The organism is Brevibacillus gelatini, assembly GCF_003710935.1.
Lineage (GTDB): Bacteria > Bacillota > Bacilli > Brevibacillales > Brevibacillaceae > Brevibacillus > Brevibacillus gelatini.
The window spans coordinates 1-57,671 of sequence record NZ_RHHS01000009.1; the positions used below are offsets into that span (position 1 = coordinate 1).

At 52.0% G+C, this 57,671-nt stretch carries 51 protein-coding genes and 1 pseudogene (1 of these 52 running past the window's edge); 34 read left to right on the plus strand and 18 right to left on the minus strand.

All coding sequences use genetic code 11. From position 1 onward, the window contains the following. The first annotated feature begins 293 nt into the window (after window positions 1–293). The 4 genes from EDM57_RS02460 (at window position 294) to EDM57_RS02475 (ending at window position 3,701) form a co-directional block, all read left to right on the plus strand. On the plus strand, window positions 294–968 hold the full coding sequence (locus tag EDM57_RS02460; RefSeq protein ID WP_122903187.1) for a response regulator transcription factor: 675 nt from the start codon (window positions 294–296) through the stop codon (window positions 966–968). Next, on the plus strand, window positions 968–2,257 hold the full coding sequence (locus EDM57_RS02465) for a sensor histidine kinase (RefSeq protein ID WP_122903188.1): 1,290 nt from the start codon (window positions 968–970) through the stop codon (window positions 2,255–2,257). The genes EDM57_RS02460 and EDM57_RS02465 overlap by 1 nt, the downstream gene beginning before the upstream one ends. 141 nt (window positions 2,258–2,398) lie before the next feature. Then, window positions 2,399–2,695 (plus strand): HesB/YadR/YfhF family protein, encoded by a 297-nt coding sequence (locus EDM57_RS02470; protein WP_122903189.1) that lies wholly within the window; start codon window positions 2,399–2,401, stop codon window positions 2,693–2,695. 97 nt (window positions 2,696–2,792) lie between these two features. Next, window positions 2,793–3,701: a hypothetical protein gene (locus EDM57_RS02475; protein WP_122903190.1), complete on the plus strand. Its 909-nt coding sequence runs from the start codon at window positions 2,793–2,795 to the stop codon at window positions 3,699–3,701. A 68-nt stretch (window positions 3,702–3,769) separates the two neighbouring features. Here the strand turns inward: EDM57_RS02475 and menC are convergent, their stop codons facing one another. From menC to EDM57_RS02495, 4 genes are all read right to left on the minus strand, one after another. Then, complete coding sequence (gene menC / locus EDM57_RS02480; RefSeq protein WP_122903191.1) at window positions 3,770–4,918, minus strand: o-succinylbenzoate synthase; 1,149 nt, start codon at window positions 4,916–4,918, stop codon at window positions 3,770–3,772. A gap of 55 nt (window positions 4,919–4,973) precedes the next feature. Beyond that, entirely contained in the window at window positions 4,974–6,116 is a 1,143-nt protein-coding gene (locus tag EDM57_RS02485; protein ID WP_122903192.1) for a M20 peptidase aminoacylase family protein, read from the minus strand. Window positions 6,117–6,210: 94 nt separating this feature from the next. Next, window positions 6,211–7,629 (minus strand): YfcC family protein, encoded by a 1,419-nt coding sequence (locus tag EDM57_RS02490; protein ID WP_122903193.1) that lies wholly within the window; start codon window positions 7,627–7,629, stop codon window positions 6,211–6,213. Between the two features lie 180 nt (window positions 7,630–7,809). Continuing rightward, window positions 7,810–9,831 carry a sigma-54 interaction domain-containing protein gene (locus EDM57_RS02495; RefSeq protein WP_122903194.1) on the minus strand — a complete coding sequence of 674 codons (2,022 nt, stop codon included), beginning with the start codon at window positions 9,829–9,831 and terminating at the stop codon, window positions 7,810–7,812. Window positions 9,832–9,995: 164 nt separating this feature from the next. Between EDM57_RS02495 and EDM57_RS02500 the strand changes: the two genes are divergently transcribed. After that, window positions 9,996–10,667: a LytTR family DNA-binding domain-containing protein gene (locus tag EDM57_RS02500; RefSeq protein WP_122903195.1), complete on the plus strand. Its 672-nt coding sequence runs from the start codon at window positions 9,996–9,998 to the stop codon at window positions 10,665–10,667. A gap of 150 nt (window positions 10,668–10,817) precedes the next feature. After that, window positions 10,818–12,329 carry a succinyl-CoA:acetate CoA-transferase ScpC gene (gene scpC, locus EDM57_RS02505; protein WP_122903196.1) on the plus strand — a complete coding sequence of 504 codons (1,512 nt, stop codon included), beginning with the start codon at window positions 10,818–10,820 and terminating at the stop codon, window positions 12,327–12,329. Between the two features lie 89 nt (window positions 12,330–12,418). On the opposite strand, the gene EDM57_RS02510 is transcribed toward scpC, so the two are convergent. The 4 genes from EDM57_RS02510 to EDM57_RS02525 form a co-directional block, all read right to left on the minus strand. Continuing rightward, window positions 12,419–13,192, minus strand: coding sequence for a pirin family protein (locus EDM57_RS02510; RefSeq protein ID WP_122903197.1), 774 nt, complete (start codon window positions 13,190–13,192; stop codon window positions 12,419–12,421). Window positions 13,193–13,245: 53 nt separating this feature from the next. Next, complete coding sequence (locus EDM57_RS02515) at window positions 13,246–13,632, minus strand: DoxX family protein (RefSeq protein WP_122903198.1); 387 nt, start codon at window positions 13,630–13,632, stop codon at window positions 13,246–13,248. A gap of 77 nt (window positions 13,633–13,709) precedes the next feature. Further along, window positions 13,710–14,336, minus strand: coding sequence for an FMN-dependent NADH-azoreductase (locus EDM57_RS02520; protein ID WP_122903199.1), 627 nt, complete (start codon window positions 14,334–14,336; stop codon window positions 13,710–13,712). Between the two features lie 125 nt (window positions 14,337–14,461). After that, on the minus strand, window positions 14,462–14,896 hold the full coding sequence (locus tag EDM57_RS02525; protein ID WP_122903200.1) for a MarR family winged helix-turn-helix transcriptional regulator: 435 nt from the start codon (window positions 14,894–14,896) through the stop codon (window positions 14,462–14,464). A 178-nt stretch (window positions 14,897–15,074) separates the two neighbouring features. On the opposite strand from EDM57_RS02525, the gene EDM57_RS02530 reads away from it, so the two are divergent. The 13 genes from EDM57_RS02530 (at window position 15,075) to yunB (ending at window position 31,911) form a co-directional block, all read left to right on the plus strand. Next, complete coding sequence (locus EDM57_RS02530) at window positions 15,075–16,175, plus strand: carbohydrate kinase (protein WP_122903201.1); 1,101 nt, start codon at window positions 15,075–15,077, stop codon at window positions 16,173–16,175. Window positions 16,176–16,178: 3 nt separating this feature from the next. Continuing rightward, window positions 16,179–17,105 carry a pseudouridine-5'-phosphate glycosidase gene (locus EDM57_RS02535; protein ID WP_122903202.1) on the plus strand — a complete coding sequence of 309 codons (927 nt, stop codon included), beginning with the start codon at window positions 16,179–16,181 and terminating at the stop codon, window positions 17,103–17,105. 202 nt (window positions 17,106–17,307) lie between these two features. Continuing rightward, entirely contained in the window at window positions 17,308–19,725 is a 2,418-nt protein-coding gene (locus EDM57_RS02540; RefSeq protein WP_122903203.1) for a heavy metal translocating P-type ATPase, read from the plus strand. 67 nt (window positions 19,726–19,792) lie between these two features. Then, complete coding sequence (locus EDM57_RS02545; RefSeq protein WP_122903204.1) at window positions 19,793–19,996, plus strand: copper ion binding protein; 204 nt, start codon at window positions 19,793–19,795, stop codon at window positions 19,994–19,996. 228 nt (window positions 19,997–20,224) lie between these two features. Further along, window positions 20,225–21,178: a sporulation protein gene (locus EDM57_RS02550; protein ID WP_122903205.1), complete on the plus strand. Its 954-nt coding sequence runs from the start codon at window positions 20,225–20,227 to the stop codon at window positions 21,176–21,178. A gap of 242 nt (window positions 21,179–21,420) precedes the next feature. Next, entirely contained in the window at window positions 21,421–22,170 is a 750-nt protein-coding gene (locus EDM57_RS02555; RefSeq protein ID WP_122903206.1) for an MntP/YtaF family protein, read from the plus strand. A gap of 196 nt (window positions 22,171–22,366) precedes the next feature. Beyond that, a complete protein-coding gene (locus tag EDM57_RS02560) occupies window positions 22,367–23,971 on the plus strand; it encodes a methyl-accepting chemotaxis protein (RefSeq protein ID WP_122903207.1) in 1,605 nt (534 codons plus the stop codon). Between the two features lie 249 nt (window positions 23,972–24,220). After that, window positions 24,221–24,973, plus strand: a complete 753-nt coding sequence (locus EDM57_RS02565) for a DeoR/GlpR family DNA-binding transcription regulator (protein ID WP_122903208.1) — start codon at window positions 24,221–24,223, stop codon at window positions 24,971–24,973. After that, complete coding sequence (gene pfkB / locus EDM57_RS02570) at window positions 24,970–25,884, plus strand: 1-phosphofructokinase (protein WP_122903209.1); 915 nt, start codon at window positions 24,970–24,972, stop codon at window positions 25,882–25,884. Before EDM57_RS02565 ends, pfkB begins: the two co-directional genes overlap by 4 nt. Before the next feature lie 16 nt (window positions 25,885–25,900). After that, on the plus strand, window positions 25,901–27,817 hold the full coding sequence (locus EDM57_RS02575; protein WP_122903210.1) for a PTS fructose transporter subunit IIABC: 1,917 nt from the start codon (window positions 25,901–25,903) through the stop codon (window positions 27,815–27,817). Window positions 27,818–27,832: 15 nt separating this feature from the next. Next, window positions 27,833–28,093 (plus strand): HPr family phosphocarrier protein, encoded by a 261-nt coding sequence (locus EDM57_RS02580; RefSeq protein ID WP_122903211.1) that lies wholly within the window; start codon window positions 27,833–27,835, stop codon window positions 28,091–28,093. Between the two features lie 265 nt (window positions 28,094–28,358). Beyond that, complete coding sequence (locus EDM57_RS02585; RefSeq protein WP_122903243.1) at window positions 28,359–31,163, plus strand: calcium-translocating P-type ATPase, SERCA-type; 2,805 nt, start codon at window positions 28,359–28,361, stop codon at window positions 31,161–31,163. 46 nt (window positions 31,164–31,209) lie between these two features. Further along, window positions 31,210–31,911, plus strand: coding sequence for a sporulation protein YunB (gene yunB / locus EDM57_RS02590; protein ID WP_122903212.1), 702 nt, complete (start codon window positions 31,210–31,212; stop codon window positions 31,909–31,911). Window positions 31,912–31,949: 38 nt separating this feature from the next. On the opposite strand, the gene EDM57_RS02595 is transcribed toward yunB, so the two are convergent. Both EDM57_RS02595 and EDM57_RS02605 read right to left on the minus strand, forming a co-directional pair. Then, the gene (locus tag EDM57_RS02595; RefSeq protein ID WP_122903213.1) at window positions 31,950–32,864 is read right to left on the minus strand and encodes a hypothetical protein; all 915 of its coding nucleotides are present in this window, start codon (window positions 32,862–32,864) and stop codon (window positions 31,950–31,952) included. A 666-nt stretch (window positions 32,865–33,530) separates the two neighbouring features. Continuing rightward, on the minus strand, window positions 33,531–34,655 hold the full coding sequence (locus EDM57_RS02605) for a hypothetical protein (RefSeq protein WP_122903215.1): 1,125 nt from the start codon (window positions 34,653–34,655) through the stop codon (window positions 33,531–33,533). 289 nt (window positions 34,656–34,944) lie between these two features. Between EDM57_RS02605 and EDM57_RS02610 the strand changes: the two genes are divergently transcribed. Then, window positions 34,945–35,943 (plus strand): copper amine oxidase N-terminal domain-containing protein, encoded by a 999-nt coding sequence (locus EDM57_RS02610; RefSeq protein ID WP_122903216.1) that lies wholly within the window; start codon window positions 34,945–34,947, stop codon window positions 35,941–35,943. Window positions 35,944–35,949: 6 nt separating this feature from the next. On the opposite strand, the gene EDM57_RS02615 is transcribed toward EDM57_RS02610, so the two are convergent. Together EDM57_RS02615 and EDM57_RS02620 are read right to left on the minus strand one after the other, a co-directional pair. Continuing rightward, window positions 35,950–36,192 carry a hypothetical protein gene (locus EDM57_RS02615; RefSeq protein WP_122903217.1) on the minus strand — a complete coding sequence of 81 codons (243 nt, stop codon included), beginning with the start codon at window positions 36,190–36,192 and terminating at the stop codon, window positions 35,950–35,952. After that, window positions 36,149–36,664, minus strand: a complete 516-nt coding sequence (locus EDM57_RS02620) for a GNAT family N-acetyltransferase (protein WP_122903218.1) — start codon at window positions 36,662–36,664, stop codon at window positions 36,149–36,151. The genes EDM57_RS02615 and EDM57_RS02620 overlap by 44 nt, the downstream gene beginning before the upstream one ends. 174 nt (window positions 36,665–36,838) lie before the next feature. Here EDM57_RS02620 and EDM57_RS02625 point away from each other — a divergent pair, with 174 nt between their 5' ends. The 6 genes from EDM57_RS02625 (at window position 36,839) to EDM57_RS02655 (ending at window position 42,956) form a co-directional block, all read left to right on the plus strand. After that, window positions 36,839–37,930, plus strand: coding sequence for a PAS domain-containing sensor histidine kinase (locus EDM57_RS02625; RefSeq protein ID WP_122903219.1), 1,092 nt, complete (start codon window positions 36,839–36,841; stop codon window positions 37,928–37,930). Further along, the gene (locus EDM57_RS02630) at window positions 37,905–38,561 is read left to right on the plus strand and encodes a response regulator transcription factor (protein WP_122903220.1); all 657 of its coding nucleotides are present in this window, start codon (window positions 37,905–37,907) and stop codon (window positions 38,559–38,561) included. The genes EDM57_RS02625 and EDM57_RS02630 overlap by 26 nt, the downstream gene beginning before the upstream one ends. A gap of 151 nt (window positions 38,562–38,712) precedes the next feature. Further along, entirely contained in the window at window positions 38,713–40,401 is a 1,689-nt protein-coding gene (locus tag EDM57_RS02640) for a YcdB/YcdC domain-containing protein (protein WP_170163353.1), read from the plus strand. Between the two features lie 206 nt (window positions 40,402–40,607). Then, on the plus strand, window positions 40,608–40,775 hold the full coding sequence (locus EDM57_RS02645) for a cytochrome c oxidase subunit 2A (protein WP_122903223.1): 168 nt from the start codon (window positions 40,608–40,610) through the stop codon (window positions 40,773–40,775). A gap of 24 nt (window positions 40,776–40,799) precedes the next feature. Continuing rightward, window positions 40,800–41,267: a cytochrome c oxidase subunit II gene (locus EDM57_RS02650; RefSeq protein WP_122903224.1), complete on the plus strand. Its 468-nt coding sequence runs from the start codon at window positions 40,800–40,802 to the stop codon at window positions 41,265–41,267. A gap of 15 nt (window positions 41,268–41,282) precedes the next feature. Beyond that, window positions 41,283–42,956 carry a b(o/a)3-type cytochrome-c oxidase subunit 1 gene (locus EDM57_RS02655; protein ID WP_122903225.1) on the plus strand — a complete coding sequence of 558 codons (1,674 nt, stop codon included), beginning with the start codon at window positions 41,283–41,285 and terminating at the stop codon, window positions 42,954–42,956. A 236-nt stretch (window positions 42,957–43,192) separates the two neighbouring features. On the opposite strand, the gene EDM57_RS02660 is transcribed toward EDM57_RS02655, so the two are convergent. Next, complete coding sequence (locus EDM57_RS02660) at window positions 43,193–43,948, minus strand: SDR family NAD(P)-dependent oxidoreductase (RefSeq protein WP_122903226.1); 756 nt, start codon at window positions 43,946–43,948, stop codon at window positions 43,193–43,195. A gap of 160 nt (window positions 43,949–44,108) precedes the next feature. On the opposite strand from EDM57_RS02660, the gene EDM57_RS02665 reads away from it, so the two are divergent. From EDM57_RS02665 to EDM57_RS02685, 5 genes and pseudogenes are all read left to right on the plus strand, one after another. Beyond that, the gene (locus tag EDM57_RS02665) at window positions 44,109–44,741 is read left to right on the plus strand and encodes a nitroreductase family protein (RefSeq protein ID WP_122903227.1); all 633 of its coding nucleotides are present in this window, start codon (window positions 44,109–44,111) and stop codon (window positions 44,739–44,741) included. Between the two features lie 748 nt (window positions 44,742–45,489). After that, window positions 45,490–46,160 (plus strand): annotated as a pseudogene (locus tag EDM57_RS24005) (ISL3 family transposase). 1,163 nt (window positions 46,161–47,323) lie between these two features. After that, a complete protein-coding gene (locus tag EDM57_RS02675) occupies window positions 47,324–48,070 on the plus strand; it encodes a hypothetical protein (RefSeq protein WP_122903228.1) in 747 nt (248 codons plus the stop codon). Window positions 48,071–48,130: 60 nt separating this feature from the next. Then, window positions 48,131–48,871, plus strand: coding sequence for a hypothetical protein (locus tag EDM57_RS02680; RefSeq protein WP_122903229.1), 741 nt, complete (start codon window positions 48,131–48,133; stop codon window positions 48,869–48,871). Window positions 48,872–49,175: 304 nt separating this feature from the next. Continuing rightward, on the plus strand, window positions 49,176–49,637 hold the full coding sequence (locus EDM57_RS02685) for a hypothetical protein (protein WP_122903230.1): 462 nt from the start codon (window positions 49,176–49,178) through the stop codon (window positions 49,635–49,637). 222 nt (window positions 49,638–49,859) lie between these two features. On the opposite strand, the gene EDM57_RS02690 is transcribed toward EDM57_RS02685, so the two are convergent. From EDM57_RS02690 to EDM57_RS02700, 3 genes are all read right to left on the minus strand, one after another. After that, on the minus strand, window positions 49,860–51,275 hold the full coding sequence (locus EDM57_RS02690) for a sensor histidine kinase (protein ID WP_122903231.1): 1,416 nt from the start codon (window positions 51,273–51,275) through the stop codon (window positions 49,860–49,862). Continuing rightward, window positions 51,262–51,972, minus strand: coding sequence for a response regulator transcription factor (locus EDM57_RS02695; RefSeq protein WP_122903232.1), 711 nt, complete (start codon window positions 51,970–51,972; stop codon window positions 51,262–51,264). Before EDM57_RS02695 ends, EDM57_RS02690 begins: the two co-directional genes overlap by 14 nt. A 77-nt stretch (window positions 51,973–52,049) precedes the next feature. Next, window positions 52,050–53,411, minus strand: a complete 1,362-nt coding sequence (locus tag EDM57_RS02700; protein WP_122903233.1) for a VCBS repeat-containing protein — start codon at window positions 53,409–53,411, stop codon at window positions 52,050–52,052. Window positions 53,412–53,633: 222 nt separating this feature from the next. Here EDM57_RS02700 and EDM57_RS02705 point away from each other — a divergent pair, with 222 nt between their 5' ends. Continuing rightward, a complete protein-coding gene (locus EDM57_RS02705) occupies window positions 53,634–54,590 on the plus strand; it encodes a hypothetical protein (protein ID WP_122903234.1) in 957 nt (318 codons plus the stop codon). Between the two features lie 313 nt (window positions 54,591–54,903). Here the strand turns inward: EDM57_RS02705 and EDM57_RS02710 are convergent, their stop codons facing one another. Next, window positions 54,904–55,665 (minus strand): DUF3800 domain-containing protein, encoded by a 762-nt coding sequence (locus EDM57_RS02710; protein WP_122903235.1) that lies wholly within the window; start codon window positions 55,663–55,665, stop codon window positions 54,904–54,906. Between the two features lie 212 nt (window positions 55,666–55,877). On the opposite strand from EDM57_RS02710, the gene EDM57_RS02715 reads away from it, so the two are divergent. Then, window positions 55,878–57,086: a GTP-binding protein gene (locus EDM57_RS02715; protein ID WP_122903236.1), complete on the plus strand. Its 1,209-nt coding sequence runs from the start codon at window positions 55,878–55,880 to the stop codon at window positions 57,084–57,086. A 21-nt stretch (window positions 57,087–57,107) separates the two neighbouring features. Next, window positions 57,108–57,257, plus strand: coding sequence for a 50S ribosomal protein L33 (gene rpmG, locus EDM57_RS02720; protein ID WP_005833307.1), 150 nt, complete (start codon window positions 57,108–57,110; stop codon window positions 57,255–57,257). Window positions 57,258–57,314: 57 nt separating this feature from the next. Here rpmG and EDM57_RS02725 read toward each other — a convergent pair whose 3' ends face one another. Next, window positions 57,315–57,671: the 3' portion of a glycerate kinase gene (locus EDM57_RS02725; protein WP_122903237.1), read on the minus strand. The gene runs 783 nt beyond the window's last position; 357 of the gene's 1,140 nt are visible here — the last part of the coding sequence; the start codon falls outside the window, past its right edge — the gene reads right to left on this strand; the stop codon is at window positions 57,315–57,317.

Genomic DNA, 57,671 nt, shown 5'->3' on the forward strand with positions numbered 1-57,671 from the left:
ATTCAGTTTTGAGGGAATAAGAAGAAAAGCTGTATTCTCCATTACTTGCAAAAGTAATCGGGAATACAGCTTTTTTGCATAGATTAGACAGCAGCAAGGCAACGGAGCGACGCCCAGCTTTTTTCAATCAAATCCCATTCAAAAAAACGAATGCTCTAATGAAAGTGTCTGTCTATTTGCGGGCATTGTGAATCCGGTCGTTTATGCTATGCTGGATAAATAACGATTGATGCTGGAAAAGGGAAAGCATATGAACAGCAACAGCTAGCTGTTACAGATGAAAGGGGATATACATGCTGATTCTTGCAGTCGAAGATGAACAAGCCCTGCTACAGACGATTGCTGGTGTTTTGAGGGATGAAGGCTATCAAGTAGATACGGCTGATCGGGGAGATGATGGCTTGTTGCTGGCGCAGCGAGGCATTTATGATTTGCTTGTACTCGACATCATGATGCCGGGCATGGATGGCCTGACTTTGGTAAAAACGCTTCGCGCCAAAGGAATGATGACCCCTGTTCTGTTCTTGACGGCAAAGGACAGCGTCAAAGCAAGAGTCGAGGGATTGGATGCAGGAGCTGATGATTATCTGGTCAAGCCTTTTGCAGCGGAAGAACTGACGGCGAGAGTGCGAGCCTTGCTGCGGCGCAACGGAAAGACCGGTATCGAAGGTGAAATGGCATACGGCCCTATTTCTTTAAAGGTAAACGAGTACGACGGCTTTGTGGATGACGAGCCGATGAAGCTGACATCAAAAGAATACGAGCTGCTCAAGTATTTTTTGCAAAATCGGGAGCAAATCCTGACGCGCCAGCAAATTTTTGACCGCGTATGGGGCATTGATTCAGAGGCGAATTACGGAGTAGTCGATCTGTATGTCCACTATTTGCGCAAAAAGCTGGGAGCTTACGAGAGCTACATTCGCACGATTCGCAACGTGGGCTACATTTTGAAAAAGGAAGAACGGTAATGTTTCGAAAAACGCGGATTCGCCTGGTGACGTTGAATGTCATCGTGGTATTTCTGCTGCTCAATGCGCTGGGGAGTGCCGTTTACTACACGATGAAGTATCGGCTTTATTCGCAAGTAGACCGCGAACTGGCGAAAGTGAGTCAGCGGCTTACAATAGATCCTTTGCCGCGATTGCACCGGATCAATGAGGATTCTTTGCCGTACAATCGCCTGGAGAGGAAAAAGTATATGGATCTTGATCGCAGGTATGCCCTGCTTGTCTGGGATAGCTTTGGCCGAGTGATCGGGACGGCGTTTGGCGAACGTTTGGAGCCGGAGGAACTGCCGAACTTTTTTCATATCGGCAAGCCGGACGGTGTCGAGACCGTGACAATCAAGGGACAAGAATATCGGGTACAGACGGTTACTGTGCCCAAAAAAGTCATCGTGGGCGATCGTTTGCAAGTAGCCTACCAGTTTCAGTTGATTTACAATCTGGCACCCGAGCGGAACATGTTGAGCAGCTTGTTGTACGTCGTGGTGATTGGCGATGCAGTGAGCATTGTCATCGCCATCATCGCGGGATGGTTTTTGGCGAGACACGCCCTCATTCCGATCCAGGTTTCGTGGGAAAAGCAGCAGCAATTTATCGCGGATGCCTCGCATGAGCTGCGTACGCCGCTGACAGCGATCATGGTCAATCTGGAGCGGCTGTTCCGACATCCAGATCATACCATTGAGCAGGAAAGCGAGAAAATCATGATCGGCATGCAAGAAGCAAAGCGGCTGAGCAAGCTGGTAGCGGATCTGTTGACGCTCGCCCGCAGCGACTCCAATGAGCTGCAAATCATGCGCAAAAAAATTCGGTTGGATGAAGTGGTACAAAAATGCACCCAAGTATTTTCCCAACTCGCCATCGTGAAGGAAATCAGCCTGGAGACAGCAATCGAGGAACCGTTGGAGATCGTCGGGGACGGGGAGCGTCTGCATCAACTGATGGTCATTTTGCTGGACAACGCGCTCAAGTACACGAACAAAGGCGGCACAATCTTTGTCTCGTGCAAAAAGGAAGGGAACCGCGTCGCCATTCTGGTGAAGGACAGCGGCATCGGCATATCCAAAGAGAACATCCCGTTCCTGTTTGACCGTTTTTACCGGGTGGACAAAATGCGTTCGCGTGCGACGGAAGGAACCGGGCTCGGCTTGTCCATCGCCAAGTGGATCGTGGACGCTCATCACGGCAAAATTACGGTAAGCAGCGAAGAAGGCAAAGGAACGAGTTTTTTGGTGACACTTCCATGGAAGTAACAGAGGACCGCTTTTCTGAAAAAAGGAAGGCGGTCTTTCCTTTCCGTTTTGACGCACGGTTCGAGTGTGAATAATATACTTTTTTGCTTTACATATTTAGAAAGTAAGGTAAACTACAAGAGAAGAGAGGAGTGGCGAACAATGAAACTGACGGTAACGGCCCCAGCAGTAGCGTGGTTCAAGGAAGAGTGGGGATGCAAAGAAGGAGACAGCATCCGCTTTTTTGTCCGCTATGGCGGCGTGAGTACAGTGCAGGATTCGTTTTCCATGGGGATCGCCAAAGAGCAGCCGAACGACATGGGGATTTCTACAGTCATAGACGGCATCACCTTTTACATGGAGCGGGATGAGCTGTGGTATATGAATGGACATGGACTGATCGTGGATTACCGTCCCGAGACAGATGAAGTGGATTTTAAGCTGGATGATAAAGAATGACTCCCGACAGCAGGAGTCATTTTATTTTTATACTTAACAAACTAAAATGTTTAATATATAATGAATCTATAGCTAGCTGGAAAAAGGAGGATGGGGTATGCGGCTATTGGATTCGTATCTGGAGCTTGGTGTAGTGGGGATGGCGCGCGCTGCGCAGGCAGGGTGGTTCAGCGGGCATTACGGTGCGGCTTTGCTGGCAGGGTATTACATGGATCGTGAGCATGAGCTGCCCGAGCATGTAAAAGAAGGAATTGAGCGGAACTGCGAAGCTTTTCGACGCCTGAAGCCGGAATGGTTTGCGCCGCTTGGTCAAGAGGAACAGGCTGATCCGGCTTTGCTGCAGCAGGTCGTTGACGGGCTCGCGCAAAATGTGAAGCAGCTGCGGACATCGGGGCACGGTCTGGCGTTGGGTGTGCTGGCGTTGAAGGCGCTGCGGGAGCGTCCTGATCTGATTCGTCCGAGTATCGTCGCCGGATTGGTCGAACTGCTGAAAAAGACGACAGAAGACAGGCCGACACGCTATTGGGGCATCGACAATTACTTTGCCGTCACCACTGCCGATGTGGCGGAGGAAGTGGCTCCGTATGACACGACCGAAGAGATGGCGCGAAGGACGTTTGCCGAGCTGCATACCGTCGTGCCAAACCGAGTGATCGACGGGCAGCGCTACTTTTTTGCAGGCGAAGTCGTCCACAGCGTGACGCACGCGCAAGCTTTGACGGACCTGGAGCGCTTCGGGTACGGAGAGTTGGTGCAGGCAGGCATCGTGAACCACCGGATTCAGACCTACCTCAATCGGCAGCTGCCGGAGTTTGTTTTGGTGGATGAGGTGAAGGAGCCTGCGTTTGCGCACATTTTTTCCCCGGCTTACTGGGAAAAGACGTACAGCGACCCGCATGCGCTGAAACTTCCGTATGCGGCGCTGGATGTGCTCGGAAGACTGCCTGCCGGGGAGCGGCCGGAAGCCGAGCGTAATCTGTGCAAGCTGTTGACGACGATGGAGTAGACAGACGAGCATATGGGCGTTAAAAAAACCAGGGAGGCTGCTGCAGCGCTCCCTGGTTTGCATGTGGTCTACCAGTTCGGAATGACGGTAGTGGTAGATTCCTGATTGGCGTAGTAGCTCTTGTGCTGAACGAGTGCGCGGAGAATGGCGGCTTCATTGATCGTATAGCCAATGCCGGCTCCGGTCGGGACGGCCAGTACGCCCGGTGAAACGAAATCGATCATCGGCGTTACCACGTCTTCCGTAAAATAGCGGTGCGAAGGGGACGTGTCGCCTGGGATGGTGAAATTGGCCAGCGAAGCGATTGCGATGTTGTGCGCACGACCGATGCCGACCTCCTGCATGCCGCCGCACCAGACGGGAACGCCTTTTGCCGCGCACAGGTCATGGAGCTTTTTGGCATTGGACAGGCCGCCGACACGCCCGATCTTGATGTTGATAATGCGGCAGCTGCCCAGCTCAATCGCTTTGCGCGCATCCTCCACTGTATGGATCGACTCGTCGAGGCAGATCGGCGTTTTCAGCTCTCTTTGCAATGTCGCATGGTCGATGATGTCGTCGTGCCCCAGCGGCTGCTCGATCATAATCAGGCCAAAGTCGTCCAGTTGCTTCAGCAAGTCGATGTCAGCCAGCGTATAGGCAGAGTTGGCATCGGCCATCAGCGGAACGTCCGGTCCAAAGGTGTGCCGGATCGCCCGGATCGGCTCTACGTCAAAGCCCGGCTTGATCTTCACCTTGATTTTTTTGTAGCCGTCGCGGATAAAGCCGTCTACGCGCGCCAGCAGCTTGTCGATTGTCGGCTCGATGCCGATGCTGACCCCGACATCAATCGTCTTGCGCGTGCCGCCGAGCGCTTGGGAGAGGGACATCCCGTTCATTTTCGCATACAGATCCCAGACCGCACCTTCCAACGCCGATTTCGCCATCTGGTTGCGGCGCATCCAGGAAAAGATTTGCGATACTTCATCGGGGTGTTCGATTTCACGGGAAAAAAGCTGCGGAATCAAGTATTTCTCCAGCATGTACCAGACGGTATCGACATCTTCCTCGTTGTAAACGGGAACGTCCATCGCGACGCTCTCGCCGAAGCCGACGTGCGCTCCGCTGTAAGCGCGGACGAGAATACATTCCTTGTGCGTTTCCAGGCCCATGCTGGTGACAAAAGGGGCTGTCAGCGGGATTTTGATTCTTTGCAGATCGACGCGTTCAATTTTCATGGAACTCTCTCCTTGGACATGGATTCATATGAGCGGCTGCGGCGCACAGACAAAGTTACTTGCCTGCGTGCCGCTCAAACGTGGCGAGTACAGTACGGGCCAAAATCTCGATGCCGGAAAGCAGCGCTTCTTTTTCAAAAGTCATTTGCGGATGATGCAGGCCAGGCGTCAGACCGCAGCCCAACCCCAGCATCGTTGCGCGCAGGTGAGGGCGTTCCTTGGTGTAATAGTGAAAATCTTCCGCACCAGGTGTCTGAATCGGCGCTTCCAGACGGTCTTGGCCGAGCGTCTGCACAATCGCTTCGGCCATGATTTGCCGGGCCTCTTCGTGAACCTCGGCGGCGTACACCCGCTCGGTGATGTCATAAGACAGGTCTACTTCGTACAACCGGGCAACATGCTGCAATATGTGTTCCACTCGGGCAAACAGCGCGTCAATGACAAGGTTCGTCTGGGCGCGCAAGTCCAGATGGAACTGGGCAGACCCGGGGATGATGTTGCTGCTTTTGCTGCCCGCAGACAACTGCGTCATTTTTACGGAATAAGGGACGAGCGGATCGAGATGAATCCCTTTGAGCTGCTCGACGATGGTTGCTGCAACCTCGATGGCATTGACGCCAAGGTGCGGACGTGCGCCGTGGGCATCGGCACCCTTGATTTGCCCGGAGATGGTGCCTGCCGCGCCGTGCATGATGGCGGGGGCAGCGGTGCCTAGGGGTATTTCCTGGACGGGGCGCAGGTGGACGCCGTACAAGTAGTCGATGTCATCAACCACCTGTTTTTTCACCATAGCCAGAGCGCCGTTTCCGCTTTCCTCCGCCGGTTGAAAAATCAGCTTGAGCCGGCCGGGGAGCCGGATGTTTTGCGCCTGCAAGACCATGAGTACGCCCAGCACCATCGTCATATGGGCATCGTGTCCGCAGGAGTGGTTCGCCTGGAAGACGCCGTTTACCTCCTGCCAGAGTGCATCCATGTCTGCCCGCACGCCGACCGTTAGTCCTCCCGGTGTCAAATCTCCCCATTCCGCCACCACTCCGGTTACGTCGTCAAACGTCGTAACCCGGCAATGACGCTCCTGCAAAAAACGGGCGATATAAGCTGTCGTTTCCACTTCCTGCCAGCTAACCTCCGGATGCCGATGCAAGTGCTCGTACAGAGAAAAAATGGCGGGCTGCAATTGTTCGATAGTTGTGCGCATGGTTCCTCCATAGGTTTGCGACTGGGGCTGCGCCATAGCGGGAAGCATACAGCGCAGCCAGCTTGTTTTGAAAAAATCCTGTGTCGTCTCAAGGCTAGGAAACGCCGATGGTTACAGCGACGATCAGGGCGATGGCGGCGATGACGGCCCAGCCGAGCAGCAGCTTCCAGATGAACTTGACCCATTTTTCATACGGAATGCCCGCAACGGCCAGATAGCCCATCAAGGCAGAAGAAGTCGGGATGATCGAATTTGTCACGGCATCCCCGTATTGGAAGGCCAGGACGGCAACCTGACGGGAAATGCCGAGCAGGTCAGCGATTGGCACCATGATCGGCATCGTTGTCGCCGCCTGACCGCTGCCAGACGAGATGAACAGGTTCAACACCGCTTGAATCAGGAACATGGCCAATACGTTAATGGCGTCCGGCAAATGGCCGATGGCGGAAGTGAGCGCGTAAATCATCGTGTCGATAATTTTTCCTTCTTCCAGCACGACGGTGATCGCCCGGGCAAAGCCGACGATCAGGGCGCCGAAGGTTACGGCTTTGGCCCCGGCGACAAAAGCGTCAAACAGCTTGTTTACATTCAGACCGCCGACGAGGCCGGCTATCAGCCCCATGATGAAAAAGGAAGCTGTAAGCTCAGTCAGGAACCATTCGTATTTGAATACCCCGTAGACGTTGAAGGAAAGCCCACAGGCCAGGACCAGAAAGACCAGCTTGTGGCGTCCGTTGAGATCGGGAATATCGACGGCTACCTGCTCTTTGTTTTCCTGCTGCTCAATGGCGTAAATGACGCTCTTGGTCGGGTCTGCCTTTACCCGATAGGCGTAGCGCATGACGTACCAGATGGCAAAGCCGAGAACAAAGACGTATACAATGGCGCGGAAGGTCAGCCCGGAGAAGAGCGGCAGCTGCGCCAGAGACTGGGCGACCCCTACCGTGAACGGATTGAGCATGCCGCCCATGAAGCCAGCCGCTGCCCCCATCGTAATCATGGCGGTACCTGTGACGGCGTCAAAGCCCATCGCGCGGGCGAGAGCAATGCCGATTGGCACGAAAATAATGCTTTCTTCCGCCATCCCCATCGAAAAGCCGCCGATGGAGAAGAGGAACATGGATGCGGGGATCAAAAGTTTTTCCCTGCCCTCCAAATAGCGGACACCTTTGTTGATGCCCGCCTCAATGGCCCCCGTCTGGCGGATGATTCCGAAGACGCCGCTGACGATGAAGATGTAAAAGATGATTTGCGAGCCTTTTTGCATCCCTTCAGGAATCGCCTTGAACATGTCGAAAAAGCCGACAGGACTGCTCTCGACAGCGTGATAGCTGCCGTTTACCACGATGGTTCGGCCCGAGGCGTCGTCCTTGATGCGTTCGAACTCGCCCGTAGGGAGCACGTAGGAAGCAAGCGCCGCCAAAATGATAATGATGAAGAGAATGGCATAAGTGTGCGGGACGGAAAAGCGTTTTTTGGCTGGCGCTGCCGGAGAAGAATGATTTGTAGCCATGAGATCACCTCGCTTTTTTTGCCCTTACTATAAGCAAGTGGCGTGCCAACTGTCGGAATTTCGCGAAAAAGGCGCTTTCGCTGGACGGAGGGTGGCAACGTCCAGACAAAAGCGCACTTTTTAGGAATGTTTATTAGGATTTATTCAACCTAATGCAGCCTAATATTCATTTTCCTTCGCCTATATTTTTCCATATCTTTTTAACATTTCGATGCCGTCGCGGGTGATCGAGGTCCCTTGACGGGTTGTGCCTGAGCGCACCAGTCCAAGCTGCTCAAGCTGTTTCAAACGCTTGCGGAGCGCGGTTTCCGTCCAGCCGTTTGCACGAAGGATGGGGGTGTTCGCCAACTGATAACGCCCGACCGGTTTATTGGTGAGGTAATATTGATACAATCCGAGCAAAATATCCAGATTCCGTTCATCCTCCAGCGGCACGGTCGCCGCCGAAGCTTGCTTTTGAAAAATTCGCTCTGTCAAACGCTTGGGCAGGTCGTAGATGCCGATGACCGGATGCTCGCTTACCGTAATGGCGTAGTCCACGACGTTTTTCAGCTCGCGAATGTTGCCGCGCCAGTCGTGGGCGAGCAACAGCTCCATGACTTCCGGCGACCAGCTTTTGCGAATGCCTTGCTGCTTCAGGTGATCGTCAATCAAAAGCGGAATGTCGCTCGTCCGCTCGCGCAGCGGCGGAATTTCGATGGGTAAAACCGCCAGGCGGTAAAACAAGTCTTCGCGAAACGTGCCATCCCGGACCGCATCTTCCAGATTGCGGTTCGTGGCTGCGATCACCCGGCAGTCTACGGACAAAATCCCTGTGCCGCCGACGCGGATCACCTGCTTTTCCTGCAGGACGCGCAGCAGCTTGACCTGGATCGCGGGGGAAATATCGCCAATCTCGTCGAGAAAAATCGTCCCGCCGTCCGCCTGCTCGAACAATCCGGGCTTGCCGCCTTTGCGCGCGCCTGTGAAGGCTCCGTCCTCGTAGCCGAACAGCTCGCTCTCCAGCAGGTTTTCCGGCAGGGAGGCGCAGTTGATGGCGACGAACGGGCCGTTTTTTCGCAGGGAATGCTGGTGAATCGCGTGGGCGAACAGCTCTTTGCCCGTGCCGTTTTCGCCTGTGAGCAGGATCGTCTGGTTGTTTTTCGCCATCTTCTTGCTAAGCTCGATGGCGTGCAGGAGCGGCTGGCTGTTCCCTTTTATGTCAGCAAACGTGTAAGTGGCAGTGTGACCGCGCAAGGCAAGCTGGGTGCGCAGGCGCTGGATTTCCGTCACATCCTTTAGCGTACAGACGAAGCCGAGATGCTCCTGGCTGCGGCGAATGCTGTGGCTGCTGACGATGAATTGCCGCTGGTCGATGGTGATGAGTGAGTCTTCCTGGTCCTCCTGTTCGAAAAAGGGTGCGAGCAGGCTGTGTTCTTTCAAAATGGTATAGGGCTTGCCGATCACCACCGATTCGTGCGGACAGAACAGCTCGACGGCGACATCGTTGATGAACGTGATGAGGCCGTCTTCGTTACAGGCAATGACCGGGTCCTTCACCGCCTGAAAGGTGGATTGCAGCTGGCTGTTGAGCTTTTGCACCTCGGCATAGGAGGTGCCGAGCATTTTGGCCAGCTCGGACATTTCCACGATGAAGGCGGAAAGGTATTGCCGCTCCCATTCAATCGGGACGCCCACTTTGCGCCCGGTATCGATCAGATCGTGGATGCTGACTTTGCGAAACCCAAGGTCGATGACTTCCACATGCGGGGGCAGCGGCACATCGGGTACGCTCATGATGATCGCGTAGCGAAAGTGCTCCTCGAACGTACTGCCTGGGTGAAAAGGGACGTAATGCAAGTGGTCGATCTTGACTTCCAGCAAGTTTTGGATGACCTCTTGCGCCGTGATCGGCGAGTTGTTCATGACAGGCACGGTCGTTCCGGGCGGAATTTGCATCAGCGCCTTGATTTTGCGCAATTCAAAAAAACGGTTCAGCACGGTAATCGGGACTGTTTCGGGGACGGCCTGACGGGCAATCGTGTACAACTCTGGCGCCCGCGTCGTAATGAAGACGTGAGACACGCCGGAGAGGTCAGGGATTGGGTCATGGCTGGCATAGCCGATCACCTTGCAATAAGGCTCAAAATACGCCCGCAGCTCCTTGAGCAAAAATGCGAGCGTGTCGGTTCCTTTTGCAATCAAGACAATGGTGTGGTCCATGGTGCACCGCCCTTTTCGAAAAACTGTTGATACCATGATAGCACAACAGTTGTCCGGCAACGTCTGGATTCCTTTGTCTGTGCAGGAAAGACAAGGACGGACCTGCCTGTCGGGAAGTGTGGTTTAATAGAAGAGGGAAGAAAAAAGGAGCGGGAGGAATCAGCATGGAGAATAAAATTGTTCCGGAAGTGCTCCAGATGATTGGCCAAGCTGTGCCGGAAGAGGTATCGATTGCAATATCGGACGGCACGCAATACTTGTACTATCAGCCGAGCGCAAATATTGATCTGAAGATTGCGCCTGGCGATCAGGTGCCGATTGGCTCTGCCACGCACAAGGCGCTGGTGGAAAGAGGCAAGGTCGGGCACGAGGTGGAAAGACGCGTTTTTGGCGTGCCGTACTACGGGTTGTCGCTGCCGCTGTTTCACGATGGAGAGGTCATGGGCTGTATTACCGCCATCTATCCTTTGCCAAGCGTGCCGCTTTCGAATCCGCAGCCACGGCTGTCTTTTTTGATTGGAAAAGGGGAAGATGGCTGGCTGCCGATCCCGCTGCACGAGATTGTCTACATCAGCTCGCATGAGGGCAAGACGCTTCTGCATTCGGCAAACGGGTCATACGCGAACAAGTACAGCATGTCCGAGCTGGAATGCATGCTTCCGCCCGAGCAGTTCGTGCGCTGCCACCGCTCTTATTTTGTCAATCTGGAGGCCATCGGTTTTATTCATCCGCACTTCCATTCGACATTCATGCTGGAGATGAAGGACAAGCAGAAGACGAGAGTCCCTGTGAGCCAGACGTATGCCAGCTCGTTTCGGCAACTGCTCGGTTTTTAGCTTTTGCAGGTGCTTTGCCGGCGAGAATCGTTCGCTGCCTTTTTTGCTGGCTGGTCGCCCTGATATGCTGGTTTGCCGAAAATCGAGTGTTCGCTCAGAATACTTGTGCTAGTGTAGGAGCAAGAAAAGATGGCATAGGGGGTCACAATGATGTGGGAGCGCTTACGCGATAAACGGATGGCAGATAAAATCGTGACAGCTGAGGAAGCGGCAAGTTGGATCGAGGATGGCATGACGATCGGGTTAAGTGGTTTCACTCGTGCAGGAGATGCCAAGGCTGTGCCGCTCGCATTGGTCGAGCGAGTCAAGAAAGAAAACAAGCCTTTTGGGGTGAATGTATATACAGGAGCTTCGCTCGGATCAGACGTGGACGCTGTGATGGCGGAGGCAGGCATTGTGAAAAAACGGCTGCCTTTTCAAGCGGACCCGGTCATGCGCAAAAAAATCAACGACGGCAGCATGGCGTTTGTGGACCAGCATTTGTCTCATACAGCCGAGCTGATTCGCCAGGGAGCAATGGACGCAATTGATTATGCGATTGTGGAAGCGGTTGCAATTACAGAGGACGGCATGATTATTCCCGCCACTTCTGTTGGCAACTCCAACATTTTTGTCGATTATGCGAAGCATGTCATCATTGAACTGAATCTCGCCCAAACCGCTGAACTGGAGGGCATTCACGATATTTACACGCCAGAGGTCCAGGGGGAGCGCGAGCCGATTCCGCTCACGCGAGTAGACCAACGAATGGGCACAGCGGGCATTGTGGTCGATTTCGATAAAATCAAAGGAATTGTGCTGACGAGCCAACTGGATTCGCCATCGACGATTGTCGAGCCGGATGCGGAAACGGCTGAAATCGCTGCCCATCTGATTGCGTTTTTGCGCGAGGAGGTCAAGGCGGGACGGCTGCCGGAAAATCTCGCACCGCTGCAATCGGGGGTCGGGTCTGTCGCCAACGCCGTGTTCAACGGTTTTCTCGATTCCGAGTTTACCGATCTGACTGTTTATTCGGAAGTGCTGCAGGACGCAGTCTTTGACCTGCTGGATGCGGGCAAAATCTCGTTTGCTTCCGGCTGTTCGATCACGCTGACGGCTGACAAAATGCAATACGTCAGCGAGAATTTTGCCAAATACCGCGACAAGCTGCTGCTTCGTCCGCAGGAGATCACCAACCATCCGGAAATCATTCGCCGCCTGGGGCTGATCGCCATCAATACGGCGATTGAGGCAGACATCTACGGCAACGTCAACTCGACGAACGTCTTGGGCAGCAAGATGATGAACGGCATCGGCGGGTCTGGCGACTTTGCCCGCAATGCGCGCCTCAGCATTTTCGTAACCAAGTCGATTGCCAAAGGCGGAAAAGTCTCCAGTATCGTGCCGTTTTCCTCCCATGTCGATCATACAGAGCACGACGTCGACATCATCGTCACCGAGCAAGGGCTGGCTGATTTGCGCGGCCTGGCGCCGCGGGAGCGCGCCTTGAAAATCATCGAGAACTGCGCGCACCCGATGTACCGGGAGCAACTGAAAGCGTACTACGAAGAAGCACTTACGCGCGGCGGGCACACTCCCCACGTACTGGAAAAGGCGTTTTCCTGGCATGTGCGCTATGCGCAGGAAGGAACGATGCTGGAGAAAAAGGCCGCGGTGGTATAAGCCTGTAGGGAACAGGACCATATCAAAAAAACAAACCCGCTCGGGCGTTGCTGCCTGAGCGGGTTTTGTACTGAAAAAGCGGGATACGCTTACTTGCGGTACAGCGGATAGTCTACTTCCAGTGGAACCTGAATGAGTACGATCCGAAACGGCGCATCTGCTTGTGCCCGATAAGTGACGCTGGTCTCATCGTCAGCAGAGATTACGGCGAAATCACCTTTGCCTGCGACTGCCTGTGGCTCATTAGCTTCATCTTGCCCGCCAATGCTTCCGCTTCCGTCCACGACGACGACAGCGTGGGCGTAGCCAGCCGGAAGCCGCATCGCGTAAGCTTTGCCTGCGGGAATCTCCACATCCTTCATGCGCGAATCGGTCACGAGCGAAATGGGAGCAGAGGGACCGATGATGCTTTTCACCTGCACACCGTCAACAGTCTCGCTCGGAAACTCCTTGTGGTCGTACTGGTTGTACGTCGGCGGGGTTTTCGTCGTTTTGGCGAGGTGCGGCTCAAACCAGATCTGGAACATCTCGGTGTCCTTGCTCAGCTCTTCGGCATGGTAGACGCCTGAACCAGTTTGCATGATCTGGACTCCGCCCGTCGTCACCTGCTGCAAATTGCCCAGCGTGTCCCGGTGGCCGACTGTCCCTTTCAGAACGTAAGTCAAAATTTCAAAGCCGGAATGCGGATGCAGGGGAATCTCAAAGGTCTTGAGCGACTTTGCCCACGCCCAGTAAAAGAGCGGTCCAACCCGTTTCACAGCGGAGTTTTCATGAGGGAAGCCGATCGGCTTGTTTTCGACAATCTCACCGTCGCCAAAGTGTCCTTTTGCCTGTTCGTTTTGTGTATAGACGCGAATTTCCATCTGTTGTATCCTCCCTTGGTGGAATGCTGGCTTACGGGCTTGCGAGCGATTGCTTAGAACAACACGTATGCGCCTGGGCCGATCAAAGCGACACCGATTGCGACCGCGATCAAGGTCAGGTTGTACTCATAGCCGTTTTGCGTTATCCAATATCCATTTTGACCGTGTACCTTCACAATCGCAACAAGCATGGTGAGGACGATGAGCAGAGCGCCGACCCATGTGCCGACACCAGCCGCGAACAGCAAGCCGCCGATGAGTTCAGCCAACCCGGCAAGCAGCGCCATGGCCACACCAGGTTTTACCCCGATTGATTCCAGCCAGCCGCCTGTGCCTTTCAGACCGTAACCCCCAAACCAGCCAAACAGCTTTTGCGCACCGTGACCTGCGAACGACAAGCCAACGACCAAACGAATAATGAGCAAACCAAGATCCATCATTTTTTCCTCTCTCCTTAATTGTTTTAAATTCTAGTATTTTGAATTTGAGATATTAGGACAAGAAAGGCTGGCGGGCCTTAGAAGGTTTCCGCCAGTTTTGCTGCTTTTTCTACGCCTGCTGCTACGATTTCTTCTGCTTTGTCAGGGAATTGGTTGTGACCTTCCACGACCACTTCAGTAATGTTGCTGATTCCCCAGAAGCCAAGCAGTGTGCGAACGTAGCGGTTCGCCAGCTCGATTTCTGCCATCGGGCCTTCGGAGTAGACGCCGCCGCGTGCGCTCAGGAGAGCCACTTTTTTGTCGCCCATCAGACCTACAGGGCCTTCAGCGGTGTATTTGAATGTTTTGCCGGCTTGCGACAGGTAGTCCATGTACGTGTGCAGTACGGCTGGAACGGTGAAGTTCCACATTGGGAACGCGATCATCACTTTATCCGCCTCAGCGAACTGGTTCAAATATTTGTTGACCAGTTCTGCGCCTTTTTGCTCTTCGCTCGTCAGCTCCATGCCGTGTCCAGCTTTGAACATGGCGGTGAGCAGATCGTTACCGTAGTAAGGAAGGTTTTCAGCGAACAGGTCCAGCTCGGCGATTTCGTCGTTTGGATGACTTTTTTTATACGATTGGACGAAAGCATCGTACAGCTTTACACTCACAGCCTGCTCAGCAGGGCGATCGTTGGCTTTAATGAAAAGTACTTTACTCATGAGAGAAATATTCCCCTTTCTTTTTGTAAGCATCTAACCTTTAATGCGTAAATCTTGATTTTAAGATTATTATGCGCCAAACGTTTTGTCAACACTTTTTTTGCACCTGGTGGGTGCTGCTCAGTCTAATACGTTTCCTGAGCAGCACGTCCCAACTTTTTTAACAACCCGATGGCTTGCTGCTGTTCTTCCTCTGTGAGTCCTGCGACCGCTTTTTCAATCGCCTGCTGATGAGAAGGGAAGATTTCTGCCAAAAAAGCGTGTCCTTTCTCCGTCAGCTCGGCGTAAATGACACGACGGTCCTTGGGACAGGGCTTGCGAATCAGCAGTTGCTTCTTTTCCAGCTTGTCCACAACGTACGTAATATTCCCGCTGGAGATCAGGATTTTTTCGCCGATTTGCTGCAAAGGCTGCGCGCCTTTATGATAGAGCACTTCCAGGACGCCGAACTCTGTAGGATTCAATCCGTGCTGGCGGATGTGACGATTGGCATGGGCCGTTACCCAGTTATACGATCTCGACAGGACGACAAACAGGTCGAGGGCATTGTTTCGCTCCATGAAAAGCCCTCCTTTCCATCGATGTTTTAATATCTTGAATTTAAGATAATCCTACATGATACGGTTATCCTTTGTCAAATGACGAAAAATCATCCCTCTTTCAAAACAAATGTTTTTGTGGTAGACTTTTGTTTGTAGACGAAGCTGTGAATGCGAATGATAAGAAAGGAGGATGACCGTGGAAAAAGACAGGTTGATCCTGCACTATATCCGGCAAAATCCGTTCATCTCCCAGCAGGAGCTGGCCGACTTGATCGGAATCTCGCGTTCGGCTGTAGCCGGGTACATCGCCCAACTGACCAGGCGCGGCGAGATCAAAGGCAGGGCGTATATCTTGCGCGACGAAGGCATGATTGCCTGCATCGGCGGAGCGAACCTCGACCGGAAAGCGCGCAGCAAACAAGCGGTGCGGCTGCACTCTTCCAATCCGGTTACGATCATGGAGTCGTGCGGCGGGGTGGCCCGCAATATTGCGGAGAATCTCGGCAGGCTCGGCTGCAATACGGCACTTTTCACCAGTGTCGGTGAGGACAAGGAAGGCGAATGGATTTTGCAGGAGACGAAAAAGCACGGCGTAGACATCAGCCAGGTGTGGCGTCTGCCGATGCAGCGCACAGGGACGTACACCGCGCTGCTCGATATAGATGGGGAAATGGTCGTATCGTTAGCCAATATGGATATTTACGACGCGCTCACGCCGGAAATGTTCGCGGAAAAATGGTCCCACCTTGCTGCAGCCTACGCGATTTTTGTTGATACGAACATACCGGAGGATTGCCTGGCCTATATTATCGGCCGATGCCGGGAGGAGAACATTCGCCTTTTTGTTGACCCGGTTTCTTCTGCAAAAGCGAAAAAGCTTCCGCAGCAATTGGACGGAGTAGAAGCGATCCTGCCCAACCGGGAAGAGGCGGAGCTTTTGGCTGGCATGGCGATCCAGTCGGTTGAGGATTGCGCCGAGGCGTGCCGCAAAATCAGGGAGCGCGGCGTGAAGCATGTCATCGTGACCATGGGCGAAGCGGGCATTTACTATCAGTCGGAGGATGTATCGGAGCACCTGGCGCCATACCCGACCGAAGTGGTCGATGTGACAGGGGCGGGCGATGCGTTTGCATCCGGCCTGCTGTATGGAATCGTGAACGGGGAGTCGTTTCAGACTGCTTGCCGTCTCGGCCTTGCTGCCTCGGCCCTGACCCTGCAAACGGAGCAATCCGTTTCCCCCTTATTAAAACCGGAACAACTGCAACTGACGGTTGCACAATACGAAAAGGAGCGATAAGTGATGAAACAATACCTGACCTTTACGGAGGAAGTACGCCACGCCCTGGAGAACAATTTGCCGATCGTTGCCCTGGAGACGACGATTATCTCGCACGGCATGCCGTATCCGCAAAACATCGAGATGGCCAAGGAAGTCGAGCAAATCATCCGCGACAACGGTGCAGTGCCTGCGACCATCGGGATCATGAACGGCAAAATCAAGATCGGCTTGAGCGAGAGCGAGCTGGAAGAGTTTGCGACCAACAAGTCGGTAGAAAAAGTGAGCCGCCGCGACTTCCCTTACATTTTGGCTAGCGGCAAAATCGGCGCGACGACGGTTGCGGCTACGATGATCGCAGCAGACCTGGCGGGCATCCGCGTGTTTGCGACTGGCGGCATCGGCGGGGTACACCGGGAAGGCGAAATCACCTGGGACGTATCCGCAGACCTGACAGAGCTGGCAAAAACAAACGTCGCGGTTGTATGCGCGGGGGCAAAATCGATCCTCGACATCGGACGCACGCTGGAATACCTGGAGACACAAGGGGTTCCGGTTGTCGGCTACCGCACTTCCGAGTTCCCGTCCTTCTTCGCCCGCGAAAGCGGCTTTGGCGTAGACTTCCGTCTGGATACGCCGGAAGAAGTCGGCACGCTGATGAACACCAAGTGGAATCTGGGGCTGAACGGCGGCCTGATTATCGCCAACCCTGTGCCGGAAGCGGATGCGCTTGACCACAAGCAGATTGAGGGCGTCATTCAGCAAGCGCTCAGCGAAGCGAAGGAAAACAACATTACAGGCAAAAAAGTAACGCCATTCTTGCTCGACAAAGTGAAGCAGCTGACAGCAGGCAAAAGCTTGCAAACCAACATCGCACTGGTGCGCCACAATGCGGAGGTAGCGGCGAAAGTGGCGGTTGCCTATCAGCAAGCGGTGAACCAAGGAAAATAAGCAAAGGACAGCCAACCCCCGGTGGTATCCATCGGGGGTTTTTGCGTTGGTTTTTTGGGAACAATCGAGGTGCGGGAGAAATTTTTGCAAAACCACTTGATATACCCTATGGGGGTATTGTATATTGAAGGTGTGCTAAAAATGAACCTCAGGGAGACCATACAATAAAATATACCCCTTGAGGGTATCTGGAGGAATTGGTATGAGTACCAAAACGGCAGAAGCTACCGTGCCGATTTCCGGGATGACGTGTGCGGCCTGCGCGCTCCGTATTGAAAAAGGCTTGAAAAAGCTCGATGGTGTCGAGACAGCCAATGTGAATCTGGCCTTGGAAAAATCGACGGTCGTCTTCGATCCGGGGAAAACGAGTCTCGACGATATTCGCTCGAAAATTGAAGCGCTTGGCTATGGTGTCCCCGCAGACAAGGTGGAACTGAACATCACGGGCATGACGTGCGCAGCCTGCTCGACTCGCATCGAGAAAGGCTTGAACAAAATGCCCGGCGTCCTGAAGGCGAATGTAAATCTTGCCATGGAAACGGCCACGGTTGAATACGATGCTTCACAGGTGGGCGTGGCGGATCTGGTTCGTCAGGTGGAAAAGCTTGGGTATCAGGCGGCGCGCAAGGAAGCAGGCAGGGAAGAGGAGCAGGTCGATCGCCGGATGGCAGAGATCAGGCGGCAGACGCAAAAGTTCCTGATCTCGCTGATCTTGTCGCTGCCGCTGCTCTGGGCGATGGTCAGCCACTTTTCCTTCACCTCGTTTATCTGGCTGCCGGACGCTTTGATGAACCCGTGGGTGCAGCTCGCTCTGGCGACACCTGTGCAGTTCATCATCGGGGCGCAGTTTTACGTCGGGGCGTACAAAGCGCTGCGCAACAAAAGCGCCAACATGGATGTGCTTGTTGCGCTGGGTACTTCGGCTGCCTACTTTTACAGCTTGTACGTGGCGATTTCTTCCATCGGTTCCGGCGCGCATATGCTGGAGCTGTATTTTGAAACAAGCGCGGTGCTGATTACGCTGATCTTGCTGGGCAAGCTGTTTGAGGCGAAGGCAAAGGGACGTTCCTCGGAAGCGATCCGCAAGCTGATGGGCCTGCAAGCCAAAACGGCTGTCGTCGTACGCGATGGCGTGGAAATGACGATCCCCGTCGAGGAAGTACGGCCGGGAGACGTCGTGCATGTGAAGCCCGGCGAAAAAGTGCCTGTCGACGGCATCGTGCTGGAAGGCCAGTCGGCCGTGGATGAGTCGATGCTGACGGGAGAAAGCATCCCGGTAGACAAGACGGCGGGCGATAAGGTTATCGGGGCGACCTTGAACAAAAACGGCTTCCTGAAAGTTACCGCGACCAAAGTCGGCAAAGAAACGGCTCTCGCGCAAATTATCAAGGTTGTGGAAGAGGCGCAAGGGACAAAGGCGCCGATTCAGCGGCTGGCCGACAGCATTTCCGGAATCTTCGTTCCCATCGTCGTCGGGATTGCTGTTGTGACTTTTCTCATCTGGTACTTCGCTGTCATGCCCGGCAACTTCGCCGAAGCGCTGGAAAAGGCTATTGCCGTACTGGTGATCGCTTGCCCGTGCGCGCTTGGCCTGGCTACCCCAACCTCGATCATGGCTGGCTCCGGGCGCGCCGCTGAGCTGGGTATCCTGTTCAAGGGCGGAGAGCATCTGGAAACAGCGCACCATCTGGACACGATTGTCCTCGACAAGACGGGGACCGTCACCAAAGGGGAGCCTGAGCTGACAGATGTCATCCCCGTTGATTTTGCCGAACAAGAATTGCTCGCACTGGTGGGGGCTGCGGAGAAAAACTCCGAGCATCCGCTGGCCCAGGCGATTGTTCGCGGCATTGCAGAAAAAGGCGTGGCGCTTTCCGAACCCAGCTCGTTTGAAGCGATCCCCGGCTTTGGCATTCGGGCCACCGTTGCGGGCAAGGACGTGCTGGTCGGCACCCGCCGTCTGCTGGAGCAGCAGCACGTATCATATCAGGCAGTAGCAGATGTCATGCTCTCGCTGGAACAGGCGGGAAAAACAGCGATGCTTGCTGCCGTAGACGGCAAGCTGGCCGGGCTGATCGCCGTGGCCGATACGATCAAGCCGACCTCGAAGCAAGCGATTGAGCGGCTGAAAGCAATGGGTCTGACCGTCATCATGATGACGGGCGACAACCGCCAAACTGCGGAAGCCATCGCCCGCGAGGCAGGAATCGGGCACGTCATCGCCGAAGTCCTGCCCGAAGGCAAGGCCGCCGAAGTGAAAAAGCTGCAAGCCCAAGGCAAAAAGGTCGCCATGGTCGGCGACGGAATCAACGATGCCCCGGCACTTGCCACGGCTGACATCGGCATGGCAATCGGAACCGGGACAGATGTGGCGATGGAAGCGGCAGATATTACTCTCATGCGCGGTGAGCTGACCAGTGTCGCCGACGCCATCGAAATGAGCAAGCGCACCATTCGCAACATCAAGCAAAACCTGTTCTGGGCTTTCGCCTACAACACATTGGGCATCCCGTTCGCCGCCCTGGGCTTCCTCGCCCCGTGGCTCGCCGGAGCGGCAATGGCGTTCAGCTCCGTCTCCGTCGTGCTCAACGCCCTGCGGCTGCAGCGCGTAAAGCTGTAATGCAAAACGGTAACAGGCGGCTTAGGCCGCATCCCTATACACCTAAAACCATAAGGAGAGATTGAGAATGAAAAACGTAACATTGAATGTAGAAGGCATGTCTTGCAACCATTGCGTGAACACCGTGGAAAAAACGTTGAAGGAGCTTGGCGCAGAGGGCAAAGTCAACCTCGCTGCCAAAACAGTCGAGGTTTCCTACAACGAAAGCACCCTGACGCTGGAAGCGATCAAGGAAGCGATTGAAGAACAAGGATACGACGTAGTTGAATAGCTGTCAGCACCCCAAGCCCCTGTCTGGACTGCAAGTTCGGGCGGGGGCGTTCTGCATGTGTATCCTGGTACGAGTCGAGTGGTTTTCTGCTCTTTTCCAAAAGGTGCATTTCGTGCGGGATACAACCGAGAGCAGGCTTCGTGCCCGCGGATTAGCTGCTCGCATTACCGGCTCTTTTTCTGCTACACTATAAATATAAGGTATTGCTTATATTTGGAGGAGAAGCCGATGTTCAAAAAGCTGATGGCAAAATTCGGGGTAGGAGCGGCAACGGTTGATCTCAAGCTGGACGCCCCTGGCTACCGACTGGGAGAGACGATGACGGGTGTCGTGCGGATCGAGGGCGGCAACGTGGAGCAGCGCATTTCCGAGCTGAGCGCTGTCCTGCTGATGAGAGTGAATCTGCGCGGGCAGGAAGTAACCAGGCAGGTGCAGGTTTATCCGATCAGCCGCAACTTTACGGTACAGCCAAAGCCGTTCGTGCAGGAGATTCCGTTTTCGTTTGAGATGCCGCCCGAACTGGCTGTGTCGACGCCAGCGGTCCAGTACGCGCTGCAAACCAGACTCGATGTGGAAATGGCACTCGACCCGACCGATTTTGACCGCGTCGAGGTTTTGCCGCCGGAGCCAGTGGAGCGCGTACTCCGTGCGTTTGACCGCCTGAACCTGCGCCAGAAGCCGGATTCCGGCAAGCTGACACCGTACGGGCAAGAGTTCTCCTTTTTCCCGGCAGCCAACCTGGGCATTCCGCTCAATGAGCTGGAAGTGGTCTTTTTCACCTCGCCAGACGAGCTGCGCATGCTGGTAGAGCTGGACCTGGCTACAGGCTTTATGCGCCGCGAGAAGGAGTACAAGGCCGAAATCGTGGTGCCGCAGCCATTGCTCGCATCTGGACAAGAGGAAGAACTGTCCCGTTATCTGCTGGAGAAAATTCGCGAATTTGCAAACAACCCGCAAGCGATTCCGTACGTGTCGCTCGCTTCCTACCGTCAGGGGCATTACGGTCATCACGGCCACCACGGCAGCGGCATGGGCGGCATGATCGGGGGCATGGCAGCCGGGCTGCTGGGTGGCATGCTGCTTGGCGAGATGATGTCGTCCGTTGAGGAAATGGCCTTCGATGATGGCGGCGAGGGCGATGAGATGGATTTTGACTTCGACTTTGGCGGTTTTGACGAGTAACGGGAAAAGGCATTTTTCATACGCATACAGGAAAGAAAGCCATTGCTTGCTGGACGACGGCAGGCGATGGCTTTTTTGCAGCAATCCGGCGAAAGCGGGCGTGGTCTCCCGGGTCGCCCGTCCACTCGCGGACTTTTCGCAAAACGCGGAGCGCTCGGGAATAAGCCGCTCCCTTGTATGGTTGCACGCGAAAAGCCCTTTTTGCGTATATCTAATAGGCAATGGGAAAGAGGTGACCATATATGAGCGGATGGCTCGCACTCCTGCTCGTTTCCCTGGCCATCAGCATGGACAGTGTCAGCGTTGGATTGACGTATGGTTTGCGCAACATGAAAATGCCCTTTTTGTCGCTGGTCGTCGTATCTGGATGTTCGTTTGCTGTTGTATATGGTGTCATGCTCGTGGGCGCTTCGCTGACGGATTGGCTGACGCCTGAGATTGGCAAGTATATTGGCGCAGCCGTCCTGATTTTCATGGGCTTGTTTACGCTCTGGCGGCTTTTTTCTTCGCGCCAGGGGCGGGAAAAGGCGCCTGATCTGCCGGATCTGTCGTCTGTACAGTCCGGTATGCTGGCGAGTCAAGCAGACGCGCAGACGGCTGCTGGCAGAGAGACGGCTGTTTTCGCCAAAGAAACGCAGGTGGAACTGGATCGCACAGTGTTGACCCAATTTCGCATCTTCGGCGTCATGATTCAGATTTTGAAAGACCCTGCCAAAGCCGATGCGGATCGCTCGGGACATATCATGGGCTGGGAAGCGGTCATGCTGGGGCTGGCTCTCTCTTTGGACGCGTTTGGAGCGGGGATCAGCCTGACGTTTTTGGGCTACTCGCCACTCGTCGTCGCCCTGTGTATCGCGATGATGAGCGCGCTCTTGCTTGCAGTCGGGCTTGCGATCGGACGGCGCGCGGGAAAAACGCGGTGGCTTGCCCGCCTGACCTGGTTGCCGCCGATTTTGCTCATTTGCATCGGGTTGGCCAAAAGCTTGAAATAACCATCCCTGTAACCTGTAGTCCGCCTGTGCGGGACAGCGCTGCTTGCGTCCCGTGTAGGCGGACGTTTTGGTTTTGTGCTGCCAGGACCGAAGCGGCATTTTTTGCGAATAAATGCCAAACGACAGAAAGGAGAGTGGGAGTAATTGGATAATTATAACGATACTTACTATTCTGGATAATGGAGTGGGTGGGGCTGTGAAAGCGAGTCAAAAGCTGAAGCAAAGGTCGTTGCGAAAGGTGCAGCAAGCCGCAAAAGAAATCGAAGCGCTCTTGCAGGAAGGGACGGTCCAGGACAATAGCGCGAAAATCAGACAAAAGCTGGACGAGATGCTGGAAGGAGACGAATATATGGTTCTCGTCACGCGGGAGGGTCTTGGGATCATTCACACGAACCGATTGCGGGAAGGCACATTGTTCAACGATGAAGTCGGGTTACGCGCCGCGCGAACCAATGAACCGTTGGCACAAATGTACCACCGCAACACCGGGGAGCTTTTGCTGGACACCTCTGTGCCGATTCGGGTAAGGGGAGAGCACGCATATAGTCTGCGCTTGGGTGTGGTCGTACCCGCTTTGTCCTATGGCTGGAAGCTGGTGGGGGCCTTTGTCGTCCCTGTTTGTTTCGCAACAGTCGGTCTGTGGCTGGCTCAGTCGCCCTGGACAGAAGGAGCGGCGGCAGCGATAGGCATCGTGCTTGCCGTCTGGATCGGGCTGTTGACCCAGCGCAATTTCCGCCAAAACTGGCGCGACTGGATGAGGGTCACGAAAGCCATCTCATCGGGCAAGCTGAAAGCAAGAGTGCAGACTGCGCGGCGCGACGAGTGGGGGCAGATGTCGTTTGAACTCAACAAAATGATTATTGGCATTCATGGCATTTTGACGGAACTGCGGCAGACGGCGCAGGCGACCCGAGAGATCAGTACAAAGCAGGACGCAATGGTTCAGGAGCTGCTAAGCGCTTCCGAACAGCTTTCTGCCGGGCTGCAGCAGGTGCACAGCGGAGCGCTGGAGCAGGCGAGTCTGGTTGAAGATACGGAAGCGGTTTTAAAAAAGATTACGACGCTGATTCGCAAGGCCGGGAGTGAATTGAAAGAGACGAGTACGCTGACCCAGGAAGCGGAGCTGGCCGCCAGGGAGTGGAGCGTCAAAACGAGCCACTTGCACATGCAAATGCAGCGCATCGAGCAGGCAAGCCATACGACAGAAACCTCGATGCAGGAGCTAAAACAGCAGGCTGCCGGGATTGAGCAGATGATCCGCGAAATTCGGGAAATCGCCGAACAGACAAACCTGCTGGCGCTGAATGCAGCGATCGAAGCTGCGCGAGCGGGGGCGGAAGGACGGGGATTTGCCGTCGTCGCAGATGAGGTGCGCAAGCTGGCGAACCGGGCAGACGAAGCTGCTTCCCACATTATGGACGTCGCCGGTGCGATTACCAGGAAGTCTTATCAGACCGTGCAAGTCGTCCAGGAAGAACGCCAGGAGGTACAAAGCGGACTGGCACTCATGCAGGAACTGCAAGCAATCGTGCACGTCCTGTCCGAAAAATCAGCCCTCTCCGCCGCTCATACGGCGCGCAATGCGGAAGTCATGGGCGAAGTGCTGCGCGATGTCGACGAGGCCGAGCAAAATATCGAGAAGGTCATGCACATCTCGCAAAGCTTTTCTGTCTCAGCGAAGGAGGCGGCCGCAGCCGGCGAGGCCCAGCTAAACGCAACCGAGCAGGTAGCCGACCAGGCCAGACGACTTCACGATACATCGGTGAAGATTCACCAGATTGCCGAGCGCTTTGAGCTGTAAGCTAGCTGTACAAGCCAAGTATCATGTGGATGAAAAAAGGAAGCCGCGATCCAGGGTGGAGAATGCTGGTCGCGGTTTTTTTGGCTGGTCGGAACATTCGATTCATTCAACGTCTCCCGTTTGTTTCGCGGAAGTATGACCAATTTTGACAGAAATTCTGATTGATTATGACTATTTACGATTGTTTTTGATTGAATGTGCGTGTATAATCAAAATCAATCCGATGGCACTGCCAGAAGGGAGGGTATAATGCTAACTCCAGAACGTCATCAGTTGATTATCGCGCTTGTAAAAGAAAAAGATTTTGTGCGCATCCATGAACTTGTCGAGGCTACAGGAGCGTCCGAGTCAACGATTCGACGGGATTTGAGTGAATTGGAAGAACAACGCCTGCTCAAGCGTGTCCACGGTGGAGCGTCTGTGCTGCAGAGCAAGATCGAGGAGCCGACGATCCTGGAAAAGTCGGTCAAGCGCGAGCGGGAAAAGACAGCGATTGCCAAATACGCTGCCAGCCTGGTAAACGACCGCGATTCGATTTTTATCGATGCGGGCACCACGACGTATCAGATGCTTCCGTACTTGCCCGAGAACATCATGGTCGTGACGAATGGGGTGGATATAGCCCTCCACCTGATTAAGCGCCACATCCGAACCATTCTTCTGGGAGGTGAATTGAAAGCGGCTACATTGTCGCTCGTCGGGCGAGACGCGATCAAGTCGCTCAGCCAATATCGCTTTGACAAGTGCTTTCTCGGCATGAATGCGATCGACCAAAACCACGGCCTGACTACACCGGACCCCGATGAAGCATACGTCAAGCAGTTGGCGCTGCAGTTCTCGGATGAACGCTTTGTATTGTGCGACTCCGACAAGTTTTCGCGCGTCACGTTTGCCAAGGTGAGCGACCTGCACGGAATTACGCTCATCACGGATAACGGTATTAGCCCAGAGGAACAACAAGTGTACAGCAGAATAACAACTCTTAAAGTGGTGAAAGCATGATTTACACAGTAACCCTGAACCCATCGATTGACTATCACATCTGGCTGTCTGCCCTGTCGCAAGGAACGATTCACGAGGCGCAAAAGGAGTGGAAGGTTGCAGGCGGAAAAGGGATCAACGTCTCGAAAGTGCTCCGCGCTCTCGGTGAAGATAGTACGGCTCTTGGATTCGTCGGTGGGTTTACGGGAGTATTCATACAACAACAGATCGAGCAAGCCGGTATTGCTCATCAGTTTATCCGGATCCAGCACGATTCGCGGATCAACGTAAAAATCAAGGCTGAGAACGAGACGGATATTAGCGGGGTTTCTCCTCCTGTTCCGGAAGAAGCGCTTGAGCGCCTTTTTGCCCAGATCGACCGTTTGCAAAGCGGCGATTACCTCGTCCTCGCCGGAAGCATTCCGAAGAGCTTGCCTGCCGACATCTACCAGATGATGATGCAGCGGCTGCGCGGCAAGGGAGTGCGCATTTTCCTCGACGCCAAAGGACAGGCCCTGAAAAACGGGTTGGCGGAAGAGCCGTTTCTCATCAAGCCGAATCACCATGAATTGGGCGAATTGTACGGCGTGACGATTGCCACTCCTGCCGAAGCGATTGAGTGGGGGCGAAAAGCGCTGCAAATGGGCGCGCAAAACGTCATCGTCTCCATGGCTGGTCAAGGAGCGGTCTTTGTCAACCAAAATGAGGCTTATACCGCCCGGATTCCCCAGCGAAAACCAATCAATTCAATCGGCGCCGGAGACTCGATGGTCGCAGGATTTCTCTACGCGCTCACACGCGGGATGAATAACGAAGCGGCGTTTCGTTTTGCCGTAGCGGCCGGAAGTACGACGGCCTTGTCGGAAGGTTTTTGCACACTTGAAAAAATAGAAGCTTTTATGCAGGACGTTACCATTTCCGTCATTTCGTGAAGGGGGGTTTACACCCATGAACAATAAGATTCGCATTGCTGATTTGCTGAAATCAGACACGATTATCGTTCATTTGTCGGCTACCACAAAAGAAGCTGTGCTGGATGAGTTGATCGAGCAACTCGACAAAGCGGGACGTTTGAATGACAAGGCTGGCATGAAGCAGGCCATTCTCGCCCGCGAGGCTCAAGGCTCTACGGGAATTGGCGAGGGAATCGCCATCCCGCATGCCAAGACTGCTGCGGTCAAGACGCCCAGCATCGCCTACGGTTTTTCCAAAGAGGGCGTGGAATTCGAATCCCTCGATCAGCAAAAAGCGCATCTGTTCTTTATGATCGCGGCAACCGAAGATGCCAACCAGGCTCATCTGGCGACGCTGGCACAGCTCTCCGAAATGCTCATGGACGAGTCGTTTCGCCAGGAGCTGATGAAAGCAGAGACGAAGGAGCAGGTGCTTGCGGTTATCACGAGCAAGGAAAAAGAACTCCAGCGCGAAGATGAAAGCGTTACCGCAGACGCGGCGGCCGACCAGCAGCATGTGTCCGCCAAAGTCGTCGCTGTAACAGCTTGCCCGACTGGTATCGCTCACACCTACATGGCTGCCGATTCCTTGAAGAAAAAGGCGGCGGAGCTGGGGATTTCGCTCAAGGTGGAGACGAACGGTTCTGGCGGAGTGAAAAACGAGCTGACGCCGCAGGATATTGAAGAAGCTGCTGCTGTCATCGTGGCCGCTGACCGGCAGGTGGAGATGGAGCGGTTCGCCGGAAAAGTTGTCATCCAGGTTCCGGTCGCCGAAGGTATCCGCAATGCCGAAGACCTGCTGCAGCGCGCCGTCAAACAGCAGGGCAGCGTTTATCGCGGGGGCGCGAGCAGCTATCAGGAAAAGATTCAGGAAGGCAAGGACGCGAAAAAGTCCAAACAGCCAGCCTTTTACCGTCACTTGATGAATGGCGTATCCAATATGCTGCCGTTCGTCGTGGGCGGCGGGATTATCATCGCGCTCAGCTTTTTGTTCGGAATCAAGGCGTTTGACCCGAACGACCCGTCCTTCCATCCGCTGGCCAAAGTATTGATGGACATCGGCGGGAATACGGCATTTCAACTGATGATTCCTGTACTGGCAGGGTTTATCGCGTCCAGTATCGCGGATCGACCTGGTTTTGCGCCCGGTATGGTGGGCGGCCTGCTCGCTACTACATCGGGTTCCGGCTTCCTTGGCGGAATTATCGCAGGCTTTTTGGCCGGATATATCGTGCTTGGGTTGAAAAAGCTGTTTGCCGGACTGCCGCAATCGCTGGAAGGGATCAAACCGATGCTGTTGTACCCGCTGCTGGGTATTTTGATTACAGGCTTTATCATGGTCTATATTGTCTCCGATCCCGTCGCAGCAGCCAACACGGCACTTGGCAACTGGCTGAAAAACATGGGGACGGGAAATGCGGTTATCCTTGGTATCATTTTGGGCGCGATGATGGCCTTTGACATGGGAGGACCCGTCAACAAGGCGGCCTTTACATTTGGAATTGCGATGATTACCGAAGGGAACTACGGCCCGCACGCAGCCATTATGGCGGCTGGCATGACTCCGCCGCTCGGCATTGCCTTGGCCACTACCCTGTTCAAAAAGAAATTTACGGACGAAGAGCGGCAAGCAGGAAAAACCGCTTACGTTCTGGGGGCTTCCTTCATCACGGAAGGAGCGATTCCGTTTGCGGCGGCTGACCCTACGCGCATCATTCCTTCCATCATGGTTGGCTCTGCCGTGGCCGGCGGCTTGTCGATGCTGTTCGGGTGCACATTGCCGGCTCCGCATGGCGGTTTGTTCGTTCTTCCGGTTGTCGGCAACTGGCCGCTGTACCTCGTTTCGATTGTTGCGGGTGTCATTGTGACAGCCCTGATGATAAAATTGCTGAAAAAAGACATAACAGAGTAAAAGGAGTTGGACATCATGTTGACCAAAACATTCACCATTCAAAATCCGAGCGGCATCCACGCCCGTCCGGCCAGATTGTTCGTCGAGAAAGCGACCTCTTTTCCGTGCGACGTGAACGTCATCAAAGGCACCAAGAAAATAAACGGCAAGAGCATCATGGGCCTGATGACGCTGGGAGCAGCCAAGGGAGATCAAATCACGCTGGAAATCTCCGGAGGACAAGCAGCGGAAGCGATGGAAGCACTGGGCAAGGTGCTTGAGTCGGTTCACGATTAATAGACGAAGATGCCTCCTGCGGTGAACGGCAAGGAGTGCTTGTGATGTTGCAAAAGGGATTGGTTCAGGCGCACACTGCGTCCTGATCGGAGAATCGCCCTTTCTTCAGATGGCGGTGTGTGAAAACTGCCATTCTGCAGAATGTGGCGATTTTTTTTGCGTCCAAAAATCCGCTTACGCTGTCGCTTTGGACAGCTCCTGTTTTATTTTCCGGCTCGTCTGCATACACATGGCAATGAGTGAGAAGTGGATGGAGGAGATGCAGGTGGATACACAGCCAATTCGAAAATGGTACACGCTGGCAGCAGCCGACGTGACCGAAGCCCTTCATAGCGATGCGGCGCAGGGACTGACCCAGCAGGAGGCGGAACGGAGACTGGCTAAGCATGGGGCCAACCAGTTGGCTGAGAACAAACGCAAGCCGCTCTACGCGGTCTTTCTTGACCAGTTCAAAGATTTTATGGTGCTCATCCTGTTCATCGCCACGCTGATTTCCTACTTTCTGGGGGAGTATCTGGATGCGATTACGATTATTGCGATCATCATCATTAACGGCATACTCGGGTTCATTCAGGAGGCCAAGGCTGAGCGATCCCTGCAAGCGCTAAAAGAGCTGGCATCCCCGATGGCCCGGGTCATTCGCGAGGGGCAAATCTCCATGATTCCCGCTTCCCGTCTCGTGCCGGGCGACCTGGTGGTGCTCGAAGCGGGGGACCGGGTTCCGGCAGACATGCGGCTTTTGACCGCCAATCGGCTGGAGATAGAAGAGTCGGCGCTGACAGGCGAATCTGTCCCTGTCGCCAAAAACGTCAAAAAATTGGACACGGCCCAAGCCTCGACGGTTCCTTTGGGCGATCAGAAAAACCTCGCCTTCATGGGCACGATGGTGACAGGCGGAACAGGCAGCGGCATCGTCGTGGCGACCGGGATGGATACGGAAATCGGGAAGATCGCCCACATGATGAACGCAGCGGAAGAAGTGGAAACGCCGCTGCAAGCGCGTCTGGAGCAAATGGGCAAAATTCTCGTGGTCGTCGCGTTGCTGTTGACGATTGTCGTGATCGTCGCCGGGGTTTGGCACGGACATGAGTTGTTTACGATGTTTTTGGCAGGGGTCAGCCTCGCGGTAGCGGCCATCCCGGAAGGCTTGCCAGCGATTGTCACCGTCGCGCTGGCGCTCGGTGTGCAGCGGATGATCCGGCGCAATGCGATCGTGCGCAAGCTGCCGTCGGTCGAGACGCTTGGCTGCGCTTCGGTCATCTGCTCCGACAAGACAGGTACCCTCACCCAGAACAAAATGACGGTTACGCATGTCTGGCACAGCGATTCCACCTATGAAGTCACCGGAAGCGGCTACGTTCCGGAGGGAGCTTTTCACTATCAGGGAAAAATGGTGTCTCCCACCCGCGACGGAGCGCTCACGCAAATCATTCGCATCGCAGACCGCTGCAACAATGCCCGCCTGATCTGCGAGGAACAAGGCACACGCAACTTGCTTGGCATGGGCAAAACAACGCGGCATTGGCAGATCGTCGGCGATCCGACAGAAGGAGCATTGAAGGTACTGGCGGCAAAAGCGACAGGCCATGCCGGAGAGCGGGGCAACCCGAAACAGCAGTCGGTGCGTGTCGAAGAGCTGCCTTTTGATTCCGACCGCAAAATGATGTCCGTCGTCGAAAAAGGCGCAGACGGCGTTCACTCCCTGTTGACCAAAGGCGCGGCAGAGGCGGTGCTGGCGCGATCCACGCACATTCTCTGGGGCGGCCAACTGCAGCCGCTGACGGCTTCGCTGCGCCATCGGGTGCTGGAGCAGACAGAGCTGATGGCGGGCCAAGCACTGCGGGTTCTCGGCTTCGCCTACAAAACGCTGCAAGGCTATCGCCCTGGGCAGCCAATCGGTACGTTGGAAAACAATCTCGTCTTCGTCGGGCTGGTCGGGATGATCGACCCGCCGCGCGAAGAGGTTCGCTCCGCGATCAACCTGTGCCATCAGGCGGGTATCAAGACCGTCATGATTACGGGCGACCACAAGGTGACGGCGGAAGCGATTGCCCGGCAGATCGGGATGATGCGCGGCTACGGCGAGGTGCTGGAGGGGCGCGAGCTGGACGGGATGTCCGATGAGGCTCTGGCCGAGCACGCCGAGCGCGTGACCGTCTACGCGCGGGTGTCTCCCGAGCATAAGCTGCGGATTGTGCGCGCCCTGCAAAGCAAAGGACACGTCGTGGCGATGACAGGCGACGGCGTCAATGATGCCCCGGCGATCAAAACGTCGGACATCGGCATCGCGATGGGGATAACCGGGACAGATGTGACGAAGGAAGCCGCCGATTTGGTCCTGCGCGACGACAACTTCGCCACGATTGTCGCCGCCGTCGAGGAAGGGCGCAACATATACGACAACATCCGCAAATTTATTCGCTATTTGCTCGCGTCCAACGTAGGAGAGATTCTTGTCATGTTTTTTGCGATGCTACTCGGCTTGCCGCTGCCGCTCGTGCCCATTCAGATTTTGTGGGTCAACCTGGTGACAGACGGCTTGCCTGCCATGGCGCTTGGGGTCGATCAGGCTGAGGCTGACACGATGTATCAGCGCCCGCGCAACAAGGCAGAAAATATTTTTGGGCGGGGCCTGGGCTGGAAGATCATCAGCCGCGGCTTTTTGATCGGCGCGATGACCTTGCTCGCTTTCTGGCTGACGCTGCGCGAAAATCCAAACGATCTCGTTCACGCCCAGACCGTCGCCTTCGTCACATTGGTCATGGCCCAGCTGATCCACGTGTTCGACTGCCGTAGCCAGTACAGTGTGTTTCACCGCAACGTGTTTGAAAACAAATATCTCGTCTGGGCTGTCATTTCGTCTTTGGTGCTGGTGATTGGGGTCGTGTACATCGACGCTCTCCAGCCGATTTTCAAAACGACAGATTTGTCCCTTCGCGACTGGGCGCTGATTCTCGTCACATCTGGTGTCCCTACGTTCGTGGCCGGGATCGGCGGCGTTCTCGCCAGCGGTCGGTCACAGGCAGGCAGGGAAAAGCGTTCTGCCATGCGCACGGTACGTCCTGATTGAAAGCTGAGCTTGCTGTGTACAGCGAAACGAGGGAGAGGAAGCAACTGTGCGTTTTCGAAAAGGAGGCTGGAAAAGGCGCGGCAGACGCATCTTCGCTATGTTTTTGGTTGGCGTCGTATGCTTGTTGATCCTGTTCATGATCGTGGAAAAACGGATTGAGCCAACCTTGATGCTGATCGCCCAATCCAAAGTCGATCAGGTGGCAAAGCTCGCCATTACGGATGCGGTTACGAAGCGTCTGACACAGCAAGGCGTGGATTTCAACGAGATCGTAATGATGGAAAAAGACGAGGAAGGCAGCATCAAAGCGGTCAATTTCAATTTCCGCGAGTATTCGCGAATCGTAGGGGAGACGACCGCCCGCATTCAAAATCGGCTGAAAGAGTTCGAGCAGGAGAACGTCCAGACGACGATTCCGCTCGGCCTGGCTACCAAAAACGTGTTTCTGGAACATTTCGGCCCGGAAATTCCCGTCTCGTTCGTGCCGATCGGCGCCGTGAAGACCCGACTGGAAACGGGGCTGAAGCAGGCTGGCATCAACATGGTGCTCGTCACCGTCTACATTTACGTCGAGGTCGACTTGCGCGTAGTCATCCCGTTTGCAACCAAGCAGCAAACGGTCACGACGCAAATACCGATCAGCGAGGCATTGATCGTAGGCAAGGTGCCGAGCTACTTGTACAACAACCCGGCCGGGAAGCCGGATGTACCGATGCCGAGGAATGAGCAGATGATTCACCAGCCGTAATGGAAGAGGGGCGGCAATTTGGCCGCCCTTTGCTCGTGTTATTTTGCAGATTCCATTGTTTGTTTAAACTTGGCTTGTTCAAATGAGGGTGTACTATTTTGGAAGGATTCAGGTAATGCAAAGGTAGCCTTTTTCGCTTTTTCATCAAACTCAATGGAAAGCACTTCTATGCTGTTTGTCACTTCATTTTTATCATTGGTTTCTTCTAATTTTAGAAGCACACCCGTTTCGGTATCGACCCACATCGTAAAGTGTGTAGCTTGATGCTTTTCTGCTAAAATACGATCTTCGTGCTTGCCTTTCACCATAGCTACAGTGCGGTTAAGCAGTTTTTCTGTGCCCACAATTTCATGGTTGTCAGGAGTCAGCCAGAATGCATAGTCTTGGGGAAACACGACATCTTTCGCGCTTGCGGAGAAGGCCGGGTCAGGTCTTTTGACAAATACTTTTTCTCCTTGTTCATTTTTATACGTTCGAGGTTCATTTTTGTTAAACGCAGTTGATTCATTTGCTTTACTGACCTTGGTCTTCTTGTACGTTTTTCGGTTATGTTTAACGTCCCAATAAAACTCTCCATCAAATGCCGTTTCTTTGATGAGTTCTGCTTTCGTATTATTCAGCACTTTTACATGGCTGCGAGGGTTGTTTCCTTGTTGGACTTCGAATTCTACGGTTTCATCGACTCCAAGCGGAGCGAGAATTACCCGATAGGAGCCGCTAACATTTTGGTAATTGTCAATGGCATTGAGCATTTTTGCTTGGAGGGTCTTTGCATCCATGACCGCCGGAACTAATTCCGTCTGCTGCTCGGCTGTAACTGGTTCAGCTATTGTCGCTGATTGTGCTGCTTCCATTTTGGGTGTTTCTTCTGCATGACTTTTCACGGAATAAAAACCAGTAAGCCCCAAACCAAGCAAAGAGGTTGCCAGGATAACAGCTTGTGTTTTTTTCACGATAATCGCTTCCTTTTCCTAATTTGCATTACCGGGATCAAGAGAAAACGGGGTGGCATCTGTTGAGGTGATTGAGTAGTTGAGGTCTCGTTTTATATGACATAATATACTACATGGATTTTGGGAATTTTGTCGTATTTTGTATAACTATATTAGTTTCGAATAGGCATGGTGTTATTTTCTTTGGCGGAAAAGGAATAGCAAAACATGTTGTTAGAGTATAGATCAGTAATCAATGATGCGAATCTATTTGGGACTAAATAGATCAGAAGATTAATGGTATAATTTTTAATAATTGTTATGTAGTGGTATATTTTTAATAAAAGGAGGAGTAATTTATGAATAAGTTTTTGCTCGGGGGAGTGTTCTCCATACTTATCATAATATTCGCTATAGCAAGTTTTTATTTTCGACTAAATCCACCAAACACAGTAGGAGTTATACCTCCTGGAAATTTGACCACCGAGACATATCTTAATTTTGCAATACAGTTACTAACAGGTATTAGCTTTTTTATCTTTTTCGTTACTTCTTGGAAGAGGAAAAAATAACGACAGAAAAGCCCATAGGTGTTAAACTATCGTAACAAAAGCTACAATCTCATAATTCGTATGTCTCAAAAACAGACACACTCCTTACATTAGGGAGTGTGTCTGTTTATTGAAGTTAATATCCAGAGACTACTGTCACATTATAGTTCTCGAATTTTTTTGGATAGTTGAGAATAATTTCACGTGCACCTTGGCAAAACTTCGCAGCATTTCTACTCAGATCAAGCCTTTCTGCTGTTGCGTATGCTTTACTCGTAAGAGCAGTAAATGTTCCAAGTGCTCCAGCATAACCTGTTACAATTGCTAACCACCCTGCTGGTCCGGTACCAAATCCAGCTACGATTGCACCCAAACCCATCAAAATCAAAAACCAATCGAATGTTTCAGAATAAAGATTATATTTCATTTTAGTAATAATATAGTATTCATATTCATTTATACTTTTTTTGAATGCAACCATACTACTTGCATTTTTTGAACTCCCAACTGTTGACCCGGTAACTCTAATATATTTATGGCCAGCTACTCCCAATGCCTGCGCAGTAAAAGCACCAGTAGACAAATTGTGGTTATAGAAGTTATCGAATGCTCCTGCAGCTTCAGTAGAAGCTAATGATGCCAATTTCTTCTCATCAATCTCAATATGATTTGTCTCAGTGTTAAACTTAACAGCATTAGATTCCTTGATTTTTGCTGCTATTTTTTTTACTTTTTCTAGGTCTGCTTTCTTAATTCCCGGAACTGGTTTAAATTCTTCTTCATCAATATCACTTATAGCGCGTTCTACATTTTTTTGCACGGAAATCTTTTTTGCATTAGTAAGATCAGCACTAGATAAAGTGTTTTTTTCTGACTTGTTTACAGAAATAGTCATAGCTTCATCGTATTGCTTGGTTTGTTTTTTAGCCTTTGCTTCTCCTGTATTATAGTCGTTTTGAAATTCTTCTGAAGTAACGACAGTATTAATGTAATTGTTATTTCTATCGTAGTAATCTTCTATTTTGAACATCTTTGTTTTAATTTGGTTTGCATCTGCAGTAATTTCTGTGATCGCATTAACTTGCTTATAGCCTGTTACCTCAAATACCCCTTCATCATTAGGCTCGTCTGATAGTGTTTCAATGCTATAGGCTTCTACATTTTTGATAGTATCGCTTTCATTTGTTTTGGCTGAGGCTGGAACTAGAATCACTTGAAAGAGTAAAGCAAATGTTGTTATTAAACTAAGAATCCTTTTCATCTCTTGTCCTCCTTAAAATTTACAAAATACTCTTTTACTTTATCTCAAATTATGTAAAAAATAGTTACAAATTGGTAAAAACATACACCGAATCCCGTTCGCCTTGTCTGCCAGAACAACTCCTGTTCATTACATGTACCGCCTTCCAATCTGTCCAAGAATCCAGTCTGCGAATTTCATCAAGTGTCACAACCCTACCCGAAAAATTTGTTGAAACGTATCCAAAACTCCTCCGTCCAATGAATAGAAACACGCAACAAGTGAAATACAAGCATTGGAGGAACACAACATGAAAACAATTCGTACAGGCATGATGACATTGGCGGCTTTGGCCGTTCTGGGAACGAACATCGTATCGGCTGCCTCCGAACCGGTAAAAGAACTGTCGGTCAATGTAAACGGAAGCGCGCTTGAGCAAGCCGCTATTTTTGATAAAGAACAACAAACCGTTTTGGTCCCGCTGCGCCCTGTAGCGGAATCCCTTGGGTACAAAGTAAGCTGGAACAACGAACAGCAGGCAGCCGAAGTGCAAAAAGGCGCGATTGCAAGCTACGCCAAGGTCGGAGAGGATCGCTACCCGTTTGCGAAAATGTACAAGACACTCGGAGCAAAACCGCTTCTCGTAAATGGCAGCACCTATGTTCCGGTCGCTTTCGTGGATGAAATCCTGCAAGCAGAAGTCCATGTGACAGACAGTGCGGTGACGGTTGTGGACGAAGAGGCAGAAAAAGCGCCAGTGCGTACGGGCACGATCACGGCAATCAACAAAAAAGACGATGGCAAAATCTCGATTGCCTTGAATGGATACGAGACGGGAATCATCCTGCACATCAGCGCGGAAACCAAAATGACTGACGCTTCCGGCAAAGAGCTGAAGCCGGAAGACTTGAAGCTGGGCATGGAAGTGGAAGCGACACACCAGCAAATGATGACGATGAGCATGCCGCCGCAGACAGGCGCGCTCAGCATCGTTGTCAAGAGCAGCCTGGAATCTGCGGAAGTCATCGGGACAACCGGAAAAGTAACAAGCATCGAGCCTGACCAGCAAGGCACCTACAAGATGGTTGTAGAGGGCCGCGGCCTGACAGCGACCTCTCCGGAAAAAGTAGCGCTGATTATCAACGACAAGACCAGCATCGTCAATGCCAAAGACAACAAGGCACTCAAGCCGGAAGACCTGAAGGCTGGCATGAATGTGTTCGCGTTCTACGGACCGAAACTGACGCGCAGCCTGCCGCCAATCGGTGTGGCGGAGAAAATCGTCGTGGAAATCACCGAAGCCGAATAAAACAGGTCAACCGGAAAACACCCAGGCTGACCTGCTAATAGAAAGGAACGGGATGGCACTTGCTGTCCCGGTTTTTTTGTCAAAAATCAATCGCCCTGTGCGAATGCTCAAGAGCGGAACGGCAGCGACCGGGTCGCCTTTTTTGTTTCGGGGCAGGCGCAGGCTGCACAGACCGGCAATCAGGGGAATCCCGGACGTTTTCCGTTCAAAAAGCGTATGCCATGCAAATGACCCGGCCAAGTCGCTCATGCTCCCGTTCCTCGTAGGCAGTGAAGCCGTACTTTTCATAAAACGGGACGACCTTGCTGTTTTTGGCGAGGACGGCAAGGTGCAGGGACGTATAGCCGTTTTCCCGGTACCAATCGATCAGGCAGTCGAGGAACTCTTTGGCGTAGCCTTTGCCTTGACAGTCGCTGTGCAGCATGATAAGCCCGAGCCAAGGTTGTTTGTCCCGCGGATTGCAGAGAATAAACTGTGCAATCCCGATGATGTTGCCGTTGGCAGATTCGCGCAGCGCCATGCTGTAGGAGTCCTCGAGGGCGAGGTTTTCCAGGTGATCGGCTTCTATCTCCTGGACAGTGACGGCGCGTTTTCCGAAGGCGCACTCCATATAGTCGGGGTTCGAGTTATAGACAGCAAGCAGCTCGGCAAAATCTGCGGGAGTGACTGGCGAAAAATGCAGCCGCTTGCTGGAGGGGATAAAAGCAGGAGAATGTGGCATACGAAGGCTCCTTTCTCGTCATTTAACAACAATCTAATTAGATGGTAATCTAATATAGGAAAATGTCAATGCCCTCAGCGTGCCAGTCAAGCAGGTTAAGGGAATTCCCTGATACACAACCGCCCCTGTAAACTCTACAATAGCACTTAGATGATTGTCTCAAAGGAGGAGCGCATGAGTACGTGGAGAGAAGACCTGGGGACATCCTATGAAGCCATATCCCTGATGCAGTCCATCTTTGCCAACGTCAGTGACGCCATCCTGGTGATCGACCATGAGGGCCGGATCGTCCGGGCCAACGCCGCGTTGGAGAAGATGACGGGGTGGACCGAAGACGAGCTGATCCGGGAAAAGCATATTTGCGAGCTTTGCCTGGGGATGGCAACCTGTATGGAGGAAACGAGCTGTGCGGACTGTTTTTTCAAACGCGTACAGATGCCGTCCTTTGAAATGAAGCTCCGTACAAAAGACGGTCGTGATTTTCCCGTAGCCGCCAGCTCCGCCCGATTGCCTGAAGAATCAGGGGGCAAGCTGGTGTTGATTTTGCGCGACATGTCGGCTCAGCAGCGTGCGGAAAAACAGCGTTACCAGCACAAGCTGACCCACTTTGCCATTCAGGCTCAGGAAGAGGAACGCAAGCGTATTGCCCGCGAACTGCACGACGGCATAGGGCAGGCGCTTTACAGTATTTTGGTAGGGCTGAATGTGGTCAGGCAAGGCAATCCGAGCGAAGCCGTCATGCAGCATGTGACGGAGCTGGTGAACATGACGTCGCGGGCGATGGAGGAAGTCAAGCGTATGGCACTGGAGCTGCGCCCGTCCGCTCTCGACGACCTTGGCCTTCTGCCTGCCTTGCGCTCGTTGATGAAGCGGCTGGAAAAAACATTCCACCTCCAGATCGAGCTGCATGTGCAGGGAGAGAAGCGACGGTATTCCGCCCCGATGGAAACAGCGCTGTACCGGATCGTGCAGGAGGCCATGACCAATACGGCGAAGTACGCGCAGGCGAGCCAACTCGGGATCATGTTCGAGAATCGGGAAAAAGAAGTGGTTGTAACGATCGTGGACGACGGTATCGGCTTTGAGGTGGAGAAGACGTTGAATTTCGGCAAGGGGCTTGGCTTGTTCGGCATGAAGGAACGGGCGCAACTGCTCGGAGGGACGGTCGATATTCGCTCGGCGCCCCAGGAAGGGACGACGGTCATCGTCCGTATTCCGTTGCCTGAGGAGGGGAAGTTGGATGACGATTCGCGTCTTGATCGCTGACGATCACGCGATTGTACGGTCCGGGCTGGGGATGCTAATCAATGCCCAGGAGGACATGGAGGTCGTCGGCTATGCGGCTGACGGCAAGGAGGCTTGCGAAAAAGCGCTGGAAATCCGCCCGGACGTGGTGCTGATGGATTTGAGCATGCCGCCGGGGGAGAACGGCCTGACGGCTACCGCGAGGCTGAAGGAAGCAGCGCCAGACATTCAGGTGCTCGTCCTGACCATGCACGACGATGAAGAATACTTGTTCCGCGTACTGCAGGCCGGAGCTGCCGGCTATATTTTGAAAAGCGCTCCCGATCTCGACCTGATCTCCGCAATCCGCTCCGTGAACAACGGCATGGCCTATTTGTATCCGTCAGCGACCAAATCGCTGATCGAGGAATTTTTGCAGATGGTCAAAAACGGCGAGGAGCAGGCCAAGTACGAAATTTTGACGGATCGGGAAAAAGAAGTGCTCGTGCTGATCGCCAAAGGCTTCAGCAACAAGGAAATCGCCGAGCAGCTCACCGTGTCCGTGAAGACCGTCGAGTCGCACAAGGCGCACATCATGGAAAAGCTGCATTTGCGCACGCGGCCTGATCTGGTACGGTATGCGATTAAAAAAGGCTGGCTTGATTTTGAATAGCTTCATGCTTTGACACGCCATTTTCGCGATGCGAGGGCGTGTTTTTTTTGTTTGTAAAAGACGAGGTAAATATGTAACTTTTTGGGTATCCCTCGCGTCTTTTTGTTTGTAAGTGTAAAAATATTTTTCATGCAAGGTTCAGGAGGGCAAGATGAAGAAGATCCATCAGTCTGTCATGACAGTTGTTGCAGCTTGCCTGCTCGCTGCAACGCCAATATGGACAGTGCCAGCGAACGCAGCAAATGGTACACAGGAGCAGCAGTCTCAGCAAAAGGAATTTTCCCAAGAGGTGCAAAATACGCTGGACAAATTGAAGGAAGCCATTCCGGAATTGAAAAAGCTTCGTATGAAAAGCAAAACGGAGAGAACACAGAGCATTCACTATTCGCATCCGGTTTGGGACGTAATACTGACAGATGAGCCGGAAACAGGAGCAGAGCAAAACAGCTTTGCCTATACTACCGCAAGAATCGTAATCGATTCCCAGAAAGGGCGACTGCTTTACCTGGACGTGCAAAATCCAGCCTGGGCATCTGCTGCCTACCCGGACGAAAAGCTGGCGCGCGAAAAGGCCGATGCGTTTCTCGCCAGCATGATCGGGAAGGATGTCAGTCAATTCAAGCAGTCCAAGTTGATGTCCAGGGGAAAAGCAGGGATGAGCGACGAAAAAGGTACAACGCTCGAATGGGCACGCTCTACTGTCCACTACAAGACGCTCATCAATCAGATTCCGGTTGAGGACCATGCGCTCTCGGTTTCTGTTGACCACGCCGGACACATTATCCGTTATGATGCGTACAATCAAGTCTTGCCTGACGAGGCAAAATGGCCTGACCCGAAACAGGCAATCCCGCTGGAAAAAGCAAAGCAGGTTTATCAGGATAAGCTGAAAATGGAGCTGCAATACGTAGCCGAGCAGCCGCTTTCCTATTCAGCGCCTGGCAACGTAAATGAGAAGAAGCCGATGCTAACTTACCAGCCGAACGAGGTGCGAACAATCGACGCCCTCACAGGAGAGGTGCTGGACCAGCCAGCCCAGCAGGCCAAGGAGAACGTTCAGGTAAAAGGCGAAGGAAAGTCCGTCAAAATCGCTTCGCAAAAAGAGGCCGAGCAATGGCTGAAGTCCCAGTTTGGCATTGATGTTTCCGGTGCTATTTTTGAATACGACGATCACAAGGACAATCTCCAAAGAGGATTACAGACGATTGAGTCGTATATATGGGATTTCTCAAAAAAAGACGACCATGCTTTTGATACCATTTCGCTTACCACTGATGCAGCCAGTGACCGTCTGATCGCCTTCCATCTGAATCTGCGGGAAGGACAGGAGCAGAAGAACAAAATCAGCGTCGAAGAAGCGAAGAAAAAAGCGCTTGCCGTGTTGCAGCCATACCTCGATCCGGCTGTTACCGAGCTGACGCTGTTCACGTTCGCGTATGATGATAAAGCAATTCCGGCCTGGGTGGACAAGAGCAAGCTGAGACCAAGGAACGAGCGGCGTACGGTTTCCTTCCATTTTGAGGGAAAACGCAACGGAATCCCCGTATCGGATGAGTTTTACCAGGTTGAGATCGATCTGGTGACAGGCGCCGTTATAGAGTTGAATCTCCATCCGCTCCATCCTGATATCGTCTTGCCCGCTGCCACAAAGCTGGTTAGCGCCCAGGAAGCAAAAGAAACGTACCAAAAGGAAGTCGAGCTGGAGCTGGTGTATTACTGGGAGCACTACGAAGATCAGCGTGCACCTGAGCCAAAGCTGGTCTACCAGCCAAAAAGAGAGGGCAGCTACCGCTTTGTCGACGCAACTACGGGCAAATTAATCGAATTGAAATATCAATAAAAATACTACAAACCACGAAAGCCGATCTCTGCACTTGCAGAAATCGGCTTTTTTGTCGAACATGTGACACAAACCGAGCAGAATCAGGAGTTTCCCCGACCAATTTAGGGGATTTCCCCGAATTACTTCCTTCTGGTTCCAGGAGTAGAATGAAGGCGTGAAAAATATGATGCGCCTGCGCGGCACACAGAAAGGAGAAAAGTGCGATGGAGACGCAAATCGACAAATTAAAGCAAGGCAAAAAGTCGAAAGAAAAAAAGACGCAGCCCGAGCAAGAGGAACTGAAGGGGACGTTTGCCGCTGTGCTAATTGTGGGGGGCATCATTCTCGTCGGTTGGCTGGGTGTATTCGGGCTTTTCCTGGAACGGGCGTAATAGAGGAAGAGAAGGAGGATACTTATGCATTTGCACCGTTATGAAAAAATATGGCTGATGCTTGGTGCAGGCGGTCTGGCGCTGTTTGTCGTGTTGCTGTGCGTCAATGCGTTTGCGATGGGAATGGCCCCGCCAAGCAGTATGGAAATGATCGACCCTGAAAAGGTGATGGAAACCCCTCCTTTTGATAAACCGGGACTAGTGCAGGTAGGAGACAAGGAGTACGACGCTTACATGACGGCGTTTGCCTTTGGCTTCGCGCCGACGAAGATGGAGGTCGAAGCAGGCTCTACGATCAACTTCCACGTCACAAGTCCGGACGTGATTCACGGATTCCAGATTCCGGAAACAAATGTCAACTTCATGGTCTTGCCGGGACATATCAGCTCGGCCAGCTATACGTTTGACAAACCGGGCGAGTATTTGATTCTTTGCAACGAATACTGTGGCGCAGGCCATCAGGTGATGGCAACCACGATTATTGTGAAATAGAGGTAGGTGAACCCTATGGTAATCGCACGAAAAATAGACGATTCGATTCCCCACGTTCCAATACAGCGGTCAGCGGCAAAGCTTAGTCTGGCGTATGTGTGGGTGGCGTATATCGCCTTCGGGCTGGCTGCATTGGCAGGTATGCTTCAGGGAATGGTGCGCGGCGGTATCATAGAACTGCCAAGCTGGATGAACTACTATCAAATCTTGACAGCTCATGGCGTATTGATGGCACTTATTTTTACCACGTTTTTCATTGTCGGGTTTATCTTTTCCGGTGTAGCCCGAACGACAGGCGGTTCCTTGCACGGAACGACGCTGAAACTTGGTTGGGTAGGCTGGATTCTCATGGTGACAGGTACGTTGATGGCTGGTGTCACAATTGTGATGAATGAAGCTTCGGTCCTGTACACCTTCTATGCTCCATTGAAAGCATCGCCTTATTTCTACATTGGTGCGGCCTTGCTCGTAGTGGGCAGTTGGCTGGCAGGCGTCGGGGTTTTTGCCAGCTACCGCAAATGGAGACGGGAAAATCCGGGGAAAACCTCTCCGCTGTTCGTCTTCATGTCTGTCGCCACTTATATTCTGTGGATCATCGCGACACTTCCGGTAGCGGTTGAGGTGCTGTTCCAACTCATTCCGTGGTCGCTCGGACTGGTACCAAGTATTAACATCATGCTCAGCCGCACGCTGTTCTGGTTTTTTGGTCACCCGCTCGTTTATTTCTGGCTGCTGCCGGCTTACATGGCCTGGTATGTATGCGTTCCGCGCATTATTGGCGGTCATGTTTTCAGTGACTCGCTCAGCCGTCTCTCTTTTATCTGTTTCTTGCTGTTCTCCATTCCGGTTGGGTTCCACCACCAATTGATGGAGCCGGGAATTTCCGCCGGGTGGAAAATGATCCACGTCGTTCTGACGCTGATCGTTGTTATTCCGTCGCTGATGACGGCGTTCTCGATGTTTGCTGTCTTCGAGACAACAGGCCGCAAAAAAGGTGGCAGCGGACTGTTCGGCTGGTTCAAGAAGTTGCCTTGGAGTGACGCTCGCTTCTTCGCTCCGTTTATGGGAATGCTGTTCTTCATTCCTGGTGGTGCGGGCGGAATTATCAACGCAAGTAACCAGCTCAATGCAGTCGTACACAATACGATTTGGGTAACAGGACACTTCCACATTACAGTCGGTGCTGCTGTTGCGCTCACTTTCTTCGGTGTCAGCTTCTGGCTGGTGCCAGCCTTGACGGGACGCAGGCTGACCAAGACGGCAAATCGCATGGCGATGGTGCAAACCGTATTCTGGTCGGTAGGGATGTTCCTGATGTCGTTTGCCATGCATACGATGGGGCTGCAAGGCGCACCGCGCCGGACAGACTACACGACATACATGGATCATCCGACCGCGCTTGGCTGGATGGATTACCAACGCGTCATGGCCTTTGGTGGAGGGCTGCTGTTTGTATCCGCGATTCTGTTGATTCTCATTCTGCTGTACCTGACATTCTACGCACCAAAAGGAAACACCGAGTATCCAATTGCTGAAACCGAGACTAATCAGACAGTGCCAGGCATTTTGGAGCGTTGGCCTGTATGGATCGGGCTGCTCGCCTTCCTGATTGTTCTGGCCTACGGCTATCCGATCATGGAGCAGATTCAGCATCAAGCGCCAGGCTCGCCTCCATTCCGGACCTGGTAAGATTAAGAAAACGAAAAAGCCAAGAGCCACTCTCCATATTATATGCATGGGAGTGGCTCTTTTTGCTTTTACCAGTATCCAAGAGCGGCCAATTCGGTGAAGGCGAGAATCAAGTAGCCAATTGCTAGCAGCCAGAGAGCGAGCAGCCTGAGATCATCCTCTTCAAAAGACATGGAACTCCTCCTTTATCTCTTGTTACTTCCAAAGTATTCAGGAGGAGAGGCATTGGTTTGGCTTTATGGCTCGTAAATCATTTTGCGGGTCATGCCGCCGTCCACCACCAGCTCGGTTCCGGTAATAAAGTCGTTTTCCTTTTGCGTCAAAAAGAGGCAGGCGCGGGCGATGTCGTCGGGCGTACCGACGCGACCTGCGGGATGCTGCGCATGATCCTGGGGGCGCAGCGCCGTATAATCGCCGTTTTCAATCCAGCCTGGCGAGATGGTGTTGACGCGAATTTTGTCGGGACCAAGCGATACGCTCAAGGCGTGGGTGAGGGCCAAAATACCTCCTTTGGACGCTGCGTACGCCTCGGAATGCGGCTCAGACATGTGGGCTCTGGTCGAGGCCAGATTGACGATGGCTCCGCCGCCGTTTCGCCGCATGAGTTTGGCCGCTTCCCGCGAAGCGAGGAAGACGCTGCGCAGGTTTGTGTTCAAAATACGGTCCCACGCTTCGACAGTCAGGTCGTAAGGAGATTCCCAGACGGACAAGCCGGCGTTGTTGATGAGCACGTCAAGGCGGCCCCAGCGGGCGTCAACGGTTTGCATCAGCCGCTCGATCTGCTGCGGCTCGCTCACATCGGTTTGGACAAACGAGGCTGAGCCTGTCGTTGCTTCTGCTCCGTTTATTTTCCGGACGGCAGCTTCACCGGTCTCGGAACTGCGCTCGGCAATGATGACGTGCGCACCGTGAGCGGCGTACATGGTGGCGACGGCAAGCCCGATGCCCTGTCCGCTGCCTGTGACGATGACAATATTATCCGTGTATTTCAAGCAAAACTCCTCCCAACAATATAGGATGTAATACCATGTCCCTGTCCGTCTTCCGGCAAACTGCAACCGGGAGGAAAAAGGTGGTTGTAAAATGTTTCTAACTATATTAAAGTAAGTGTGTATCAGGAATAGGAAATGAAGATGGAGAGGAGAAAATTGTATGAGTACCGAACTGAAAATGACTGCTGAACAAGTGATGGAAGCTCGCCATAGCGTGCGCAAATACGATCCGAATGCCACAATCCCACAGGGCGACCTGAACGAAATTTTGCGTCTCGCGGCAAGCGCTCCGTCCTCCTGGAACCTGCAGCATTGGCGTTTTCTCGTCGTGACTGATTCGGCGATCAAGCAAAAGCTTCTGCCGATTGCTTACAACCAGCAGCAAGTCGTGGATGCGTATGCCACCATCATCATACTCGGAGATTTGGAGGCGTACAAGTCGGCGCGCCCAGTGTATGACGCTGCCCTCGAAAAAGGCTACGTCACCGAGCAAGTGCGTGACACCCTGATCGGGCAAATCGAAGCAGCTTACAAAAACAATCCGGAGATCGCCCGCGACGAAGCGATCCGCAACTCTTCCTATGCGGCCATGCAACTGATGCTGGCGGCAAAAGCCAAAGGCTACGATACATGCCCAATGGGCGGATACGATCGCGACGCGCTCATCAAAGAGCTGAACATTCCGTCGCGCTACATTCCGACGCTGATGCTGTCACTCGGCAAAGCAAGCGAGCAAGCTCATCCGACAGCCCGCTTTGGACTGGATGAGCTGGTGATTACGAACAGCTTCTAATCCAACCTTTGCAAGTCCCCCACATCGACAGAGTAAAGCAAGGCCTTACTCTGTCGATGTGGGGGGATTTTTTTAAAAAAAGTATAGGTTCATTAAGAAACAATATGCCATTCTCACACGTCATAAAATATGATTCATCACCATAACCCGTGCTAGACATTGAAAAAACGCAGATGTTCCTCTATCGTGGGAGTTGTTGAGACAACCACTGAAAAGGAGGAAATCTGCGTTGTTCCTTGATTTTAGCACAGACTTTGTCAGACTTCCATCATTCCATCTCACTCATTGGGAAAAAACAACGGAAACGGATTGGATCGCTGTTCTGGAACCGAATTCTGCTTGTTATCTTTGTCCGCTCTGTCTCCGAGCTAGTACCAACCATGCCCGTCCTGGACGGCGTATTCTTCGTCATCGTTTCGTTCCTTCTTGGGGAACCGTCTGGGTATCCGTTCCCATGTATCGCCAGCGCTGTGCGAGTTGTGGGCTTACATGGACAGTGGAATGGAACGGTATCCCGCCTCGAGGATCGGTCACCTCTGCTTTTCAAGAGATGGCAGTGGATATGTGCCGCGGCCGGGATTTGCTCTCGGTTGCCAAACAATTGAGTGTGGCCTACTCGACACTCGAACGCTGGTACTACCAACTAGCCCCCCAACGCCTTGCTCAACCACAAGAACAGGAAGCTCCTGAAGTGGTCTGTCTGGAGGAGTTTGCTCTGCAAAAAGGCCATAAGTATGGCGTGAACCTCATGGATGCTCAAACCGGTCATATCTGGCAAGTTACAGAAGGACGTTCACGTGAACAGGTACAAAACGCCCTGCAGCAATGGCCCTTTCGTAAGGCTCCTCATGTCGTTGTCACGGATTTGGCTCCAGGAATGGCTGAAACCGTACGCCAAGTCTGGAAGCATAGCCTTGTGGTAGCAGATAAATTTCACGTGATCCAGCTTTTCTCGAAAGCGTTGGAAGCTACCCGAAAACGCACGCATGCTCGTGGAACACATCGTCGGGGTAGACATGAGCAACGCCTGTTCCATACGATCCCTGACAAACTGAAGCCCGAAGAGCTTCAGGAACTGAAGAATTGGTTAGCAGAAGATCCACACCTCAACGACTCTACTTTGCGCTTCAAGACATCAGAGCCGTGTATGCCGTTCAAACCCAAGAAGCAGGTGAGAAAGCACTTCAGAAATGGATCGACGACCATCTCTATTCTCCGACTCCTGCGGTTCGTTCCATTGCCAAAACGATTGTCCAGTGGAGAGAGCCCATTCAGAATTATTTTTCCTTTCGGGTAACGAATGCCAAGATTGAAGGGACACACAACAAAGTGAAGGTGATCAAACGAAGAGCCTACGGCTACCGCAATCTAGAGAGATTCAAGATTCGCATTAGACTGGAGTGTAAACCGGCTATATAACTACGAAAAACTGCGCTAGAGGAAGATCAAGCACGTTTTACGGTGAAGAGCTATAAAAATCCATTTAAACATACTGTTCTAAAGATGCGAAAGTGGCTTCTTGGCATCGGCTAGTTTAAGATTAGAGTGATATGAAGTTGCTCTGGTATTTTTATCAACAATTCTTCATGGCTCGTACTGCTCGATACTCTTCACTATATACTCCGATCCCGATCATATTGCCACGAGGTGAAACTTGACATGGATTTGGAGAAATATCACATCGACGAGTGCAAGGAAATGTGACTGTCTTGAGGTGATGATTCCAAGTCCTGATGATCGGGGCCAAATAAGGAACATTTCAAAGCTCTGTTCCTTACAATTTTGCATGCGCTACTTTTCGTACAGGCACACTGCTGTAACTATCCTCTATCTTTTTGACAAGATAAACGCGTTTTCACACCGCTAGTAACTCATTAAGAGCTTTGTCGAAAATTTTCCACCAAGAAATTCGAGGAATAATCAATGTGATGGCTTCAACTAGGGAAGATGCTGTTTGAGCATTCTTTTTTCGCCCATCTGTTTGCTCGTAGCAGAAACGCCCATTTGTTCCTATCCTCTGCGCTTGAATGACTTGATTTGGTACGTATTTCCGCAGTTTGGTCTACCACCTATAATTTCCATATTTTACATAAATAATTAATACTGAAGCACTGATGTTGTATTGAACATTATCAAAATACTGGTTCCAAATCTATCGGTGGTTACGTGTGATGCTCTGGGAGGATAGCCGAATCTGGTGGGAGCGATTAACCTCGAAACGAAGAAAGCCTGATCCATAAGCAGGAAGGAAACGGTTGTGTAGCATCTGGTTTAAGTGTATATAAATGCCAAATGGACGGAACTACCTTTGTGGGTCACTCCGTTCTTTAGCCATTTGGAAGTGGAATTTAGTTCAGAAAAATCAGTTTATTAATCCTGGCGATTTTTATGCAACGCTAGTGGAGCCATTTGTATTTTGCAATGGTGACTCAAGATTACCATTCTAACCGAGAGTTTTGAAAAGGGTTCATCTTTTTTACTTAAATAGACTTAACTTTTTGTTGAAAATACATTGAGAATATTCAGATAAAACTATATAATAAAAACCTATAAAGTAAAAATTTTACAGGAGGAGCATAGCAATGAAAAAATTACTTTCAAGGATGGTATTTACATTAACTCTAGTTGTTTCTACACTTTCTTTTGGACACGGATATGCCGCTGAAAAGCAAGAAAAATTGCTTTATAAAGCGGAAATGAAATCAGAAAAAGAGCTTAGAAAAGATGCCTTAGCGGGGAAAAAGGATTACGACTTTAAAAAGATTAAGATTCAATTACGAGATGAAAAAGGAAATGTTGTAAAAGATCTTACCGAACACAGCTACTATACAGTACAAAAATTGAAGGAAACGCAAGTGGGTCAACAGGTAATTAGCGATTACGTAGTATATGCAGTTTCAGATCCATCTGATTATGACCAACGGGATCGGGATAATAACTCAGGTTTAAACTTTCAACAAACCGTTTGGATGTGGACGAGTATCATTAAACAGAATGGTATTGATATGTGGGGAAAAGCAACACGATATGAGGCGAGATGGGATTTGTTGGATAGGAACGGCTTGACAATACAGTCCGGGGAATTCAATGCCAAAGCAATAGGCAAAGGTAAATCTAATAATCAAAACGTAAATTACAGTGATTCAAAACCATATTATCCCCCGGTCTGGGGTCAAAGCTATGTAAAGAATCCTACAGCGGATTATATTCGCCTGGACGATTCGATTGGTGCCTTTGGTGCTAGATTAAAAACTTCGTACACTGCTCGTTCGAGCACTGGTACTCTGTATAGCACGGTTATGGTTGGGAATGGCAGCATCCCCTGGTAACATACACTTAGCTTATTGTGTTTAGAGATGAGATCCTTAAAAAGGTGGTTCTAATCTGAAATGAAAAAATTACTTTCAAGGATGGTATTTACATTAACTCTAGTTGTTTCTACACTTTCTTTTGGACATGGATATGCTGCTGAAAAGCAAGAAAAATTGCTTTATAAAGCGGAAATGAAATCAGAAAAAGAGCTTAGAAAAGATGCCTTAGCGGGGAAAAAGGATTACGACTTTAAAAAGATTAAGATTCAATTACGAGATGAAAAAGGAAATGTTGTAAAAGATCTTACCGAACACAGCTACTATACGGTACAAAAATTGAAGGAAACGCAAGTGGGTCAACAGGTAATTAGCGATTACGTAGTATATGCAGTTTCAGATCCATCTGATTATGACCAACGGGATCGGGATAACAACTCAGGTTTAAACTTTCAACAAACCGTTTGGATGTGGACGAGTATCATTAAACAGAACGGTATTGATATGTGGGGAAAAGCAACACGATATGAGGCGAGATGGGATTTGTTGGATAGGAACGGCTTGACAATACAGTCCGGGGAATTCAATGCGAAAGCTGCTGGCTATAGCAAATCTAGTGGAAAGCTTGTTAGCAATAGTGATCCAAAGCTGTATACCCCTCCCGCCTGGGGCCAAAGCTATATAAAGCTACTTTCATGGGACTATATTAGAATGGATGATAACCTTGGAGGTTTTGGTGCAAGACTAAAAACATCATATACGGCTCGATCGTCAACAGGTACCATTTATAGTACTGTTTCAGTAGGTAATATTGGTTGGTAGTACGTTCTTTTAAATCAAGTAAACGGTCGTTCTGGCCGTTTACTTGGCAAGTTATCAATAAGTTTCTTTGGTGTGACGAACATCAATCGCTCCCATTTCCTCTTAGTTAATCTGGCTAAGATCATTTTTGATTGAAATAGGAGTATACCTCTTATTTCAATGTTGAAGATTTTTTGCACGAGCACTAAACAATCGAAATAATGGGTATCTTGAACGGTGGGAAAATGTTGATGCACCGCTAGCATATTGCCATGAATATTGTAGTGTAAGGCTAAATAATGTTGTGTAAAGGGAGGAATACAATGTGAAGAAGAACATAGGCTTTGTATTTTTGATTATTATCTCCCTTTTTTCATTCGTTGCTTGCTCTGAAAAGGAATGGTCCTATCGGTACGAAGGAACAACAGAAAATTGGCATGGTGTTACTGAAATTATTCCAGATCAAGAGAATGGAGCACGCTTTATTGGGAAAATTAAGTATCTCGGGGATAAAAAGGTGAATACAATTCGTTTTGTATCTAATTTAACTCAAACGAGTGAACAAACAGGTCATGTTCAAAATCCTGATTTTAAAGATGGCTATCTCACCATTTTTCAAGATGTACCTAACTCAGAAAGCACGAAAAACGAGTTTAAAAATGGTGTAACCCCCGAAGAAATTACCCTTTTCTTCGGGGAGTATCCAGTTTACAAAATAACTTGGACAGATGTTGAGGGTATTGAAAATACTGAAATTATTAATTTAAAGTACGCAGATCAAGAATGAAAGTACATTAAATAGGGTGTGTAGATTAAATTTTTGAATGATATGTACAAAGACCAGACATGATCGATAGTGTGACTTTCGGGCTGATCGAGGAAGATGGGTGAAGATGCTGTTCGCTAAAATTGGCGAAGCGGCAAAATGACCAACCAAGGACAAACGGAAAGCCGTTGAACAGCGGCTTTCCGTTACGGCGGGAGGAGGACAAGCGAACCGACTGCCTGGTCAGCCTGCTGAATAATTTTCCTCAGAACCACATACACAAGGTAGCTCTACCATGATCGAAGTACCCTGTCCTTGCTTGCTATTGACCAAAAAGCGTCCAGTATGCAACTGAATGATCTCTTTGCAGATCGCGAGTCCAAGTCCGCTGCCTGAAAGCTTGGAGCTTCCTTTGAAAAACTTTTCCGTGACATGCGGCAGATCATTCGGGTGTATCCCTTCTCCGCTGTCTGTGACAGTGACGGTCAGCTTGTCCGCGGAGGCCTCTGCTGCTACGGAGATAGTGCCACCCTTTGGCGTAAATTTGAAGGCGTTGTCCAGCAAGTTAACGAACACCTGCTTCAGCCTGTTGCGGTCGCCCATGACAGTGAGCGGGGAGGACGGGAGCGCCAGTTGAAACTCCATCTGCTTTTCCTGGGCGCGGATCGCGAACTGTACGTGCACGTCGTCCAAAATCTCGCGCAAATCGAGCAGCTCACGGGTGAGCTTCATTTCACCGGACTGAAACTTCGAGAAGTCGAGCAACTCTTCCACGAGACCGATGAGGCGGTCGGTTTCCTTGGAGATGACCTCCAGCCCGAGCATCGTTTCTTCCGGGTCTTCCAGGCCGCCGGAGATGAGCGTCTCCCCCCAGCCTTTGATCGAGGTCAGCGGCGTGCGCAGCTCGTGGGAGACAGAAGAGATGAAATCGTTTTTCAGCTTTTCGTTTTTGCCGATCTCTGCTGCCATGTAGTTGAACGTATCGGCGAGCGTCCCGACCTCGTCGTCGTACCGCTTCGGAGCGCGGGCGGTGAAGTTGCCCTCCGCCATTTGCTTCGCGGCATTCGTCAGGTCTTCGATGGGGTCGACGATCCGTTTGGCCATGAGCAGGCTGAGGGCAAAGGCCAGCAGGACGACGCCAGCCCCAACGCCCAGCCCGTACAAGGCGATGCGATTGACTGCCTGATAAAAAGGCTCTGCCGAGATCGTGTAGCGGAGGACGCCGACGTACTCTGACCCGAAGGTGAGGGGATTGGAAACGGCAATGACCCGTTCGCGAGACTCGGACGTTCTGCCCACGAACAGACCTTTTTGCCCCCTGATCGCTTCCATGACGTCGGGGGTTTGGACAAGCTCTCCTGTCTGGAAGCCGTACGAGTTGAGTATGACTTTGCCGTTTAGGTCGAGCACCTCGATTTTGGCGTATTCCTGGCTCGATACGTTCTCCAGAATGTAGCGGGCCTTGTCTTTCAAGCGATAACCGGTTGCGTACTTGTTGATAAAATTGGTGAAGGTCGTGCTGCGCGTCTCCAACGCTTCGGTAGCCGTTCCGAAGTAGTACGTATGGACGGCCCAGTAAAACAGTCCTTCCAGCAAAAGTACGATCAACAGCAGGATCATGCCGAAGTAAAAGACGAGCCTGCTTCTAATTCCTTTCATCAGGAGCATCCTTCCGCCAGAGATACCCGTACCCCCAGACCGTTTCCAGGAAGGTTGGATGGGCAGGATCGTCTTCGATCTTTTGGCGAATTCTGCGGATGTTCACATCCACGATTTTCAGGTCCCCGACGAAAAACTGCCCCCAGACCTTCCTCAAAATCTCATCGCGACTGATCGCTTTGTTGGCATTCTCAGCCAGCAGCTTGATAATGGAAAACTCCTTGGGGGTCAGGACGATTTCCTGATCCTTTTTGAGCAGTTTTCGCTCATCGAGCAGCAGGGTGAAGGGAGCAATGTCAATCGTATTTTTGTCCTCCACAGCAGCGGGGAGGGGTGTCAGCCTGCGGTGCAATGCCTTTACGCGGGCCAACAGCTCAGCCGGACTGAACGGCTTCGACACGTAATCGTCGGCCCCGAACTCCAGCCCCATCACTTTGTCCAGCTCCTGGCTTTTGGCAGTAAGCATGATAATTCCAAGGCGCGGGTATTTTTTGCGCAGCTGCCCGCACACTTCAAAGCCGTCAATGCCGGGCAGCATCACATCGAGAATGGCAATTTCAATATCGCTTTGTGCATGCGCGATTTCCAGCGCTTCTTCGCCTGTCGCTGCTTCAACGACATCCCAGCCTTCACGCCGCAGATTGATGCGGACAAAATCACGAATGGATTTTTCGTCTTCCAGCAATAAAACCTTCATAAACAAATCCCCTTGGTCTGATTTTGACTTTTTCGCTCTCAGGTGGATTGGTACAGGAAAAACCGCTTTGGCCTTTATCACGGAATGGATAAAGGCTTGTAGAGCTGACGTATCTCGTCTGCCGTGAGCTGCATGGAGCGGTACTCCTGCATGGCAGACTTGCCAAGGCTGGGTGTCGCTTGCGGAAGGAGCGCGATCAGAACCTGCTTTCCTTCTTCCTTCAACAGAACGTAAGGCACTTGCTTTTGTTTGAGTCCGTTCTCGAATTTGTTCCATTCGGTTTGCGGAATGGTTTGGAGCGTCAAAAGCTCGGCTTTATTTTTTCCGTTTTCTCCGTAGTAGAAAAAGCGGATGGTGTGCGAACTGGCGTTGGGAATGGCGGATATGGTGAATTTTTCGCGCCATTTTTCCGGAATTTTCATATCCAGTCCAAGTGAATAGTTTTGGTAATGATCTTCCACGTGCTTCAGCCCAGTCTTGCCGTCCCATTGAAAATAGGAGGAGATCCAGGGAATTTCGGCCATGGCCAGCTCTTCTGTGCCAGGCGGCTGCGTTCTGGTGCCGATCTCGATAATGCCGTCTCCGTTAATATCCTCACTGTACAAGGCATAGGCCTTGAAGGTGACATCCATTTCTCCCTCTGCCTTGGCCAGTGGGTTGTGCAAGGTGCCATTTTCCCAGATCAATAGGTCGGTGGATGCCGAGTGCGCGCCTACCCCGGCTTCAATGAACAGGGCATTTTTCTCAGGAGACGCTTTTCCGATGATCGCTTGCTCGTATCCGTTCACATAGCCGTCGAGCGCTACCTCGGCCAGCTTGGTGATTTGGCCGTCTTTTGCACCAAACAGCTCTGCCTTGGAGGTGAAATTGTTGTGATCGTGCAGGACCAGAGCAAGCTCAGTCTGCTGATCTCCGGTCAAATCGCCAACCGCCATGACGGAATAGGGTTGCTTCATCAGCTCCCTGGTATTGTCGTCGGTAATGGAGTACACCGACAGCTCCCGGTTCAGACCGTCGCCGCCGCCCAGGCCAATCAGCATCTCGGGAACCTGGTCGCCGTTGAGATCGTGAAACGAAACGTAGTCCAGCTCATTGCCAATCCCGGTAAAGGAGGTCAGCTTTTGCCAGTTTCCTTGCTTTTGCGTAAGCACCAGCACACCGATTTCGTAATCGGTTTTTTCCGACTTGTAAAAGGCGACGACCTCGGGAGTTCCATCGCCGTTCAGGTCTTGCAGAGAGACGGCGCTCGCCTCTGCGGGGTGGAGCGGCATCGCCAACTGTGAGCCCGCAGGCAAAAATTGCATGACCGCCTGATTGATCGATTTTTGATCGCCGTCGGCAGCGGGCGCGCGCATCAGTTCGTTAGGGGTATCTGCCAGGCCGCAACCGCTCAGAAGAGAAGCGCAGATCGCGGCAGGCAAAAGCCAGGCCTTTTTCATTTGTGCTTGTTCCTTTCTACAGCTACTTCCGTTTGACTATATTGTAGCCTGCCTTCTCCGTGAAGTTGTTGCAAATCGGTAAAAATGGCGAGAAAACATTGGGGTTATTTCCTAGCAACATTTGAACGGTTCATCTCGTTTAGAAAGAAGAGCAGCGAAGAAAAGGCACGGGTGTAACCTTTGGCAAGAAACGGCGTGCCTGTTACATAGGGGGAGAGAATCATGAGACTTTGGCAAAGAACGATGGCAACAATCGTATGGAGCGGTGCTATTCTCATGGCATCAGGACTGGGGGTTGCTCCGGTTCATGCGAATGTCCTTCCGTCACAGTCCCAATCGTATGCTACCGTTGCCCTGTTGCAACCGCAGCACAACATTCCGTTTTCCGTGCAGTTTACCGACGGGTTTTGGGTAAAGGTAACGAATTTGCAGACAAAAGCAGTCAGCACGTTTGATTTGTCTGCCAATAAAGCGACATACCTGCATCAAGGGATTTATCAGGCAAACGGCAAGCTGCAAAAGCCGACGAACGGCTACGTGCAAAAGCTGGTGGAACTGGTGCCTTTTCGCGATGCCAAAGGCAATCTGCGCTGGATGGGCAAGCAAAATATTTGGGGAGTAAACAATCAGGACCATATTGCCGTAGCGACGAGCGTGTGGAATATCGTGGACCAAAAGCCGCAACTGCTCGGGGTCACGCTGGAAAAAACCGATGTCGACAACTTGCCTTCGCCGGATGTCTCAATCAATAGCGGGTTCAGCATGAAAAGCGACAGTACATTTGTGCTGGATACGAAATACGCAGATGTGACAGGCGACGGGATCAAGGACCACATTTTTTTGGTAGGCGACAAGATGGGATTGGCGATGAACCAGACGGCCGAGAATTTGCGCATTGTGGTTCGCGAAGGGAAAAACAACCAGCAGACGTTTGTTTCGGTGGGCACGCGCGACAAAGGTTTGCTGCCGAAGCTGCACATAACAGACGGCAACAACGATCAGGTCAAGGACATTTTGGTCACGATGCCGACTGCCGCGGGCCATGTATACAGCCAGATTACATGGAAAGGGAATCGTCCGACCCCGGTAGTGGACCAGGATCAGTTGAACAACCGCAGCTTGTATCAGCCGGTCATCGGCGCGTATGGGGAAGCGGTGGCGATGAAGCGGGTGAAGTAGCGGAAGGATCGACACACGTAAACAGGGCTTCGCTGAAAAGCTGGGCGAAGCCTGTGTTTTCTCTCTTGTTATGCTTGACAACTTCCTTTTGCAAACGTACAATTATAGATGTGGATTTGCTCGCACGTTGTGTACGACTAAATCCACACGATAATTAAGGCATTCTGTACGTAGCTCATGCATTGACCTATGAACAGAATGTCTTAATTTATTTTGACATATCGTCCGGTGATTTTGGATAGGGTAGAAATAAGGTCGCACGTTGTGTACGACCGACAAGAGGAGTTCGCACGTTGTGTGCGTCCTCCTCTTTTTATTTGTATTCCCAGATGATGAGCTTGGAGTCCAGATGCCGCGCATATATATCGAGGATGGCGGCCTGGTGTCGTTTTCGCGGAGGGAAGCCGTAACGATGCCGGAAATGAACAGAGGTGATGAAGTTAATCATATCAGCCAGTTGAATCAGGTTTCCATTATGATCGTGCGACAGCTTTACTTGCAGGTCGGGATACACTCTGCGATTGAGCGGATTTCGCAGGGCGTCACGAAAATGGTTGAGCTCGCTCGGCTTGCCATCGTCACAAATGACAAACGCATACGAGTCAGCACGGCTCAGCTCGTTGGACAGGCAGCGAACAAGCTCCGTATACGCGTGGAGATGCATGCGGTTATGGTTGGTTTCACCCGTCCGGGTCTGGTAAAGCTGTTTGTTGACGAGAGCAGCCACTACCTTTACTTCCGAAGCCTTCACTAAAGACAACAAATTTTCCACGACTTTGAAGCGTTGGCCATCCGATAAGTTATAGTAGAAATTTTCCCCGTCAATAAATGCCTTTCCGTGGATTTCAAACTTTTTAAAAAAGTCGATATGGGGAAACTGCTCTGCAGGTATGCCGTGAATGGTGGCTTTTATATCTTTTTCCAGATTGTCTTTGATTTTCTGGACTTCATGATGCAAAAACACCTGGTAATGGATGGGGACCAGGATGCCTGCGTAACAGAGAACGGGTTGATTTCTCATATCATTGAAGCCGTTGTTTCCTGATTCATCTGTGTAAAATCCGTATAACGTCACATCTGTCCCTACTTTCCATTGCGACATAAATTGATTATAGCAAACGATGAAACAAGAGCGGGCAGAAAAAAGAGCGAGGATAGGGTCACTTCATCGTTTTGTTGTGTCTAAACGTAATCATTACGATTTGTCTTGACAAACGAAAGAGTGTTGCGTTAGCATGTTTATTAAATCGTAATCATTACGTTTTGTTAAGCGAAGGAGATTTGCTTATGACCGATAAAAGAATCCCGGTAACTGTCCTGAGCGGCTATCTGGGAGCAGGCAAAACAACCTTGCTCAATCATGTCTTGAACAACCGGGAAGGCATGCGCGTCGCCGTCATCGTCAACGACCTCAGCGAGGTGAATGTGGATGGCACGCTGGTATCGCAAGGAGGGGGTGTTTCCCGTGTGGATGAAAAGGTCGTGGAGATGTCGAACGGCTGCATCTGCTGTACGCTGCGCGAGGATTTGCTGACAGAAGTGGAGCGGCTGGCGCGCGAAGGACGGTATGACTACATATTGATTGAATCGACGGGGATCGGCGAGCCTGTTCCCGTCGCCCAGACCTTCACGTATGTCGATGAGGAAAACGGCATCAACCTGTCTGCCTTGACCCGGCTGGACACAATGGTGACGGTCGTGGATGCGTACCGTTTCTGGCATGACTTTTCCTCGGGGGAAAGTCTTTTGGACAGGGGGCAGGCAGTCGGGGAGGACGATACGCGTGAAGTGGTAGACTTGTTGATCGACCAGATCGAGTTTTGCGACGTTCTCATTTTGAACAAATGCGACCGGGTAAACCCGGAAGAGCTGGAGCAACTGGAGGCGGTGCTGCGCAAATTGCAGCCAAAGGCCCGCTTGATCCGGGCGGTGCGCGGACAGGTCGATCCGCATGAGATTTTGAATACCGGACTGTTTGACTTTGAGACGGCCAGCCAGTCGGCAGGGTGGATTGCCGAGCTGCAAAAAGAAGAACATACGCCCGAGACGGACGAGTACGGTATTTCTTCTTTTGTCTATCGCGCGCGCAGGCCGTTTCACCCCGAACGGTTTGGCGAGTGGCTGGCCGCCTGGCCGGAGGAAGTCGTGCGGGCGAAAGGATTTTTCTGGCTGGCTACCCGCAACGATCTGGCGATGACGCTCAGCCAGGCAGGGCCTTCGATTGAGATTGGAACCGCCGGATTTTGGGCGGCGGCATTGCCTGCCAAGGAGCGGGAAGCGCTGTTGGCAGAGGAGCCGGATATGCGGCAGACGTGGGACCCGGTGCATGGCGACAGAATGACAGAGCTTGTGTTCATCGGCATCGGCCTGGACCGGGAAGCGGTCACAGCGCAGCTGGATACTTGTCTCTTGACGGATGAGGAGTACCATGCGGACTGGGCCAAGCTGCCTGACCCGTTGCCTACTGCAAGCACCGTCGTAGAGATGCTGCTGTAAGACAAAAAGGAGGAAAGCGACATGCGCGTCAACATTACGCTGCAATGCACGGAAACAGGAGATCGCAACTACATCACGACCAAAAACAAGCGAACCAATCCCGAGCGGCTGGAGCTGAAAAAGTATTCGCCCCGCCTGAAACGCCATACCTTGCATCGGGAAACGAAGTAGATGACGAAAAGCTCTCCCTTGGCAGCAGGTTGCTGTGGGAGAGCTTTTTTCCAGCCTTCATAAACCACTCCGGCAAGCCCAAATCCGCATAACCTGCTCGGCCGCCTGTTCCAAAAGCGCGGCGCTGTCCCGCATGGACTCATCCAGCGTCATCGGCCGATTGGCGATGCTGACGACGGCGGTGACGCCTTTTTCATACAACGCTTCGATCCCTTCACCGATGGAACCCGCCAGCACGATGACGGGGATGCCGAATTGCTGCGCGAGCTGGGCGACGCCGCACGCTGTTTTTCCTTGGGCGGTTTGCCCGTCCACCTGGCCTTCTCCGGTAATGACGAGATCGGCGCCCTGCATGGCGCAAGCGAGGCGGGTTGTCTCCATGACGATCTGTATTCCCGCTTGCAACTCGCCGCC

Bases quoted from the DNA above. Each gene is read 5' to 3' on its own strand.
- EDM57_RS02655 (WP_122903225.1), top strand. From the start codon at position 41,283: ATGGTAATCGCACGAAAAATAGACGATTCGATTCCCCACGTTCCAATA.
- EDM57_RS02680 (WP_122903229.1), top strand. From the start codon at position 48,131: ATGAAAAAATTACTTTCAAGGATGGTATTTACATTAACTCTAGTTGTT.
- EDM57_RS02690 (WP_122903231.1), bottom strand. From the start codon at position 51,275: ATGAAAGGAATTAGAAGCAGGCTCGTCTTTTACTTCGGCATGATCCTG.
- EDM57_RS02705 (WP_122903234.1), top strand. From the start codon at position 53,634: ATGAGACTTTGGCAAAGAACGATGGCAACAATCGTATGGAGCGGTGCT.
- EDM57_RS02700 (WP_122903233.1), bottom strand. From the start codon at position 53,411: ATGAAAAAGGCCTGGCTTTTGCCTGCCGCGATCTGCGCTTCTCTTCTG.
- EDM57_RS02605 (WP_122903215.1), bottom strand. From the start codon at position 34,655: ATGAAAAGGATTCTTAGTTTAATAACAACATTTGCTTTACTCTTTCAA.
- EDM57_RS02675 (WP_122903228.1), top strand. From the start codon at position 47,324: ATGAAAAAATTACTTTCAAGGATGGTATTTACATTAACTCTAGTTGTT.
- EDM57_RS02515 (WP_122903198.1), bottom strand. From the start codon at position 13,632: ATGATGGATCTTGGTTTGCTCATTATTCGTTTGGTCGTTGGCTTGTCG.
- EDM57_RS02550 (WP_122903205.1), top strand. From the start codon at position 20,225: ATGTTCAAAAAGCTGATGGCAAAATTCGGGGTAGGAGCGGCAACGGTT.
- EDM57_RS02610 (WP_122903216.1), top strand. From the start codon at position 34,945: ATGAAAACAATTCGTACAGGCATGATGACATTGGCGGCTTTGGCCGTT.
- EDM57_RS02520 (WP_122903199.1), bottom strand. From the start codon at position 14,336: ATGAGTAAAGTACTTTTCATTAAAGCCAACGATCGCCCTGCTGAGCAG.
- EDM57_RS02490 (WP_122903193.1), bottom strand. From the start codon at position 7,629: ATGGCTACAAATCATTCTTCTCCGGCAGCGCCAGCCAAAAAACGCTTT.
- EDM57_RS02465 (WP_122903188.1), top strand. From the start codon at position 968: ATGTTTCGAAAAACGCGGATTCGCCTGGTGACGTTGAATGTCATCGTG.
- EDM57_RS02535 (WP_122903202.1), top strand. From the start codon at position 16,179: ATGAAACAATACCTGACCTTTACGGAGGAAGTACGCCACGCCCTGGAG.
- EDM57_RS02500 (WP_122903195.1), top strand. From the start codon at position 9,996: ATGGAGAATAAAATTGTTCCGGAAGTGCTCCAGATGATTGGCCAAGCT.
- scpC (WP_122903196.1), top strand. From the start codon at position 10,818: ATGTGGGAGCGCTTACGCGATAAACGGATGGCAGATAAAATCGTGACA.
- EDM57_RS02525 (WP_122903200.1), bottom strand. From the start codon at position 14,896: ATGGAGCGAAACAATGCCCTCGACCTGTTTGTCGTCCTGTCGAGATCG.
- EDM57_RS02615 (WP_122903217.1), bottom strand. From the start codon at position 36,192: ATGAGCGACTTGGCCGGGTCATTTGCATGGCATACGCTTTTTGAACGG.
- rpmG (WP_005833307.1), top strand. From the start codon at position 57,108: ATGCGCGTCAACATTACGCTGCAATGCACGGAAACAGGAGATCGCAAC.
- EDM57_RS02715 (WP_122903236.1), top strand. From the start codon at position 55,878: ATGACCGATAAAAGAATCCCGGTAACTGTCCTGAGCGGCTATCTGGGA.
- EDM57_RS02625 (WP_122903219.1), top strand. From the start codon at position 36,839: ATGAGTACGTGGAGAGAAGACCTGGGGACATCCTATGAAGCCATATCC.
- EDM57_RS02575 (WP_122903210.1), top strand. From the start codon at position 25,901: ATGAACAATAAGATTCGCATTGCTGATTTGCTGAAATCAGACACGATT.
- EDM57_RS02565 (WP_122903208.1), top strand. From the start codon at position 24,221: ATGCTAACTCCAGAACGTCATCAGTTGATTATCGCGCTTGTAAAAGAA.
- EDM57_RS02580 (WP_122903211.1), top strand. From the start codon at position 27,833: ATGTTGACCAAAACATTCACCATTCAAAATCCGAGCGGCATCCACGCC.
- EDM57_RS02695 (WP_122903232.1), bottom strand. From the start codon at position 51,972: ATGAAGGTTTTATTGCTGGAAGACGAAAAATCCATTCGTGATTTTGTC.
- EDM57_RS02665 (WP_122903227.1), top strand. From the start codon at position 44,109: ATGAGTACCGAACTGAAAATGACTGCTGAACAAGTGATGGAAGCTCGC.
- EDM57_RS02470 (WP_122903189.1), top strand. From the start codon at position 2,399: ATGAAACTGACGGTAACGGCCCCAGCAGTAGCGTGGTTCAAGGAAGAG.
- EDM57_RS02485 (WP_122903192.1), bottom strand. From the start codon at position 6,116: ATGCGCACAACTATCGAACAATTGCAGCCCGCCATTTTTTCTCTGTAC.
- EDM57_RS02545 (WP_122903204.1), top strand. From the start codon at position 19,793: ATGAAAAACGTAACATTGAATGTAGAAGGCATGTCTTGCAACCATTGC.
- pfkB (WP_122903209.1), top strand. From the start codon at position 24,970: ATGATTTACACAGTAACCCTGAACCCATCGATTGACTATCACATCTGG.
- EDM57_RS02555 (WP_122903206.1), top strand. From the start codon at position 21,421: ATGAGCGGATGGCTCGCACTCCTGCTCGTTTCCCTGGCCATCAGCATG.
- EDM57_RS02540 (WP_122903203.1), top strand. From the start codon at position 17,308: ATGAGTACCAAAACGGCAGAAGCTACCGTGCCGATTTCCGGGATGACG.
- EDM57_RS02475 (WP_122903190.1), top strand. From the start codon at position 2,793: ATGCGGCTATTGGATTCGTATCTGGAGCTTGGTGTAGTGGGGATGGCG.
- menC (WP_122903191.1), bottom strand. From the start codon at position 4,918: ATGAAAATTGAACGCGTCGATCTGCAAAGAATCAAAATCCCGCTGACA.
- EDM57_RS02495 (WP_122903194.1), bottom strand. From the start codon at position 9,831: ATGGACCACACCATTGTCTTGATTGCAAAAGGAACCGACACGCTCGCA.
- EDM57_RS02460 (WP_122903187.1), top strand. From the start codon at position 294: ATGCTGATTCTTGCAGTCGAAGATGAACAAGCCCTGCTACAGACGATT.
- EDM57_RS02650 (WP_122903224.1), top strand. From the start codon at position 40,800: ATGCATTTGCACCGTTATGAAAAAATATGGCTGATGCTTGGTGCAGGC.
- EDM57_RS02630 (WP_122903220.1), top strand. From the start codon at position 37,905: ATGACGATTCGCGTCTTGATCGCTGACGATCACGCGATTGTACGGTCC.
- EDM57_RS02640 (WP_170163353.1), top strand. From the start codon at position 38,713: ATGAAGAAGATCCATCAGTCTGTCATGACAGTTGTTGCAGCTTGCCTG.
- EDM57_RS02510 (WP_122903197.1), bottom strand. From the start codon at position 13,192: ATGGAAATTCGCGTCTATACACAAAACGAACAGGCAAAAGGACACTTT.
- EDM57_RS02620 (WP_122903218.1), bottom strand. From the start codon at position 36,664: ATGCCACATTCTCCTGCTTTTATCCCCTCCAGCAAGCGGCTGCATTTT.
- EDM57_RS02645 (WP_122903223.1), top strand. From the start codon at position 40,608: ATGGAGACGCAAATCGACAAATTAAAGCAAGGCAAAAAGTCGAAAGAA.